Origin of the sequence: Pseudomonas sp. MIL19, assembly GCF_028680365.1 — a bacterium.
Classification (GTDB): Bacteria; Pseudomonadota; Gammaproteobacteria; order Pseudomonadales; family Pseudomonadaceae; genus Aquipseudomonas; species Aquipseudomonas spirodelae.
Genome location: NZ_JAPPVG010000005.1, coordinates 115,343 through 173,013, shown reverse-complemented (window position 1 = coordinate 173,013; position 57,671 = coordinate 115,343). Strand labels below are relative to the sequence as shown.

Annotated in this window: 51 protein-coding genes (2 of these 51 running past the window's edge); 25 read left to right on the top strand and 26 right to left on the bottom strand. The window is 60.8% G+C overall.

Going from position 1 to position 57,671, the window contains the following annotated elements; translation table 11 throughout:
* Both ribF and murJ read right to left on the bottom strand, forming a co-directional pair.
* On the bottom strand, positions 1–713 hold the 5' portion of the coding sequence (gene ribF, locus N1078_RS06105; RefSeq protein ID WP_274087307.1) for a bifunctional riboflavin kinase/FAD synthetase. It extends 214 nt beyond the left edge of the window; only the first 713 of its 927 coding nucleotides appear in the window; the start codon lies at positions 711–713; the stop codon falls past the left edge of the window.
* Between the two features lie 76 nt (positions 714–789).
* A complete protein-coding gene (murJ, locus tag N1078_RS06100; RefSeq protein WP_274087306.1) occupies positions 790–2,334 on the bottom strand; it encodes a murein biosynthesis integral membrane protein MurJ in 1,545 nt (514 codons plus the stop codon).
* 195 nt (positions 2,335–2,529) lie between these two features.
* On the opposite strand from murJ, the gene rpsT reads away from it, so the two are divergent.
* Positions 2,530–2,808 carry a 30S ribosomal protein S20 gene (gene rpsT / locus N1078_RS06095; RefSeq protein WP_274087305.1) on the top strand — a complete coding sequence of 93 codons (279 nt, stop codon included), beginning with the start codon at positions 2,530–2,532 and terminating at the stop codon, positions 2,806–2,808.
* Between the two features lie 147 nt (positions 2,809–2,955).
* On the opposite strand, the gene N1078_RS06090 is transcribed toward rpsT, so the two are convergent.
* The 5 genes from N1078_RS06090 to rplU all read right to left on the bottom strand — a co-directional run bounded on the left by N1078_RS06090 (position 2,956) and on the right by rplU (position 6,625).
* Positions 2,956–3,420 (bottom strand): CreA family protein, encoded by a 465-nt coding sequence (locus N1078_RS06090; RefSeq protein WP_274087304.1) that lies wholly within the window; start codon positions 3,418–3,420, stop codon positions 2,956–2,958.
* A gap of 9 nt (positions 3,421–3,429) precedes the next feature.
* Complete coding sequence (gene proB, locus N1078_RS06085; RefSeq protein ID WP_274087303.1) at positions 3,430–4,548, bottom strand: glutamate 5-kinase; 1,119 nt, start codon at positions 4,546–4,548, stop codon at positions 3,430–3,432.
* A 69-nt stretch (positions 4,549–4,617) separates the two neighbouring features.
* On the bottom strand, positions 4,618–5,841 hold the full coding sequence (cgtA, locus tag N1078_RS06080) for an Obg family GTPase CgtA (protein WP_274087302.1): 1,224 nt from the start codon (positions 5,839–5,841) through the stop codon (positions 4,618–4,620).
* A gap of 175 nt (positions 5,842–6,016) precedes the next feature.
* Complete coding sequence (gene rpmA / locus N1078_RS06075; protein WP_003176049.1) at positions 6,017–6,274, bottom strand: 50S ribosomal protein L27; 258 nt, start codon at positions 6,272–6,274, stop codon at positions 6,017–6,019.
* A gap of 39 nt (positions 6,275–6,313) precedes the next feature.
* Positions 6,314–6,625 carry a 50S ribosomal protein L21 gene (gene rplU / locus N1078_RS06070; RefSeq protein ID WP_274087301.1) on the bottom strand — a complete coding sequence of 104 codons (312 nt, stop codon included), beginning with the start codon at positions 6,623–6,625 and terminating at the stop codon, positions 6,314–6,316.
* A gap of 245 nt (positions 6,626–6,870) precedes the next feature.
* Here rplU and N1078_RS06065 point away from each other — a divergent pair, with 245 nt between their 5' ends.
* Together N1078_RS06065 and N1078_RS06060 are read left to right on the top strand one after the other, a co-directional pair.
* Positions 6,871–7,839, top strand: a complete 969-nt coding sequence (locus N1078_RS06065) for a polyprenyl synthetase family protein (protein ID WP_274087300.1) — start codon at positions 6,871–6,873, stop codon at positions 7,837–7,839.
* 203 nt (positions 7,840–8,042) lie between these two features.
* On the top strand, positions 8,043–8,270 hold the full coding sequence (locus tag N1078_RS06060) for a PA4570 family protein (RefSeq protein ID WP_090249418.1): 228 nt from the start codon (positions 8,043–8,045) through the stop codon (positions 8,268–8,270).
* Positions 8,271–8,346: 76 nt separating this feature from the next.
* On the opposite strand, the gene N1078_RS06055 is transcribed toward N1078_RS06060, so the two are convergent.
* The 8 genes from N1078_RS06055 to N1078_RS06020 form a co-directional block, all read right to left on the bottom strand.
* Positions 8,347–8,964: an FKBP-type peptidyl-prolyl cis-trans isomerase gene (locus tag N1078_RS06055; RefSeq protein WP_274087299.1), complete on the bottom strand. Its 618-nt coding sequence runs from the start codon at positions 8,962–8,964 to the stop codon at positions 8,347–8,349.
* Between the two features lie 62 nt (positions 8,965–9,026).
* Complete coding sequence (locus N1078_RS06050) at positions 9,027–9,173, bottom strand: DUF2256 domain-containing protein (RefSeq protein ID WP_274087298.1); 147 nt, start codon at positions 9,171–9,173, stop codon at positions 9,027–9,029.
* Positions 9,170–10,705, bottom strand: a complete 1,536-nt coding sequence (locus tag N1078_RS06045; RefSeq protein ID WP_274087297.1) for a cryptochrome/photolyase family protein — start codon at positions 10,703–10,705, stop codon at positions 9,170–9,172. The genes N1078_RS06050 and N1078_RS06045 overlap by 4 nt, the downstream gene beginning before the upstream one ends.
* Positions 10,702–12,102, bottom strand: a complete 1,401-nt coding sequence (locus tag N1078_RS06040; protein ID WP_274087296.1) for a 3'-5' exonuclease family protein — start codon at positions 12,100–12,102, stop codon at positions 10,702–10,704. The genes N1078_RS06045 and N1078_RS06040 overlap by 4 nt, the downstream gene beginning before the upstream one ends.
* 4 nt (positions 12,103–12,106) lie before the next feature.
* Positions 12,107–12,412, bottom strand: a complete 306-nt coding sequence (locus N1078_RS06035; protein ID WP_274087295.1) for a DUF6482 family protein — start codon at positions 12,410–12,412, stop codon at positions 12,107–12,109.
* A gap of 141 nt (positions 12,413–12,553) precedes the next feature.
* Positions 12,554–13,042, bottom strand: coding sequence for a TIGR00645 family protein (locus N1078_RS06030; protein ID WP_274087294.1), 489 nt, complete (start codon positions 13,040–13,042; stop codon positions 12,554–12,556).
* A gap of 202 nt (positions 13,043–13,244) precedes the next feature.
* Positions 13,245–13,586 (bottom strand): PA4575 family protein, encoded by a 342-nt coding sequence (locus tag N1078_RS06025; RefSeq protein ID WP_274087321.1) that lies wholly within the window; start codon positions 13,584–13,586, stop codon positions 13,245–13,247.
* Positions 13,587–13,784: 198 nt separating this feature from the next.
* Complete coding sequence (locus N1078_RS06020; RefSeq protein WP_274087293.1) at positions 13,785–16,250, bottom strand: Lon protease family protein; 2,466 nt, start codon at positions 16,248–16,250, stop codon at positions 13,785–13,787.
* Positions 16,251–16,626: 376 nt separating this feature from the next.
* Here N1078_RS06020 and N1078_RS06015 point away from each other — a divergent pair, with 376 nt between their 5' ends.
* Entirely contained in the window at positions 16,627–17,115 is a 489-nt protein-coding gene (locus tag N1078_RS06015) for a DUF3015 domain-containing protein (RefSeq protein ID WP_274087292.1), read from the top strand.
* 102 nt (positions 17,116–17,217) lie between these two features.
* Positions 17,218–19,074, top strand: a complete 1,857-nt coding sequence (locus N1078_RS06010; protein WP_274087291.1) for an Lnb N-terminal periplasmic domain-containing protein — start codon at positions 17,218–17,220, stop codon at positions 19,072–19,074.
* 58 nt (positions 19,075–19,132) lie between these two features.
* Here N1078_RS06010 and ettA read toward each other — a convergent pair whose 3' ends face one another.
* Both ettA and N1078_RS06000 read right to left on the bottom strand, forming a co-directional pair.
* On the bottom strand, positions 19,133–20,800 hold the full coding sequence (gene ettA / locus N1078_RS06005) for an energy-dependent translational throttle protein EttA (protein WP_274087290.1): 1,668 nt from the start codon (positions 20,798–20,800) through the stop codon (positions 19,133–19,135).
* A gap of 200 nt (positions 20,801–21,000) precedes the next feature.
* Positions 21,001–21,198: a hypothetical protein gene (locus N1078_RS06000; RefSeq protein WP_274087322.1), complete on the bottom strand. Its 198-nt coding sequence runs from the start codon at positions 21,196–21,198 to the stop codon at positions 21,001–21,003.
* Between N1078_RS06000 and N1078_RS05995 the strand changes: the two genes are divergently transcribed.
* Together N1078_RS05995 and glyA are read left to right on the top strand one after the other, a co-directional pair.
* The gene (locus N1078_RS05995) at positions 21,197–25,339 is read left to right on the top strand and encodes a sensor domain-containing protein (RefSeq protein WP_411912061.1); all 4,143 of its coding nucleotides are present in this window, start codon (positions 21,197–21,199) and stop codon (positions 25,337–25,339) included. The two genes, N1078_RS06000 and N1078_RS05995, sit on opposite strands and share 2 nt — an antisense overlap.
* Before the next feature lie 124 nt (positions 25,340–25,463).
* Positions 25,464–26,720 (top strand): serine hydroxymethyltransferase, encoded by a 1,257-nt coding sequence (glyA, locus tag N1078_RS05990; protein WP_274087288.1) that lies wholly within the window; start codon positions 25,464–25,466, stop codon positions 26,718–26,720.
* Between the two features lie 82 nt (positions 26,721–26,802).
* On the opposite strand, the gene N1078_RS05985 is transcribed toward glyA, so the two are convergent.
* From N1078_RS05985 to N1078_RS05975, 3 genes are all read right to left on the bottom strand, one after another.
* On the bottom strand, positions 26,803–26,946 hold the full coding sequence (locus N1078_RS05985) for a DUF2474 domain-containing protein (protein WP_274087287.1): 144 nt from the start codon (positions 26,944–26,946) through the stop codon (positions 26,803–26,805).
* Positions 26,947–27,169: 223 nt separating this feature from the next.
* Positions 27,170–28,177 carry a cytochrome d ubiquinol oxidase subunit II gene (cydB, locus tag N1078_RS05980; RefSeq protein ID WP_274087286.1) on the bottom strand — a complete coding sequence of 336 codons (1,008 nt, stop codon included), beginning with the start codon at positions 28,175–28,177 and terminating at the stop codon, positions 27,170–27,172.
* A gap of 2 nt (positions 28,178–28,179) precedes the next feature.
* Positions 28,180–29,619 (bottom strand): cytochrome ubiquinol oxidase subunit I, encoded by a 1,440-nt coding sequence (locus tag N1078_RS05975; RefSeq protein WP_274087285.1) that lies wholly within the window; start codon positions 29,617–29,619, stop codon positions 28,180–28,182.
* 492 nt (positions 29,620–30,111) lie between these two features.
* Here N1078_RS05975 and N1078_RS05970 point away from each other — a divergent pair, with 492 nt between their 5' ends.
* Both N1078_RS05970 and trmA read left to right on the top strand, forming a co-directional pair.
* Positions 30,112–31,404, top strand: coding sequence for an NCS2 family permease (locus N1078_RS05970; RefSeq protein ID WP_274087284.1), 1,293 nt, complete (start codon positions 30,112–30,114; stop codon positions 31,402–31,404).
* A 52-nt stretch (positions 31,405–31,456) separates the two neighbouring features.
* A complete protein-coding gene (gene trmA / locus N1078_RS05965; protein WP_274087283.1) occupies positions 31,457–32,545 on the top strand; it encodes a tRNA (uridine(54)-C5)-methyltransferase TrmA in 1,089 nt (362 codons plus the stop codon).
* 2 nt (positions 32,546–32,547) lie between these two features.
* Here trmA and N1078_RS05960 read toward each other — a convergent pair whose 3' ends face one another.
* Positions 32,548–32,934, bottom strand: a complete 387-nt coding sequence (locus tag N1078_RS05960; RefSeq protein WP_090240132.1) for a DUF4345 domain-containing protein — start codon at positions 32,932–32,934, stop codon at positions 32,548–32,550.
* A 126-nt stretch (positions 32,935–33,060) separates the two neighbouring features.
* Here N1078_RS05960 and N1078_RS05955 point away from each other — a divergent pair, with 126 nt between their 5' ends.
* Together N1078_RS05955 and ypfJ are read left to right on the top strand one after the other, a co-directional pair.
* Entirely contained in the window at positions 33,061–33,495 is a 435-nt protein-coding gene (locus N1078_RS05955; protein WP_274087282.1) for a DUF411 domain-containing protein, read from the top strand.
* Positions 33,496–33,560: 65 nt separating this feature from the next.
* Complete coding sequence (gene ypfJ, locus N1078_RS05950; RefSeq protein WP_274087281.1) at positions 33,561–34,430, top strand: KPN_02809 family neutral zinc metallopeptidase; 870 nt, start codon at positions 33,561–33,563, stop codon at positions 34,428–34,430.
* Positions 34,431–34,618: 188 nt separating this feature from the next.
* Here ypfJ and N1078_RS05945 read toward each other — a convergent pair whose 3' ends face one another.
* On the bottom strand, positions 34,619–35,506 hold the full coding sequence (locus tag N1078_RS05945; RefSeq protein WP_274087280.1) for a PA4780 family RIO1-like protein kinase: 888 nt from the start codon (positions 35,504–35,506) through the stop codon (positions 34,619–34,621).
* A gap of 282 nt (positions 35,507–35,788) precedes the next feature.
* Between N1078_RS05945 and ada the strand changes: the two genes are divergently transcribed.
* Entirely contained in the window at positions 35,789–36,817 is a 1,029-nt protein-coding gene (gene ada / locus N1078_RS05940; protein WP_274087279.1) for a bifunctional DNA-binding transcriptional regulator/O6-methylguanine-DNA methyltransferase Ada, read from the top strand.
* A 45-nt stretch (positions 36,818–36,862) separates the two neighbouring features.
* Here ada and speA read toward each other — a convergent pair whose 3' ends face one another.
* The 4 genes from speA to N1078_RS05920 form a co-directional block, all read right to left on the bottom strand.
* Positions 36,863–38,773 (bottom strand): arginine decarboxylase, encoded by a 1,911-nt coding sequence (gene speA / locus N1078_RS05935; protein ID WP_274087278.1) that lies wholly within the window; start codon positions 38,771–38,773, stop codon positions 36,863–36,865.
* Positions 38,774–38,897: 124 nt separating this feature from the next.
* Complete coding sequence (locus N1078_RS05930) at positions 38,898–39,269, bottom strand: translation initiation factor Sui1 (RefSeq protein WP_274087277.1); 372 nt, start codon at positions 39,267–39,269, stop codon at positions 38,898–38,900.
* 358 nt (positions 39,270–39,627) lie between these two features.
* Complete coding sequence (locus N1078_RS05925; protein ID WP_274087276.1) at positions 39,628–40,164, bottom strand: NUDIX hydrolase; 537 nt, start codon at positions 40,162–40,164, stop codon at positions 39,628–39,630.
* A gap of 3 nt (positions 40,165–40,167) precedes the next feature.
* The gene (locus tag N1078_RS05920) at positions 40,168–41,241 is read right to left on the bottom strand and encodes a DUF2333 family protein (protein ID WP_274087275.1); all 1,074 of its coding nucleotides are present in this window, start codon (positions 41,239–41,241) and stop codon (positions 40,168–40,170) included.
* Positions 41,242–41,562: 321 nt separating this feature from the next.
* On the opposite strand from N1078_RS05920, the gene N1078_RS05915 reads away from it, so the two are divergent.
* The 13 genes from N1078_RS05915 to N1078_RS05855 all read left to right on the top strand — a co-directional run.
* Complete coding sequence (locus tag N1078_RS05915; protein WP_274087274.1) at positions 41,563–43,182, top strand: PleD family two-component system response regulator; 1,620 nt, start codon at positions 41,563–41,565, stop codon at positions 43,180–43,182.
* 161 nt (positions 43,183–43,343) lie between these two features.
* Complete coding sequence (locus tag N1078_RS05910; protein ID WP_274087273.1) at positions 43,344–45,308, top strand: methyl-accepting chemotaxis protein; 1,965 nt, start codon at positions 43,344–43,346, stop codon at positions 45,306–45,308.
* Positions 45,309–45,423: 115 nt separating this feature from the next.
* Positions 45,424–47,196, top strand: coding sequence for a protein-disulfide reductase DsbD (locus N1078_RS05905; protein ID WP_274087272.1), 1,773 nt, complete (start codon positions 45,424–45,426; stop codon positions 47,194–47,196).
* 120 nt (positions 47,197–47,316) lie between these two features.
* Positions 47,317–47,766 carry a type II 3-dehydroquinate dehydratase gene (gene aroQ / locus N1078_RS05900; RefSeq protein WP_274087271.1) on the top strand — a complete coding sequence of 150 codons (450 nt, stop codon included), beginning with the start codon at positions 47,317–47,319 and terminating at the stop codon, positions 47,764–47,766.
* A gap of 22 nt (positions 47,767–47,788) precedes the next feature.
* Positions 47,789–48,247 carry an acetyl-CoA carboxylase biotin carboxyl carrier protein gene (gene accB, locus N1078_RS05895; RefSeq protein ID WP_274087270.1) on the top strand — a complete coding sequence of 153 codons (459 nt, stop codon included), beginning with the start codon at positions 47,789–47,791 and terminating at the stop codon, positions 48,245–48,247.
* 17 nt (positions 48,248–48,264) lie between these two features.
* Positions 48,265–49,614, top strand: coding sequence for an acetyl-CoA carboxylase biotin carboxylase subunit (accC, locus tag N1078_RS05890; RefSeq protein ID WP_274087269.1), 1,350 nt, complete (start codon positions 48,265–48,267; stop codon positions 49,612–49,614).
* A gap of 145 nt (positions 49,615–49,759) precedes the next feature.
* On the top strand, positions 49,760–50,638 hold the full coding sequence (gene prmA / locus N1078_RS05885) for a 50S ribosomal protein L11 methyltransferase (protein ID WP_274087268.1): 879 nt from the start codon (positions 49,760–49,762) through the stop codon (positions 50,636–50,638).
* Between the two features lie 61 nt (positions 50,639–50,699).
* The gene (locus N1078_RS05880; protein WP_274087267.1) at positions 50,700–51,965 is read left to right on the top strand and encodes a DUF3426 domain-containing protein; all 1,266 of its coding nucleotides are present in this window, start codon (positions 50,700–50,702) and stop codon (positions 51,963–51,965) included.
* Between the two features lie 180 nt (positions 51,966–52,145).
* Positions 52,146–53,144: a tRNA dihydrouridine synthase DusB gene (dusB, locus tag N1078_RS05875; protein WP_274087266.1), complete on the top strand. Its 999-nt coding sequence runs from the start codon at positions 52,146–52,148 to the stop codon at positions 53,142–53,144.
* The gene (fis, locus tag N1078_RS05870) at positions 53,141–53,461 is read left to right on the top strand and encodes a DNA-binding transcriptional regulator Fis (protein WP_274087265.1); all 321 of its coding nucleotides are present in this window, start codon (positions 53,141–53,143) and stop codon (positions 53,459–53,461) included. The genes dusB and fis overlap by 4 nt, the downstream gene beginning before the upstream one ends.
* A 74-nt stretch (positions 53,462–53,535) precedes the next feature.
* Positions 53,536–55,140, top strand: a complete 1,605-nt coding sequence (gene purH, locus N1078_RS05865; RefSeq protein WP_274087264.1) for a bifunctional phosphoribosylaminoimidazolecarboxamide formyltransferase/IMP cyclohydrolase — start codon at positions 53,536–53,538, stop codon at positions 55,138–55,140.
* 168 nt (positions 55,141–55,308) lie between these two features.
* A complete protein-coding gene (purD, locus tag N1078_RS05860) occupies positions 55,309–56,598 on the top strand; it encodes a phosphoribosylamine--glycine ligase (RefSeq protein WP_274087263.1) in 1,290 nt (429 codons plus the stop codon).
* Between the two features lie 101 nt (positions 56,599–56,699).
* Positions 56,700–57,671, top strand: partial view of a hybrid sensor histidine kinase/response regulator gene (locus N1078_RS05855; protein WP_274087262.1) — the start only. It continues 1,809 nt past the right edge of the window; the window shows 972 of its 2,781 coding nt (coding positions 1–972); the start codon lies at positions 56,700–56,702; its stop codon lies off the right edge, out of view.

Here is a 57,671-nt window from a genome sequence, read left to right as displayed (position 1 = left end):
ACACCCGGCCAGGTCTGGCCGTCGATTTCGGTACTGACCAGATACACCCCACGCAGCGGTACACGCTTGCGTTTGAGCTGCACGTTGGCCGTTGGCGCATCCAGCTGACGCCCCAACTTCTGCCCATGCAACACCCGCCCGGCGATCTGGAAGGGCCGCCCAAGCAGGTGCTGCGCCAGGGCAAAATCACCGGCATTGAGCGCTTCACGCACGCGCGTACTGCTGACGCGAATACCGTCCAGTTCAACCGTGCTGGCGGCCTCAACGCTAAAGCCTTCACGCTCACCGGCCTCGGCCAGAAAGGCGAAATCGCCAGCGCGATCACAGCCAAAACGGAAGTCATCACCCACTTCCAAGTGCTGCACACCGAGGCCGTCCACCAGCACACGCTGGACAAACTCAGCAGCACTCAGCTCACGCAGGCGACGGTTGAAACTCAGGCACAGCACTCGGTCGACGCCTTCAGCGGCCAGCAACGCCAGCTTGTCACGCAAGCGCGCCAAACGTGCCGGGGCACTCTCCGGGGCAAAAAACTCACGCGGCTGCGGTTCGAAAATCAACACGCAACTGGGCACGCCAAGCTCGGCGGCGCGCTCACGCAAACGCGCCAAGATGGCCTGATGACCACGATGGACGCCGTCGAAATTACCAATGGTGGCAACACAGCCCCGATGTTGGGGCCGCAGATTGTGTAGGCCTCGAACCAGCTGCATAACGCGCTTCTTGCTCATAAAGTGGTCGATTATACGCACACCGGGCAGCAGACAACAGGCGGCAAATCAGCCGCCATCAGAGCGCACTGCGCCGGGCAAAATCACGCAAACGAAAGCCCAGCAGCGCTAGCACGGCAAAATAGGCAAGCAACCCTGCACTAACCAGCCCACCCAAACGCAGTAAACGCCAGAGCATGCCGTCGTCCGCCCAGCCAGGTAGATGCTGCATGGTTAACAACAGCGCCGCCGCCATCGCCACCAACGCCACCAACAGCTTGCCGGCAAATAATGTCCAGCCAGGCTGCGGGGTAAACATGTTGTGCTTGCGCAGCTGCCAATACAGCAGGCCCGCGTTCAAGCAAGCAGCCAGACCGATAGACAACGCCAGACCGGCATGCGCCAGGGGAATCACGAAGACAAACAGCAGGTTCATCGCCTGGGTTGCCAGCAACGTCACCAGCCCGATACGTACTGGCGTCTTGATGTTTTGCTGGGCATAGAAGGCTGGCGCAAGAATCTTCACCAGAATTATCCCGACCAGACCAAATGAATAAGCAATCAGCGCACGCTGGGTCATGGCCGTATCACCCGCGCTGAACTTGCCGTACTGAAACAACGAGACAATTAACGGCTCAGAAATAATCGCCAATGCCACCGCACTCGGCAGCGCTAACACCAGACACAGACGCAATCCCCAGTCGAGCAACTTGGAGTAATCCTCGCGGCTGGCCCCGGCATGAGTTTTCGATAAGACCGGCAGCAAAATGGTGCCCAACGCTACGCCGAGCACCCCCGCTGGCAACTCCATTAAGCGGTCAGCGTAATACATCCATGACACGGAGCCTGCGACCAGAAAAGACGCGAACACCGTGTTGATGATCAGCGAAATTTGGCTGACCGAGACCCCGAAGATCGCCGGCCCCATTTGCTTGACCACGCGCCACACGCCGGTGTCTTTAAGATTCAGCCGTGGCAACACCAGCATGCCGATCTTATGCAGGTGCGGCAGCTGAAATAACAACTGCAGCAGACCGCCCACCAGCACTGCCCAGCCCAGCGCCATGATCGGCGGATCAAAATAGGGCGTTAAGAACAGCGCAAAGACGATCATGCTGAGGTTTAGCAAGGTGGGCACAAAGGCCGGCACCGAAAACCGGTTCCAGGTATTGAGCACCGCCCCCGCCAGCGACGACAGCGAGATCAGCAAAATATAAGGAAAAGTAATTCGCAGCAGATCAGTGGTCAGCGCAAACCGCTCCGCCTCATCAGCAAATCCCGGCGCGGAGGCCCAAACGATCCAGGGCGCCGCCAGAACCCCGATAAACGTGACAACTGCCAGCACCAGGGTTAGCAACCCCGTCACGTAGGCGATAAATGTGCGCGTTGCCTCGTCACCTTGCTGGGTTTTATATTCGGCGAGAATTGGTACAAAAGCCTGTGAGAACGCGCCCTCGGCAAAAATACGCCGCAACAGATTCGGTAGCTTGAACGCCACCACAAAGGCATCCGAAGCCACGCCAGCACCGAAGGTGCGCGCGATAATGGTGTCACGCACAAAGCCCAACACACGCGAAAGCATGGTCATGGAGCTGACAGCGGCCAACGACTTGAGCAAATTCATGTAATAATTCGATTTCCGCAAACAAGCACAGCCGCGGAAAACCCGCCGTCGCGCAAAGGCGACGAGTGTAGCGCCCAGCCGCTGGTCAGGCCAGCACAGGGAAACGCCCACAGGGTTGACAGCACGCCCTCATATCGGCATGATTCGCGGCCTTATTTGTTTGTAACCCCCAGAATTTTTTCGAGGAGCTTGACGGTGGCCAATACACCTTCTGCCAAAAAACGCGCAAAACAGGCTGAGAAGCGTCGTAGCCATAACGCCAGCCAGCGCTCGATGGTCCGTACTTATATCAAGAACGTAATCAAGGCTATTGAGGCCAAAGACGTCGCTCTTGCAACGACCGCTTACACCCTGGCTGTGCCCGTAATCGACCGCATGGCCGATAAAGGCATCATCCACAAGAACAAAGCAGCTCGTCATAAGAGCCGCCTGAATGGCCACATCAAAGCACTGAGCGAAGTTGCAGCCGCCTAAGCTGCTAGCAACTCACTGCTAGATGTTAAAAAACCGGCTTAGGCCGGTTTTTTATTGCCCAGAGAAAAGCGCCAACCACCTCTGCAAGCCCAACCAACCCCATAACTGACACACAATAAAAAGCCCGAATCGCTTCGGGCTTTTTATTTAAGGCTTTTGCGGCCAAGGCAGAATTGGGATCGCGGTCACCGCATTTTGCGGACTGCCCTCAATCACCCGGTCGCTGTAGACCAGATAAACCAGGGTATTGCGCTTGCGATCGAAGAAACGCACCACCTGCATGGTTTTGAACACCAGCGAGGTGCGCTCACGAAACACCTCCTCGCCCTCTTTGAGCTTGTCGAGAAAGCTGATCGGCCCAACCTGACGACAGGCAATCGACGCTTCAGCACGATCCTCAGCCAAGCCCAGCCCACCCTTGACGCCACCAGTCTTGGCTCGCGACAGGTAACACGTCACACCCGCCACTTTAGGGTCATCAAACGCCTCAACCACGATCTTGTCGTTTGGCCCCATAAACTTGAAAACCGTCGACACCTCACCCACCTGCTCCGCCACCGCCAACCCAGGCAGCACCAGCAGCGCAGCGAGCAATCCTTTTACGATTTGCATCAACCCACCTCAGACCAGAATCAAATTATCCCGATGCACCAACTCAGGCTCATCCACATAACCGAGCAACTGCTCAATCGAATCCGACGACCGACCAATGATCTTCTGCGCCTCAAGCGCACTGTAATTCGCCAGGCCGCGCGCAATCTCGCGACCATCGACAGCCACACAGACGACCATTTCACCGCGTCGAAAACTACCCTGCACAGCCTTAACACCAACCGGCAGCAAACTCCGAGTACCGCTAGCCAGCGCCTTGACCGCACCATCATCCAGCACCAGTGTGCCACGGGTTTGCAGATGCCCAGCCAGCCACTGCTTGCGCGCCGCCAACATGCCACGCTCAGGCGCAAGCAGAGTACCCAGACGCTCGCCCGCCCTGAGCCGAGCCAGCACCTGCTCGATGGCGCCACCCACAATCACCGTATGCGCACCGGAACGCGCCGCCAAACGCGCCGCACGCAGTTTGGTCTGCATGCCGCCACGGCCCAGCGCACCGCCCACACCGCCCGCCACGGCATCCAGAGCCGGATCATCAGCGCGCGCTTCGAAAATCAGCTCGGCATCAGGGTTATGCCGCGGATCAGCGTTATACATGCCATCGCGATCGGTCAGAATCACCAACAGATCAGCCTCGACCAGGTTAGCCACCAGCGCCGCCAGGGTGTCGTTATCACCGAAGCGAATCTCGTCGGTGACCACCGTGTCGTTTTCATTGATCACCGGCACCACATCCAGATCCACCAGCGTGCGTAGCGTGCTGCGTGCATTGAGGTAGCGCTTGCGGTCTGACAGGTCATCATGGGTCAGCAGGATCTGCGCCGTGCGCCGACCATGCTCAGCAAAACTCGACTCCCACGCCTGGATCAACACCATCTGGCCAATTGCCGCCGCCGCCTGCAACTCGTGCATCGCACTCGGCCGCGCCACCCAACCCAGACGACTCATACCGGCAGCCACTGCACCGGAAGACACCAACACCAACTCAACACCCTGCTCACGCAGCGCCACCATCTGCTTGACCCACACCGCCATCGCCGCACGATCCAAGCCACGCCCATCAGCGGTCAGCAGCGCACTGCCAATCTTCACCACCCAGCGCTGCGCACCGGTTACCTTGTCACGCATGATCATCCAACCCCAGCAGCGACCTGTGATTACAAAAACGCCGCAATTAAGCGGCGTTTTTGTAGTTGCTTAATCCCGGACGTAAATAATTTCCGGGCCATCGTCTTCGTCTTCTTGATCCCAGAAGCTGTCATCTTCCTCAACGTCACTGACCGCCCGAACTCCGGAGCGACGCAGCGCACGCTTATCATCCAGCGCCTGCAACTGGGCACGCGCCTCATCTTCGATGCGCGTATCCAGCTCAGCCAATTCAGCGGCGAACTCGGGATTCTCCTGAATACGCTCAGCACGCGCCTCAAGGAAATCCATGATGTCATAACACAGCTGCTCAGTCCCTTCGCGGGCCAGGGCAGAAATCACATACACCGGCCCCTTCCATTCGATCCGCTCGACGATTTCAGCGATGCGCGCCTCTTGCTCCTCTTCGAGGATCTGATCCGCCTTATTCAGCACCAGCCAGCGCTCGCGCTCAGCCAGCGACGGACTGAACTTTGTCAGCTCATCAATAATGGTGGCTGCCGACTCAGCTGGATCGGTCAAATCCAACGGCGCCATATCCACGAGGTGCAGCAACAAGCGGGTACGCGACAGGTGCTTGAGGAAGCGAATACCCAGACCCGCGCCCTCGGACGCACCTTCGATCAACCCCGGAATATCGGCAACAACAAAGCTCTTGTAGCGATCAACACTGACCACGCCCAGATTGGGGATCAGGGTAGTAAACGGATAATCTGCCACTTTCGGCTTGGCCGCAGAGACCGAGCGGATAAAGGTACTCTTGCCGGCATTGGGCAAGCCCAGCAGACCCACATCCGCCAGCACCTTCAATTCCATCTTCAGGTCGCGCGCATCACCCGGCTTGCCCGGCGTAGTCTGCCGCGGCGCACGGTTAGTACTCGACTTGAAGCGCGTATTACCCAACCCGTGCCAGCCACCCTGCGCCACCAGCAAGCGCTGACCCGCACGAGTCAGATCACCAATGACTTCCTGCGTGCCGGCATCAATCACCGTGGTACCAATCGGCACCGGCAGGATCAAATCCTCACCCTTGGCACCCGTGCAGTCGGTACTGCCACCCTTTTCACCATTCGGCGCCTGGAAGCGGCGCGTGTAGCGGTAGTCGACCAAGGTATTGAGGTTGGCAAACGCTTCGATATAGATCGAGCCGCCATCACCACCATCACCGCCGTTAGGGCCGCCATTTTCAATGAACTTCTCACGACGGAAGCTCATCATGCCGTTGCCACCATCACCGGCCTTTACAGAAATCGATACTTCATCGACGAATTTCATAGGTACGCCTCCCGCAACAAGGCGGGTTATCTAAAACGAGAAACACCAGGTTCTTGCAAAATTGACCTGCATTCAATTTGAACGCTAGCACCCAGGACAGTTTGGCAAGAACCCCAATAATACAGAAACAAAAAAGCCCCGTCGCAAGGACGGGGCTTTCCCAGCAGTCGCGCAATTAAGCCGCAACGACGCTCACGTAACGGCGGTTGAACGCGCCTTTTACTTCAAACTTGATCACGCCTTCGATTTTCGCGAAGAGGGTGTGATCCTTACCCATGCCAACGCCGTAACCGGCGTGGAACTGGGTGCCACGCTGACGCACGATGATGTTGCCAGGAATGATTTTCTGGCCGCCATACATCTTCACGCCAAGGCGTTTGGCTTCTGAGTCGCGACCGTTGCGGGTACTACCGCCAGCTTTTTTGTGTGCCATGAGTTCAATACTCCTATAAAGGGATCAGACTGAAACGAGTTAAGCCTGGATACCGGTGATTTTGATCTCGGTGTACCACTGACGGTGGCCCTGGCGCTTCATGTGGTGCTTACGACGACGGAACTTGATGATGGTGACCTTGTCGTGACGGCCTTGAGCGATCACTTCAGCTACAACCTTGGCACCTTCAACAACCGGCGCGCCGATTTTAACGTCGTCGCCATTGCCGACCAACAGAACACGATCAAAAGTCACGGCTTCGCCAGTGGCCAGCTCGAGTTTTTCGATCTTGAGGAATTCGCCTTCGGCGACTTTGTATTGCTTGCCACCGGTAACAATTACTGCGTACATGGTAAATCTCCGTTAATCCTGCTCACCCAGCGCTTTATAGGAATAAGTGTCGGCTGGCATGGCTGCTCGGGGCCGTAAGGACACCCTTGCAATTGCGTAAGGCAGGGAAATACCCAGGGGGAAGTTCAGGGTGCGCGATTGTACGCAAGCCGCAAGCCCGACGCAAGACCGCAAGGCACTTGCCTTGACAGCCCCTACCCTGCCCCATAGCATGCCGCGCAACCCATGAACAGCAGGTGTAAGCAATGCAACCCCAGGCTTTCTACCGCGTGGTGGCGGATGACTTTACCGCCGTCGACGGCATCATCCGCGCCCAACTGGTGTCGCGCGTACCGCTGGTAGAGAAGATCGGCGACTACATTATTTCCGCAGGCGGCAAACGTTTGCGCCCCTTGCTGGTTCTGCTTAGCGGTAAAGCGCTGGGTCTGGACGGCGACAAGCTGCGCCTGCTTGCTGCCACCATCGAGTTCCTGCATACCGCCACTCTGCTGCACGACGACGTGGTAGACATGTCCGACATGCGCCGCGGCCGCAGCACGGCTAATGCGCAGTGGGGCAATGCGCCAAGCGTGCTGGTTGGCGACTTCCTTTATTCGCGCTCGTTCGAAATGATGGTCGAACTGGGCTCCATGCCCGTGATGAAGATCCTGTCCAAGGCCACCCGGGTGATTGCCGAAGGCGAAGTGCTGCAACTGTCGAAGATCCGCGACGCCAGCACCACGGAAGAGACCTATATGGAGGTCATCCGCGGCAAGACGGCGATGCTCTTCGAGGCCTCGACCCACAGCGCCGCCGCCCTGGCCAACGCCAACAGCGCGCAAACTGAAGCTCTGCGCACCTTCGGCGACCACCTCGGCGTGGCCTTCCAACTGGTCGATGACCTGCTCGACTACCGCGGTGACGCGACTGCACTCGGCAAAAACGTCGGCGACGACCTGGCTGAAGGCAAGCCAACCTTGCCGCTGATCTACACCATGCGCGAAGGTACGCCTGAACAAGCGGCCTTGGTACGCCAGGCCATTCAGAAAGGCGGCATCGAAGACCTGGAGAGCATCCGCAACGCAGTGGAAGCCGCCGGCGCCCTGGACTACACCGCCCAACAAGCGCGCAATTATGCCGACCGCGCGATCACGTGCCTGGATGCGCTACCTACCAGCGAATACCGTGACGCTCTCATTGAGCTTTGCCGCTTTGCAGTAGCCCGCACGCACTAGCAACCTGCCTGCAATCAAGAGCCCGTCCCTGTGACGGGCTTTTTATGGCCTGCCATCTATGGCGGCGCCCCTGTGGGCCGTGGCTGCGCGAGGTTAAAAATCGCAGCGGCAGTTTTCAGCTCGCGCGACGAAAGGCAGCAATTAAGCCTTGCTATAAACATAATAGGAATTATTCTCATCCAACCATTTAAGGGAGATGAGTGATGACCTACCTAATCGATGCCTGGCTGGACCGCCCGCAGCCGTATCTGCGCATTCTTAATCGCAACACCGGCGAAGTTTGCGCACTGCTTAAGGAAGATGCACTGGATGAGCTGCGTGATCAGGGCGATCTGGATTTGCACGAGCTGAACTCCAGCGAGCCGTTAGTGCTCAAGGAGCTGGTCCGTAATCTGTTTCTGTACTGCTACGCCCGGGCGTTGCGCCCCTGAAACGCATCGCGGGCGTGGCCCGCTCCTACTAAGTCGTAGGAACCAGCCACGCCCGCGAAGGGAAGCGCCAGAGACGTTAGAGAACGTCCAGCAGCTCTACGTCAAACACCAGCACGCTGTGCGGCGGGATGCTGCCAACGCCTTGCTCGCCATAGGCCAGCTCGCTTGGCACATACAGACGCCATTTGCTGCCGGCATTCATCAGCTGCAGGGCTTCGGTCCAACCAGCGATCACGCCGCCGACCGGAAACTCAGCAGGCTCGCCACGATCGTAGGAGCTGTCAAATACAGTGCCGTCGATCAGGGTGCCGTGGTAATGAGCACGAATGGTGTCTTCACGGGTCGGCATCGCGCCAGCACCGCTGCTCAGCACTTCGTACTGCAGGCCAGACGCCAATACAGTAATGCCATCGCGCTTGGCGTTTTCTGCCAAGAAAGCCAGGCCAGCACCAGCAGCGGCCTCAGCCTTGGCTGCAGCTTCCGCTTGCATGATGTCGCGGATCACCTTGAAGCTGGCAGTCATATCGGCTTCGCTCACGCGGCTCGGCTGACCGTTGAACGCGTCAGTCAGACCCGCCAGGATAGCCTCCAGGCTTACACCCGGCGGCGGGTTGTCGCTCAGTTGACCGCCCAGTTGGCGGCCGATGCCGTAGCTGACGCGAGTTTCATCAGTCGAGAGATTGATTTCGGACATAGCACTGCTCCGCTAGGGGCTGAAAAAAGGTAGACCAGCCTAGCACAAACCGCCTGCCCGCCCTACCCGCCTGCAGCGCCTTGGCGATTGCGCCGGCAGCGCTCGGAGCAGTACTTCACCTCATCCCAGCAACGTGCCCATTTCTTGCGCCAGGTGAACGGCAAGCCGCATTTCTGACAGGTCTTTACCGGCAAGTCGGCTTTTTTCACAACGCCTCACCGGCATCCAGCCGCGCCAACAGTTGTTCACCGCGCTGCCAGAGCCCCTGCTGCTTGGCCTCAGTCATCTTATCCAGGTTCCGGTAAATCATGCCCAAGCGGTGATTTGCACCGAGTTGCTCACGGTGGCGCATTAAAAAGTGCCAGTACAGAGCATTGAACGGGCAAGCCTGCTCACCCACGCTCTCGCTGACTTTGTACGCGCAGTCGCCACAGTAATTGGACATCCGCTTGATGTACTGCCCGCTCGAACAATACGGCTTGGAGCCCAGATAGCCGCCATCAGCATGCATGACCATGCCCAGGGTGTTGGGCAGCTCGACCCAGTCGAAGGCATCCATATACACCGCCAAGTACCAGTCACACACCTGACTGGGCTGGATCCCGGCCAGTAAGGCGAAGTTGCCTGTGACCATCAGCCGTTGGATATGGTGGGCATAGGCGTGCTCCAGCGTCTGGCCGATGGCCTGGTTCATGCACTTCATGCGGGTTTTACCGGTCCAGTAGAACTCGGGCAGCGGCCGGGTATTGCCGAAGGCATTGCGCTCGGCGTACTCGGGCATGTGCAGCCAATAGATGCCGCGCACGTATTCACGCCAACCGATCAACTGACGGATAAAGCCCTCGGCAGCGTTCAGCGGCACCTGGCCACGCCAATAGGCGGCTTCGACATCAGCACATAGGCGGCGCACATCCAGCAGACCGATGTTAAGCGCCGCACTGATTCGCGCATGAAACAGAAACGGCTCACCGACCGCCATGGCGTCTTGATAATCGCCGAAAGCTGGCAGGGCGAAATCAAGAAAGTGCTGCCACAGCGCCTCGGCCTCGGCGTGGGTCACCGGGTAATCGAAGGACGCCAGGCTGCCGTAGTGATGACTGAAGCGCTCAGCCACCAGCGCCAGCACTTCCTGGGTAATAGCATCCGCTGGGAAGCGCGCGGTCATCGGCGCCTTTACCTGTTTGGGCAGCGCCTTGCGGTTTTCCGCATCGAAGTTCCACGCACCGCCTACCGGCGTGCCGTCGCCATTCATTAACAACCCGGTCTTACGGCGCATCTCGCGGTAAAAGAACTCCATACGCAGTTGCTTGCGCCCTTCGGCCCAAAGGGCGAACTCATCGCGGCCACAGACAAAGCGATGATCGGCATGCCAGGTGATCGGCACGTCGCAGTGCTGCAACTGATCCTCCAGGCGCCATTCACCGCACTCAGTCAGGTGCACCTCGGCGGCTTGCAACTGCGCTGCCCAGCGCTGCAACTCGCCAGGCAGCGAACCGCTGTTATCGGAGTCATCGAGTTTGACGTAATACACGCGCCAGCCGCGCTCACACAGGGCCTCGGCGAAGTGGCGCATGGCACTGAAGATCAGGGCGATTTTCTGCGGGTGGTGCGGCACATAATCGGTTTCCGCCGCCACCTCGGCGAGCAGCACGGCATCGCGCTGCGGATCCAGCGCTTGCAGGCTGGGTAAGTCGAACGACAGCTGGTCACCCAGCACCAGGGCAAGACGGCGAACACTCATAAAACAACGACCTCGGTGTGCGGAAAGCGCCTTAAATGGCTGCGCAGGATGTGATACGCGTCGAGGCTGAATGCCTGAGCGGGGTGCTGCCGGGCCGCATCAATCAGCGCGGGATCATCGACGGTGGCCACGTGTCGCCACTGATCGAGCACATGCCATTGGCACACGCGCTGTTCTAGATCGCGCTCAACTAGGGCAACTGGGCCCGGCCATGGCCATGTGGCAATGCGTAACTGCTCACAGCCCGCAAGCAAGCGGGCATCGTGTATTTCGCGCGGCTCACGCCCGCAGCACGCCCCCCGACACCCGCCAAGCTGCGTGGCAAAACACGCACCGTCACCGCGTTCCAGGCCTAACACGCGCAAGCACAATTGGCTGCGCCCGGCCTCACTGCGCAGCCACGCATGGGCCTGACGCCGTGAGCGAAACAGCCCCACGCTGCTGACCTCGGCAGCGCCCTGCCCCACAGCTTGCAACTCAGGCCGCAAGCCATCTGCGGCGGCGATAAGCGCCCAGGTCAATAGGTCGCGCTGACGGCGAAGCTGGCGGTTATACAGCGGCAGCAGGCGCTTTACTTCAGCGGACTCCAGCAGCAGCGCCCCCAACTCTCCAGCCGTCGGCTGCACGCGGATATCACGCACCTGCTGAGCCATCTGCAGGCTGCGGCGGCTGTGATGATCATTCTGGAAGTGCGACTGCACCCGCTGGCGCACATTGCGGCTTTTGCCGATATACAGCAGGGCCTGATTCTCACCGTAGAAGTAGTAAACCCCGGGGCTGGCGGGTAAGGCCTGCAGCCGCTCAGCCGTCATAAACCGCGGCACGGCGGCTTTGCGCAGCTGCCGTCCGACCTGCTGACTCAAGACATCGTGCGGCACCTGCGCCACCAGCTTTAACAGCAACTGCCAAACAGCCTCGGCGTCTGGCAATGCGCGGTGTTGAAAAAAACGGTTAATGCCCTGCGCCACGCAAAGCGCATCAAGAGAATGGTTGGGCAAGTCAGGCCAAGCAGCGCGGGCTAACTGCAAGGTGCATAACTGGCGATAGCGCACAGGCTGCCCAGCAATAGCAAAGCCACGCCGTAAGAAGGCATGGGCGACGCGCAAGTTGTGGCCAACCACAACCCGCCCCTGCAAGCAGCGCGCAAGTTCAGCGGCAATCTGGCTAAACCGCGGCTGGTCGAGCAACTCTGCCGGCAGCACGCCTGATGTGCGCGAGACGCTGGCTGGCAAACCACCGGCAGGGTTGATTAACCAGCTGTGCCGCGCCGTGACCGCGCCGCCATCAACCTGCAACACCGCCGCTTCCCAGATGCCATCCTTGTCGGGGTGCATACCTGTGATCTGCACATCCACGATGGCAAGCGCACGGGCAAACAGTGAGGCCGCTGCGGTCACATCACTACCACGAGGAAATAAAGGAAATCGGCACGCGCAGGACATCTTGAGTGCCGTCTTGCATACCGCACATCTCGTCATGCACCACGGCATGCACCAAGTGGAACGGGATCGGCGGCATGTCGGTGAGCATATCGCGCGCGTGTTCAACCGAGCGCAGGTGCAGGGTTTTACCGTTGCCATCGCGCAGCGGGTGGACACGCCCATCCATGTGCGCTTCGAGCAAGTAGATACCGCCCTCAATGGAAATAAGATTGAGCGCGTCGATATGCCCGGCATGGGCGTGCTGCGACAGGTTTTGCAGATTCATGGCGATTACCTCAGGCGAGCGAAGTTATACAAAAAATCATACAAATACAATTCTTGTACAACACAGCAAAAGCACAAGGCCAAACGCAAACCGCCCGTCCGTTTTGCAACGGCCGGGCGGCGGGTGACTCGCTCAGAAAAATCAGTGCTTGGTCAGCTTATCCAGGTAACCCATGGCGAAGGCCGACAGCACAAACGCCATGTGAATGATCACGTACCACATCAGCTTGCTGTCAGGGATGTTCTGCGCATTCATAAACACCTTGAGCAGGTGGATAGAGGAAATCGCCACGATGGATGCCGCCACCTTCATTTTCAGCGAGCTGGAGTCCATCTTGCCCAGCCAGCTGAGTTTTTCGGTGCCCTCGGCGATATCCAGCTGGGAAACAAAATTCTCGTAGCCGGAAATCATCACCATCACCAGCAAGCCGCCAACCAGGGCCATGTCGATCAGCGACAACAGCACCAGAATCAGATCCGCCTCGGCCATGGCAAAGACATTGGGCAGGATATGAAAGACTTCCTGAAAGAACTTCAACGCCAATGCCAGCAACGCCAGCGACAGGCCAAAATAAATAGGCGCCAGCAGCCAGCGCGAGGCATACATGGCGTTTTCGATAAAGCGTTCCATAGGGGCTCTCTCAGGGTTTAAAACTGGCGGCGAGTATACCCAGCGCCCTCACTCAAACAACCCTGGAGTGTGGCAATAGATGACAAGCCCGGTTATCCCCGGCAACTGTGGATAACCTTGTGCGTAGGCTCAGGATCAATGGCTGTAAGCCAACTATTTCTAAGGCTGGCGAAGCCTGATCAAATACTCACCACATGCGCGCTCAGGTATCCGGCTGGGACTGAAAATCCCCAACAGGGTGACCCCGCTCGGCGTTCAAGCGGCGTAACGCGGCCTGGATATGCAGCCGCCAGATCGGTACATCGCTGCAGGGTTGATACCCCATGACACACAGGTTTTCGGCGATATCAACGAGGATGCGTTCGGCCGACAAAGCCCCGCGGAATGGGCCCTGCGCCTTGATTGCAGAAGGTTGAGCGCCCGCCATGCCCGCGGCGCAGATTAGCGCCCAGAGCCCCTCGTTGCCGGCCAGCGGCAGCACCATGCATTCGATGCGTGTATCCAGGCCCAGACAATGACGGGTGAGATTGAGGCTGCGCGACATGGCGACGACCCTCTCGGTAGCAAGCATTCAGCCTACACCCGAGTAAGCGCCAGAGGGAAGCCAACAGTTACCCCCATACACTGTGGATAACTGTGTGGATGAATTGAGGAAAAACAGGTCTGAGGCAGATGCACTGGGCGCTACGCTTATTCGCTCAGTGACTGACCAGCCACCGAGCGAACTGTCACAGCCAAGCGGTCACTCGGCCACTGGCTTTTTCACCCGCGGCTTCTTCTCTTTTACTGGCGCGGCGGGGGCCTCTTCCTTTTTCGGCTCGTCCTTGTCGTCGTCTTCCATGCCCATGGCAGCGATGTCACGCAGACGCTCGACCACCCGCGCATTGACGCTGCCCGCGGGGAACTGCCCCTGCTCATTCGGCGTACCCGCGTCGGTGCCGACCAGCAGGCTCAGCGCTTCATCAACCTGACGCACCGCGTAGATATGGAACTGCCCGGCACGCACGGCCTGCAGCACTCGCTCGTCGAGCATCAAGGTGGTGACGTTGGAATGCGGAATGATCGCGCCCTGCTCGCCCGTCAGGCCACGGGCCTCACACAAGCGGAAGAAGCCTTCGATCTTCTCGTTGACCCCACCCACCGCCTGCACTTCGCCGAACTGGTTGATCGAGCCGGTAATCGCAAAACACTGCTTGAGCGGGGTACGCGACAGGGCCGAGATCAACGTACACACCTCGCCCAGTGACGCACTGTCACCGTCGACGTAACCGTAGGACTGCTCCAGGGCGATACTCGCGGAGATTTCCAGTGGGAATTCCTGAGCATAACGACTGCCCAGATAACCGGTGAGGATCATCACGCCCTTGGAGTGGATGGGCTGACCGAGGTTAACTTCGCGCTCAATATCGACGATGCCGCTGCCGCCCGGATAGACCGTGGCAGAAATCCGCGCGGGCACGCCGAAGGCCGAGTCACCGACCTCCAGCACGGTCAGGCCGTTGCACTTGCCCACGGCGGCACCAGCGGTGTCGATCAGGATGATCCCGGCGAGCATGTCATCGATAATCCGCGCCGAGACGCGCCCGGTGCGGGTGGCCTTGGCTTTTAGCGCCCGCTCGATATGCCCGGCGTCGGTCACTTCATCACCCGCCAGGCTGCGGATAAAGTCGGCTTCGCTGACCAATTGAAACAGGTCGCCAATGCGCGCCGACAAACGCCCCTGGTGTTCGGCCAAGCGCGCACTGTAGGTCGCCACCCGCGCGACGGCGGCGGCCGTCAGCGGCGCCATGCCCTCTTCTGAGGTGCGGGTTTTCATCAACTGAGCGAACTGCTCCAGGCTGTCGTCGGCCAACGGGATGTCTTCGTCGAAGTCGACCAGCACGCGGAACATTTCCTGGAAGTCCGGATCGAGGTCCTGCAGCGTGTAATACAGCTGACGCGAACCGATGATCACCACCTTGAGGTGCAGCGGAATCACCTCCGGGGTCAGGGTCACGGTGGCGATTCGGCCGAGATCGCCCAGCGGCGACTCCATTTTCAGCTGGCGCGATTGCAGGGCGCGCTTGAGCGCATCCCAGACAAACGGCTCACCGAGCATTTTCTCGGCTTCAAGAATCAGGAAACCGCCGTTGGCGCGGTGCAATGCGCCGGGGCGCAGCTGGCGGTAGCTGGTGTAGAGCGCGCCTTGGTCGGTGTTGTATTCGATACGGCCAAACAGGTTGTCGTAAGTCGGGTGCGGCTCGAACACCACCGGCGCACCGCCTTGGGCGTGATGGCCGACCACCAGGCTTGGGCAGTACTGCTCTTCGAGCAGCTTGCGGGTTTGCGCATCGATCTTATCCACCTCGACCAACTGCTCGACCACAGTCTTCAGCAGATTGACCTGCACGGCCTGCAAGTAGGCGCATACCCCGGCATTCTCTGCGTACTTCTGCGACAGCGGCGCCAGCAACGGCTGCAAGGCTATGGTGATGGTTTCTTCATTGAGCTGGCGCAGCAGGTTGCTCGACTCACGCTTCCACTGCGGCAGGCTGGCCAGCTCCTCATTCAGACGCTCTTCGAGGTTGGCGATATCGGCATGGAAGCGCTCACGATCGGCCTCCGGCAACTGAGCGAACTCGGCCTCATCCAACGCCTTGCCTTCCAGCATCGGGGTAAAGGCGATATTGCTGCTGTCGCGGTACAGGGCAATGCTCTTTTCCAGCGACAAGCGCTCGATGATATCCAGCGCCTGGTCGTAGCGTTTGTTGAAGGCGCGGTCGATGGCGTTCTTCTTTTGCTGGAACGAGGGGTGCTCGAACACTGCAGGGAAGGTCGCTAGCAGGTTGTCGACCAGGCCGTTGATGTCCGCAAGAAATTCCGCAGAGTGGCCGGACGGCAGCTCCAGCGCGCGCGGTTCGCGCGGCTCATCGAAATGATTGACGTAAAACCGGTCAGCCGGGGTTTCCAAGCGCTTGGCTTCGGCCTTGAGGTAGCGCTTAACAAACGAGAAGCGGCCGGTACCCGGCTCGCCCATGACAAACACGTTATAGCCTGGGCGCGGCATCGCCACGCCGAACTGCAGCGCCTCGACGGCGCGCTCCTGGCCCAACACGCCGCGAAACGGTTCGAGGTCTTCGGTATTGGTAAAGTTGAATTGCTCAGGTGAAAAGGGACGCGTAAGTGCTTCGGGAGCCAAGCGCAAATGAGCTGCGGCAGAGTCTGGCATTGGAAATCCTTAACAGGCGGCAACGGCCGCGGAACGATGGGCCATTCTCGCGCCGCGCAGCGCGCACTGGCAAGGCATCAGCGCGGTTTCCGCTCAGCAAAAACAGGCCAAACCGGGCTGCACACCCCGCTCAGCTCTGATGCATCGTTCGGTAAAACCGGCAAAAGCCCCGGCGCGAACAACCCGACACGTGCCCACAACGCGGCACCCATAAAGCACTGCGCGCGACAGTAATTGGCAAATACCACGCGGCAAACCATTCCTCGCGGGAGTTCTTTTCGGCTGCGTGCTTGACAGCACGCCGACATTGCAAAATGCTCAAGTCGAGACCAGTGAGTAGTCGGTCGACGTTCCTTCACTTGAAAGAGCACTCCCTATGAAACGGATTCTGATCGGCACCCTACTCACCGTGACCTCCCTGTCGGCACTTGCCGAAGCACCTGGCGGCCCAAATTGCGGCTGGGGCAATATGTTGTTTGAAGGCCAGCGCGGCACGCCTTCGCACTTTGTAGCCTCGACCACCAACGGCACTTCGGGCAACGCCACCTTCGGTATGACCTCCGGCACCAACGGTTGCTCGACCGACGGCACCCTGACCTATGGCGGCCGATCACTGCTGGCCATCAATGGCATGCTCGACGAACTGTCCGAAGACATGGCCAAAGGCCAAGGTGAGGCCTTGACCACTTACGCCGTACTGCTGGGCGTCGAAGAACAAGACCGCGCCTATTTCGCGACCGTGACCCATCAACATTTCAGTGAAATCTTCAGCTCGGCCGACATCACTGGCGAGCAGATGCATGCTGCGACCTTAAACGTCATCAAGCGTGACAGCCGCCTGGCCAAATACGCGCAGCCTGCTTAACCCGCAACCGCCTGCCGGCTGCATGCAGCCGGCAACAACCGCTACACCGCCTTGCGTCACCTGAGCGCTTTTGGCGCTTGCCCTCGCCATTAGTAGGTGACTATGCCCAAACACCTGTTATTGAGTTTGTTACTCGCGGCCAGTACGCCCCTGTTTGCCGCCACGGCGGCAACGCCGCAAGCACTCAACATACTCGCCAACGACCCTTACTGGATTGCCCTCGGCCATTACGAAACCGGCAAGTTCGGCGGCTGGCGCAGCTATGTTGATGACAGCGGTTTCTTCCTTGCGCAGGACGGCGACAGCGACCCTTCTGCCGAACTCAAGGCCACCTTACAGGCGCTCTACCAGCCTGCCGACGCAGGCGACAGTCACCCGCAATGCGTGTTCCCTGCGCGCACCCGCTGGCTGCGCGAACGCTTGCAGTTAGACGACCTGCCCAGCCCAACATGCACGGAGTACCAACGCTGGTTCGATGACATAAAGCCGCATCGAACCGTGCTTATTTTCCCGGCGGCCTACTTGAACAGCCCGTCGTCGATGTTCGGCCATACCTTGCTGCGCATCGACCAGGCCGACGTGGATGCCAGTGGTACAGCGCTGCTCAGTTACGCGCTGAACTTTGGCGCCTACATCGAAGGCATGGACAACAGCATGCTGTATGCCTGGAAAGGCCTGATGGGCGGCTATCCAGGGCTGTTTTCACTGGTGTCCTACCGCGCCAAACTGGCCGAATACAGCCGCTTGGAAAATCGTGACCTGTGGGAGTACCAGCTCAACCTGACACCGGCTGAAACCGCACGCATGGTCGAGCATGTGTGGGAACTCAAGCAGGTACGCTTCGATTATTTCTTCTTCGACGAGAACTGCTCGTTCCGCCTGCTTGAACTGCTGGAAATCGCCCGCCCCGGTGTGACGTTAACCGAGCAATTCCCGCTGACTGCCATCCCCACCGATACCGTGCGCGCCGTCAAACAGGCCGGCCTGGTTGAGCGCATTGACTACCGCCCCTCGCGGGAAAAAGAGTTGCTCGCCCGCGCCAGCCAACTCCACGACAACGAGCAAGACTGGGTACTGGCCCTGGCTGACGACAGCCGCCTGGTGAATGACCCGGTCTTCCTCGGTTTAGCGCCTGCGCGCCGCGCGCTGATCCAAGATGCTGCCTATCGTTTGGTGCGCTACCACGCCACCGGTGCTGAACGTGACAGTGTGCAGGCAAAGCGCAGCTTTGAGCTGTTGCAGGCGATCAATCGCAACCCACCTGGCGAACTTTCGATAGAGCGCCCCGAACTGCCAGAAAATGGCCATCAGTCGCGCACCTGGCAACTGGGCGCAGGCAGCCTTGGCGAACGCAGCTTCGCCGAATACGGGCTGCGCATGGCGTACCACGACCTGAATGACAACTTGGCAGGCTTTCCGCTGGGCGCACAAATCGAAATCCTGCAACTCAAGTTACGTCAGTACGAAGGCAATCACTGGCAACTCGAGCGCCTTGATTTGGCCACCATTCGCTCGCTGACCCCACGCAACCGCCTGCTGCAACCGCTTTCATGGCAGGTTGCCGCGGGCCTTGAGCGCGTACCAGGGAAAAATGAGCGCCGTGAGCTGGTCAGCCAGATTAACGGTGGTGCGGGCGGCACCTGGCAATTGGGCAGCGACACCTTGGCCTACGCCATGGCCACCGCACGCGTTGAGCACAACAGTGACTTCGCCGCATTTATCGCACCGGCTGCGGGCTTCAACACAGGGCTGATCTGGAGCAACCGACTGGGAAACCTGAGCCTAGAAGCCAAAGCCGACTACTTTCAGCAAGGCGAAGTACGCCGCAGTGTGGCGCTCAACCAGCAATGGGAACTGTCAGATAACCTCGGTTTACGCATGAGTGCCAGCCGTCAGTTCAGCCATCTGCAAACACCGGAAAACGAGCTGATGCTGTCGCTGCGCTGGTATTACTACTGAATAAACGCGCACAAACAAAAACGGAGCCTTGCGGCTCCGTTTCTATTTTCAGCCTGGCTTACTGCGCCAGCTTCTTGTAACGCACGCGGTGCGGCTGCGCGGCAGCATCACCCAGGCGTTTCTTACGGTCGGCTTCGTACTCGGTGTAGTTACCTTCGAAGAACTCGATGTGCGAGTCATCTTCGTACGCCAGGATGTGGGTCGCCACGCGATCGAGGAACCAGCGATCGTGAGAGATCACGATGGCAGCGCCTGGGAAGTCGAGCAGCGCCTCTTCTAGCGAACGCAGGGTTTCCACGTCGAGGTCGTTGGACGGTTCGTCGAGCAGCAGTACGTTGGCGCCCTCTTTCAGGGTCAACGCCAGGTGCAGACGACCGCGCTCACCACCGGAGAGGTCCTTGACGAACTTCTGCTGGTCGCCGCCCTTGAAGTTGAAGCGCCCTACATAGGTACGCGACGGCACTTCATAGTTACCGATCTTGATCATGTCGGCGCCATCGGAAACGGCCTCCCACACGCTCTTGCTACCGTCGAGGTCGTCGCGGCTCTGGTCGACACAGGCCATTTGCACGGTTTCACCGATCTCGATGCTGCCCGAGTCCGGCTGTTCCTTGCCCATCAGCATGCGGAACAGGGTCGACTTACCGGCGCCGTTACCGCCGATCACGCCGACGATGGCGCCCTTGGGCATGCTGAACGACAGGTTGTCGATCAGCATACGGTCGCCATAGCCCTTACTGACGTTGACGAAGTCGATGACCTTGTCGCCCAGACGCGGGCCGACCGGGATGTAGATTTCGTTGGTTTCGCTGCGCTTCTGGAATTCCTGCGACTGCATTTCCTCGAAGCGCTGCAAGCGTGCCTTGGACTTCGACTGACGAGCCTTGGCGCCTTTGCGCACCCACTCCAGCTCTTCCTTCATGGCTTTTTCGTGAGCCGACTGCTGCTTGGACTCTTGCGCCAGACGGTTCGACTTGGCTTCCAACCAACCGGAATAGTTGCCCTCGTACGGAATACCGGCGCCGCGGTCGAGTTCGAGAATCCAGCCCGCGACGTTATCCAGGAAGTAACGGTCGTGGGTAATCGCCACCACGGTACCCGGGAAGTCGTGGAGGAAGTGCTCCAACCAGGCCACCGAATCGGCGTCCAGGTGGTTGGTTGGTTCGTCGAGCAGCAGCATGTCTGGGGCCGACAGCAGCAGGCGGCACAGGGCTACGCGGCGCTTCTCACCACCAGAGAGCACAGCCACCTTGGCGTCCCAAGCCGGCAGACGCAGGGCGTCGGCGGCCACTTCCAGCTGACGCTCCAGGTTGTGGCCATCGCTGGTTTGCAGAATGGCTTCCAGCTTGGCCTGCTCGGCGGCCAGCTTGTCGAAGTCGGCATCCGGCTCGGCGTAAGCAGCGTAAACCTGATCCAGACGCGCCTGGGCGTCCTTGATCTGGCTGACGGCCTCTTCCACCACTTCACGCACGGTCTTACTCGGGTCGAGCTGCGGTTCCTGCGGCAGGTAACCGATATTCAGCTCGGGCATCGGCCGCGCTTCGCCATTGAACTCGGTATCGACGCCGGCCATGATTTTCAGCAGGGTGGATTTACCCGAACCGTTGAGGCCGAGTACGCCGATCTTCGCGCCAGGGAAGAACGACAGGGAGATGTTCTTGAGGATTTCCCGCTTCGGCGGCACTACTTTGCCGAGCCGATGCATGGTGTAAACGTATTGAGCCATGATGACCTTGATTTTGGAATGAAACGAAAGAGAGTCGCCAACTAATGCGTGCAGCGTGAAACTGCACGGCGGGGACGCAGCCGCCAGGCGACGCCAACGCACTGAACGTAATAATAGTCGCGCGCGCGTAGGGCAAAGCTACCGGAATGCGCGATGCAGGGCAAACCACGCTCGTCGGCGGCGCTGGCACTTCGCCACAGTTATGGCATGCTAGCCGCCCCGTATTGGCCGGCCAAACTACGCCCAGCCAGGGACTCGCCCATCGCCACCCAGCCTTCAGGATGCAACGCGTTGCCGACAGTTACGCCCCCTACCACAGCGCACTCCCCCGGCGCGGCACCGGTCAAGGTGATGCGCGGCACGATGCGTGGCGCATTGGTGGTGTTGGTATTGAGCATGCTGGTGCTACTGATTTGGCAGCTACGCCAGGAATCCCGCCAGCTGCTGGAGAACCAGCGCCAACTGACACTGGCCTACAGCGGCCAACTGGCTAACCACATCAGCCTGAACATGGACCTCAAGGCCCGCGCTGGCCAGGCCTTGTTGCATCAGCATGTTCGCCCCCCGAGCACCCCTGATGAGTGGGCGGAATTGCTGCACATCCTGCGCGGTGTATTCCCGACGTTACGCAGCCTGGTCTGGCTAAATAACCAGGGCCAGATCATCGCCGACAGCCATGCCCCCAGTGAAGATGCGCTGTACATCACGGAACTGCTGCAACGTGGCCGCGACGAAGGGTTTTTCTATACCTTCAGCGCTAACGACAATGGGCGCATCTACCTGCTCATTCGGCATAAGCCCGACAGCCCCGCGAGCGGCTTCTGGGTGCTGCGCCTAACCAACCAGGCACTCAGCAGCTGGCTGCATGAACATCATCAAGACTCTCACCGGTGGCTACTTGAAGACCGCACTGCGCAGCGCGTGATTGTCAGCAGCGACAAGCAGATATCTGATAAATCCTGGATTGCACCACCCGTAACGGCGGAAAACCTGAGCCAGAGCATTCTCGAAACGTCGCTCAAGGGCAGTGATTGGCAGCTGCGCGCGCTGTTCAATGAACGCAAAGTGCGCGCCCAGCAACTGCCGCAACAGACCAGCAAGCTGCTGCTGTTCATCCTCTGCGCCACCTTGACCCTGCTGGCGCTGTATCGCTTGCTGCATGAGCAACGCACACTGCACGCACTCAACACCGCTTCGCGACGCTCGCTGCAACAAGCCGCCAGCGTGCTGGGCGCCATCGAGGAGCGCGTGTTGGTCACCGACACGCATGGCCAGCTGCAGTACCTCAACCCGCAAGCCGAAGCCATGTTCGGCCTGAGCAACGACCAGGCGCGCGACTGGCACCTGCTTAAACTGCTGCCACGCCTTGACCCTCTGCTGTTGCACGACACCGGGCTGCACAATGACCATGGCCCGGACCTGGTGGAAGTCCAGCAAAACGGCACGCCCCATCTGTACGACATCAGCCGCAGCGACCTCAGCGAAGACAATCGACGTACCGGGTTTGTCTGGGTGCTGCGCGATGTCACCGAAGAACAGCACGCCTCTCAGGTGCTGCAGGAAACACGCCGGCGTTACCAGGATATCTTTGACGGCACCGGCACGGCTTTGTGTGTGCTTGACCTCCGCGAGCTGCATGACTTCCTACACACCCAACAGCTGCAGGACTTCACCGCGCTAGAGCGCTGGCTGGCCAGCGACCTACAGCACCATAACGAGCTGTCACAGCTTATGCGCCTGACTGAGACCAACCAGGTGGTGTTGCAGCTGCTGGGCGTCAATTCCAGCACGCAGGCCTGGGAATACTTGTTCAGCAGCGGGCAACTGCGCCCGAACGGCTTCCGCCTGCAGCTGATCAAGACCCTGCTCAGCGGCGGCGGGCAACTGGAAATGGAACGCCAGATCGTCACCGCACAAGGTCAAGAGCGCCATCTGTGGCTATTGCTGCGCGTACCGGCCAGCAGTGACGACCTGCAAGCCGTGACCCTGAGCATCAGCGACATCACCAACCGCAAGCGCATCGAAACCTCCCTGCTCGAACGCGAGCGTTTCTGGTCCGATGTGGTCAGCGCGGTACCCGACACCATTTATGTGCACGACATCACTGCCAAGCGGGTGATGTACAGCAACAACCACCTCGGCCCGCAACTCGGTTACAGCAAGGCGGAGATGCACCAGCTCGGCGAACGCCTGTGGGAAAAGCTCTTGCACCCCGACGATGTCGAGTTGTACCAACGCATGCGTAACATCCAGCAGGTGCTGGGCAATGGCATGCTGATGCAATTCGAGCTGCGCTGGCGCCACCGCAATGGCAACTGGCACTGGTTTGATATTCGCGAACAAGCCCTGGCGCGCGATGATAAAGGCCGGGTCAGCCGCCTGATCGGCGTGGCCAAGGACATCACCGAACAAATCACCCGCAGTGAGTCCCTAAGCTCCAGCGAACAGCGCTACCGCCTGCTCGCGGAAAGTATCAGCGACGTGATTTTCTCCACTGACAACCGCCTACAGCTCAATTACGTCAGCCCCTCGATAAAGCCCGTGCTCGGTTATGACAGTGAGTGGGCCCTGAGCAACGGCTTCCTCAGCCTGGCCACCAACCCAAACCAACTGAGCGGCTTCTATGCGCTGCTTGAGCGCGTGCGCAACGCCTTGGGTGACCCGCTGCGGATGGCCGAACTGCGCAGCCATTTTGTCCCACAGCTGTTCGTCTTTGATGCCCTGCGCGCCGACGGCCGGAAAATCCCCGTGGAGTTGCGCCTGGTGCCCATGTGGGATGACAGCGGGCGCTTCGAGGGCTTGCTCGGTGTCGGCCGCGACATCAGCCTGCAGCGCCGCGCGGAGAAAGACCTGCGCATGGCCGCCACGGTATTCGAGCATTCCACGGCGGCGATTCTGGTTACCGACCCGGCGGGTTATATCGTTCAGGTCAACCATGCCTTCAGCCGAGTCAGCGGCTACAGCCCCAAGCAAATCCTCGACCAGCTGCCGAGCCTACTCACCGCCGACACCCAACAAGCCAGCCACCTGGGTTTTGTGATCAAGCAGCTCAACCAACAGGGCAGCTGGGAAGGTGAGGTATGGCTCAAGCGCAAGAACGGCGAGAAATTCCCAGCCTGGGTCGGCATTACCGCGGTTAAGGATGATGAAGGTGACTTGGTCAGCTACGTGTGTTTCTTCAGCGACATCAGCGAGCGCAAGGCCAGCGAGCAGCGCATCCACCGCCTGGCTTACTACGACGCCCTGACTCAGCTGCCCAACCGCACGCTGTTCCAGGACCGTTTGCACAGCGCCCTGCAGCACGGTGAACGGCACCAGGAATGGGTGGTGCTGATGTTCCTCGATCTCGACCGTTTCAAGCCGATCAACGACTCCCTCGGCCACGCCGCGGGCGACCGCATGCTTAAGGAAGTCGCCATGCGCCTGTGCGCCTGCGTCGACAGCGACGACACCGTCGCGCGCATGGGCGGCGATGAGTTCACCTTGTTGCTGCAGTCCGAGGCGCGGCGCGAGGGCGCGATGACTCGGGCGATTCATGTCGGCGAGCAGATTCTCGCCAGCCTCGCGCAGCCATTTATCCTCGAAGGCCGCGAATTCTTCGTCACCGCCAGTATCGGCATCGCCCTAAGCCCGCAGGATGGCAACGAGCTGAGCCAACTGATGAAGAATGCCGACACGGCGATGTACCACGCCAAGGAGCGCGGCAAAAACAACTTCCAGTTCTACCAAGCCGACATGAACGCCAGCGCCCTGCAGCGCCTGGAGCTGGAAAGCGACCTGCGCCACGCCCTCGAACAGGGTCAATTCAAGCTGTATTACCAACCGCAATTCTCCGGCGACGGTAAGCGCCTGACCGGCGCCGAGGCGCTGCTGCGCTGGCAGCATCCGCAGCGCGGCCTGGTCCCGCCCGATGATTTTATTCCGGTGCTCGAAGAGCTGGGGTTGGTGGTCCAGGTCGGCGACTGGGTGCTACGTGAAGCCTGCCGCCAGCTGGCTGAATGGCGACAGGCAAACATTCGCGTGCCGAAGATTTCGGTCAACCTGTCTGCGCGCCAATTTGCCGAGGGCGACCTGCACCAACGGATTGCGCAAATCCTTAAGCAGAGCGACATTCCTGCCGCGTGCCTGGAACTGGAGCTGACCGAAAGCATCCTCATGGAAGACGTGGCCAACGCCATGCAAACCCTCAGCAGCCTGAAGCAACTGGGCGTGTTTATCGCCATCGATGATTTCGGCACCGGCTATTCCTCGCTGAACTACCTCAAGCAATTCCCCATCGACGTGCTGAAGATTGATCGCAGCTTTGTCGACGGCCTGCCCCACGGCGAACAAGACGGCCAGATTGCCCGTGCGATCATCGCCATGGCCCACAGCCTCAACCTCACGGTAATCGCCGAAGGCGTGGAAACCCTGGCCCAGCTGGACTTCCTGCGCGGCCATGATTGTGACGAAGTGCAAGGCTTCCTGCTCGGCCGGCCGATGCCGGCGCACCAGTTCACCGCGCTGTTTACCGGCACCGCGCTGTTTATGCTGGGCTGACAGCCTGGCTGCATGAGCCCCGCTTGTCCGCCAGATGACCACGCTTCATATGCCTGTTTAGGATGGATGGGGTAGAATTCGCCCCCTCTTTCTACCGCCCAGCTGATTTTCTCAGGGGAATGCCATGTTCAGCCGTGATTTGACTATCGCCCGTTATGACGCCGAATTGTTTGCCGCGATGGAGCAAGAAGCCCAGCGCCAGGAACATCACATCGAGCTGATCGCCTCGGAAAACTACACCAGCCCAGCGGTGATGGAAGCCCAAGGCTCGGTACTGACCAACAAGTACGCCGAAGGCTACCCAGGCAAGCGTTACTACGGCGGTTGCGAGTACGTCGACATCGTCGAGCAGCTGGCCATCGACCGCGCCAAAGAACTCTTCGGCGCTGACTACGCCAACGTCCAGCCGCACTCCGGCAGCCAGGCCAACAGCGCGGTCTACCTGGCCCTGCTGAACGCCGGCGACACCGTACTGGGCATGAGCCTGGCCCACGGCGGCCACCTGACCCACGGCGCCAGCGTCAGCTTCTCCGGCAAGGTGTACAACGCCGTGCAGTACGGTATCGATACCGTCACTGGCCTGATCGACTACGACGAAGTTGAGCGTCTGGCCGTTGAGCATCAGCCGAAGATGATCATTGCCGGCTTCAGCGCTTACTCGCAGGTGCTGGACTTCCCGCGCTTCCGCGCCATCGCTGACAAAGTCGGTGCCTACCTGTTCGTCGACATGGCCCACGTAGCCGGTTTGGTTGCTGCTGGCGTGTACCCGAACCCAGTGCCGTTTGCTGACGTGGTCACCACCACCACGCACAAAACCCTGCGCGGCCCGCGCGGCGGCCTGATCCTGGCCCGTGCCAACGAAGCGCTGGAGAAGAAATTCAACTCCGCGGTATTCCCAGGCGGCCAGGGTGGTCCACTGGAGCACGTGATCGCCGGTAAAGCAGTGTGCTTCAAAGAAGCCCTGCAGCCTGAGTTCAAGACTTACCAGCAGCAAGTGATCAAAAACGCCCAGGCCATGGCCAGCGTGTTTATTGAAAAGGGCTACGACGTCATCTCCGGCGGTACTGAGAACCACCTGTTCCTGCTCAGCCTGATCAAGCAAGACATCACCGGTAAAGATGCTGACGCCGCCCTGGGTCGCGCCTTTATCACCGTGAACAAGAACAGCGTACCGAACGATCCACGTTCGCCGTTCGTCACCTCCGGCCTGCGTATCGGCACCCCGGCGGTGACCACACGCGGCTTCAAGGAAGAAGAGTGCCGCGCACTGGCTGGCTGGATCTGCGAGATCCTCGCCAACCTGGGCGACGAAGCGGTTGAAGCGCGCATCCGCGAGCAAGTTAAAGCGGTCTGCGCCAAGTTCCCGGTTTACGGTAACTAAGGCTTAACGCCTGTAACAAAAAGCCCGCCAATCGGCGGGCTTTTTGTTGACTGAAGGCAACACTTTCAGCACCTGTCGCCACTTACGGCGTACCCATCCCCGCCGCCTGCATAAACAACCGCAGCACATAAGACACCGCGCCCAACGCCAACACGCTGCCAGCCCAGATCGCTACCAGCCAGCCGAGCCGCTGCAACAGCGGCTTTTTCTCGTCTAGATCATTCATTTTGCGCCCTCATTAGTGACCTGAGGTCTCGCGAGCTAGAGTCCTGCAAGGCGCTACGTTAGTAACAGCCTCCGGCTGGTCAAAGCAGGCGGGAGCTTTTGCACATGAGCATTACTCGTTTCACTCGCCCTGCGGGCCGCGCTGAAGCGCGTTAGCCGCAAGCGGCTTTCCGAGCCGGCTTTTAACGCAGCAGAGCCGACGCGCAGCAGACCGTAGCCAAGCCTCAGTGGTAACCATCTTCTTCCGTAACCTTGCCGCGGAACACGTAATAGCTCCAGGCGGTATACATCAGGATAAACGGGATGATGAACAGCGCCCCGACCAGGATGAACCCCTGACTCTGCGGCGGTGCAGCGGCTTCCCAGATGCTGATCGACGGCGGGATGATATTTGGCCACAGGCTGATACCCAGGCCGCTGTAGCCGAGGAAGATCAGCGTAAGGGTCAGCAGGAACGGCGCGTAGTTGGCGTTACGCGCCACCGCACGCAGCAGCGCCCAGGTGCACAGCAGCACCAGCAGCGGCACCGGCATAAACCAGAAGATATTCGGCAGGCTAAACCAGCGCTCGGCGATGTCGGCATGGGCCAGTGGCGTCCACAGGCTGACAATGCCGGTGACGCCTAGCAGGACAAATACCAACGGCCGCGCCATGTTGTGCATCTGCTCCTGCAGACGCCCCTCCGTCTTCATGATCAGCCAGGTGCAGCCGAGCAAGGCATAAGCAGCAATCAGCGCCAGGCCGCAGAACAGCGAGAACGGCGTAAGCCAGTCCAGCGCACCACCGGCATAGGCCCGATCAACCACCTCGAAGCCATCGATATAGGCACCCAGCGCCACTCCTTGAAAGAAGGTCGCGGTCAGCGAGCCGCCGATAAACGCCTTGTCCCAGAGATGCCGCTTGGCCGCCTTAGCCTTGAAACGGAACTCAAACGCCACGCCACGGAAGATCAGCCCCAGCAGCATAAAAATCAGCGGCAGGTAGAGCGCGTTGAGCACCACGGCATAGGCCAGCGGAAATGCGCCGAACAACGCCGCGCCACCGAGTACCAGCCAGGTTTCGTTACCGTCCCAGACGGGCGCCACGGTGTTCATCATGACATCGCGTTCACCTTCACTTTTGACAAAGGGAAAGAGGATGCCGATGCCTAAGTCGAAACCGTCCATGACCACATACATCATCACCCCGAAGGCAATGATCACGGCCCAGATCAGCGAGAGATCAATACCCATGTTCAATTCCTCTCAGCCAGTGAGTCGCTTCCGCCTTCGTCGAAGCTTTCTTCGGCTGCAGACAGTGGCCGTGACGGCGTACGCTTCTGGCCTGGACCGCCCTCGGCAACTTCCTTGCCTTCATCGGTAACCGGACCTTTGCGCACCAGACGCATCATGTAGCCGAGGCCCGCGCCAAACAGGGCGAAGTACACCACCACAAACAACGCCAAGGTCAGGCTCATCTGCGCAAAGCTGTGCCCGGAGGAAGCGTCGGCGGTGCGCATCAACCCCTGGACCACCCACGGCTGGCGGCCAATTTCGGTGGTGTACCAGCCGGCAAGCAGGGCGATGATGCCCGACGGCCCCATCCACACCGCCAGGTGCAGGAACGGCCGCGCCTGGAACAGCTTGCCGCGCGCGCGCAGCCACAAAGCCCAGAGGCCGGTGAGAATCATCAGCATGCCGATGCCAACCATGACCCGGAAGGTCCAGAACACCACGGTCGAATTAGGCCGATCTTCTTTGGCAAACTCCTTGAGCGCCGGCACCTGCTTATCCAGACTGTGGGTCAGGATCAGGCTACCCAGCGCGGGAATCTCGATCTTGAAGCGGGTTTCCTCGCGCTGCATATCTGGCCAGCCGAACAGAATCAGCGGAGTCGGCTCGTCACCGTGGTTTACCCAGTGGCCTTCAATCGCGGCGATTTTCGCCGGCTGATACTTCAGCGTGTTGAGGCCGTGTAAGTCGCCGATCACCGCCTGAATCGGCGCCACGATCAAGGCCATCCACATGGCCATCGAGAGCATCTTGCGAATTGCCGGATTGTCGCGCCCCCGCAGCAAGTGCCAGGCCGCCGAGGCGCCGACGAAGAACGCCGTGGAGAGGAATGCTGCCGTCGCCGTATGCGCCAGCCGGTAGGGGAACGAAGGGTTGAACACCACCGCGAACCAGTCAACCGGGATCACCCGCCCGTCGATAATCTCGAAGCCCTGCGGGGTGTGCATCCAACTGTTGGAGGCAAGAATCCAGAAAGTTGAGATCAACGTACCGACCGCCACCATCACCGTGGAGAAGAAGTGCAGGCCCGGACCGACGCGGTTCCAGCCAAACAGCATGACACCCAGGAAGCCCGCTTCTAGGAAGAATGCGGTGAGCACTTCATACGTCAGCAGCGGCCCGGTGACCGCCCCGGCGAAGTCGGAAAAGGCACTCCAGTTAGTGCCGAACTGGTAGGCCATGACCAAGCCAGAGACCACGCCCATGCCGAAGTTGACCGCAAATATCTTCGCCCAGAAGTGGTACAGGTCGCGGTACACCTCCTGCCCGGTTTTCAGCCAGAGCCCTTCAAGCACCGCCAAGTAACTGGCCAGGCCAATGGTGATGGCCGGAAAGATGATGTGGAAAGAGATGGTGAAAGCAAACTGGATACGGGCGAGGTCGAGTGCCTCTAATCCGAACATGGTGCGTCCTCAGTCAGGTAAAACAGCCAGCTGCCCCGCGGATACGCTACGGGCAACCGTCGGACAGAGCGCCTTACGCCGACAACGGCTCGGCCACATGACGAATCCGACAGCCTTGATCCAGGTCAAGGCTTAGTTGAAGAGTATCCCCAGCACGGGCAAGTTCCGCTGTGGTTGATTGTCGCGTGACAGCCTGCCACAAGGGATTTGGCGCCTTTTACCGACGTTGTTCTGCCTCGCGGCGGCAGGCCACCGCAGGCGCGGACAGGTATCTGTGCGGGTCGCGGTTTACCAGCATTCGCACCTCCACCCGCCACGTTTGCATACAGCCATAAGCTGCCTGATCGGTCATAAATTCACCGCACCCAGACGAGCTGATATGATGCGCGCCTTTTTCCAGATCGCCAGCAAAAACATGCACAACCATGTGGATGTGCTTTGCTTTCGGTTTGCATAAACACGGCACAGAACGCCGTTATCGGGGAGCTGCACATGCTGGAAAGATTGTTCCAACTCAAAGCCCACAACACCACGGTGCGCACCGAGATGCTGGCGGGGCTGACCACCTTCCTGACGATGGCCTACATCCTCTTCGTCAACCCCAACATCCTTGCCGAAGCCGGCATGGATAAAGGCGCGGTGTTCGTCGCCACGTGCCTGGCAGCCGCCATCGGCTCGGCCATCATGGGCCTGATCGCCAACTACCCGATCGCCCTGGCGCCGGGCATGGGCCTCAACGCCTTCTTTACCTACACCGTGGTGCTGACCATGGGTCACACTTGGCAGGTGGCATTGGGCGCGGTCTTCCTCTCCGGGGTGATCTTCTTTTTGCTGTCGATCTTCAAGATTCGCGAGTGGATCATCAACAGCATCCCGATGGCGTTGCGGGCCGGCGTTGCTGCCGGTATTGGCTTGTTCCTGGCGATCATCGCGCTGAAAAACGCCGGTATCGTGGTCGACAACCCGGCCACCCTGGTGGGCCTAGGTGACCTCAGCCAAGGCGCCCCACTGCTGGCCTGCCTGGGCTTCTTCGTGATCGCTGCACTGGCTTACCGCCGCGTCACCGGTGCGGTGATGATCGGTATTTTGCTGGTCACTGGCCTGTCGATTGTGTTCGGTCTGTCGCAGCTCGACAGCGTGGTCTCGATGCCGCCGTCGCTGATGCCGACGCTGCTGCAACTGGACATCATGGGCGCGCTGGATATCGGCCTGCTCAGCGTTATTTTCGCCTTCCTCTTCGTTGACCTGTTCGACACCTCCGGCACCCTGGTCGGCGTCGCGCAAAAAGCCAACCTGCTGGATAAAGACGGCAAAATGCCCAAGCTCGGCCGCGCTCTGCTGGCCGACAGCACCGCGACCATGGCCGGCGCCGCAATGGGCACCTCGACCACCACCAGCTATATCGAATCCGCGGCGGGCATCAGCGCCGGCGGCCGCACTGGCCTGACCGCTTGCGTGGTGGCTGCACTGTTTTTGCTGAGCCTGTTCTTCGCACCACTGGCCGGCGCCGTACCAGCCTTCGCCACCGCCCCGGCGCTGATGTTTGTCGCCGTGCTGATGATGAGCAGCCTGGCGCAGATCGACTGGGACGACCTCACCGTCGCCGCCCCGGTGGTCATCGCCGCCCTGGCCATGCCACTGACCTTCTCGATTGCCAACGGCATTGCCTTTGGCTTTATCGCCTGGACCGTGATCAAGCTGCTGGCGGGCCGCTGGCGCGACCTCAACCCCGCTTTGGTGGTGTTGTCGGCATTGTTTGTGATCAAACTGGCGTACTTCGCCTGATACCTTGCGGGTGGCCATGGTTCACCCGCGCCTTTTTTGAAAAGAGTCTTGCATGAGCCGTTCCCAGTTCGATCCCGCCAGCTACGCCGTCCAGCTGGCTGAAAAGCAGCAGCGCCTGATCGAGCTGCTGGCGCCTTTTAATGCCCCCGCACCCGAAGTGTTCGAGTCTGCTCGCGAGCACTATCGCTTGCGTGCAGAATTTCGCCTGTGGCGTGAGGGTGAAGACCGCCACTACGCCATGTTCGAAGCAGGTGATAAGCACACGCCGATTTTCTTTGAAGACTTCCCCATTGCCAGCGCGCAGATCAATGCGCTGATGCCGCGCCTGAAAGCGGCGTGGCAGGCCAGCAGTGCGCTGAGCTTCAAGCTGTTTCAGGTCGAATTCCTCACCACCCTGGCCGGCGACGGGCTGATTACCCTGTGCTACCACCGCCCGCTGGATGACGCCTGGCAAGCCGCAGCCGAGCTGCTCGCCGACGAACTGCAGGTAAGCATCATCGGTCGCTCCAAGGGCAAGCGCATCGTCATCGGTAAGGATTATGTTGAGGAGAAACTCAACGTCGCCGGTCGCACCTTCAGCTATCGCCAACCAGAAGGCGCCTTCACCCAGCCCAACGGCGAAGTGAACCAGAAGATGCTGAATTGGGCCTATGAAGCGCTCGGTGAACGCCAGGATGACTTGCTGGAGCTGTACTGCGGCAACGGCAACTTCACCCTGCCGCTGGCCACCCGCGTACGCAAAGTGCTGGCCACCGAGATCAGCAAGTCCTCGGTGAATGCCGCCTTGGCCAACCTGGAAGACAACGGCGTAGACAACATCACCCTGGTGCGTCTGTCCGCCGAAGAACTGACCGAAGCGCTGAATGAAGTGCGCCCGTTCCGCCGCCTGGCCGGTATCGACCTGAAAAGCTATGACTTTGGCTGCGTGTTTGTCGACCCGCCGCGTGCCGGGATGGACCCGGACACCTGCGAGCTGACCCGGCGCTTTGAGCGCATTCTGTATATCTCCTGCAACCCGGAGACCCTGGCCGCCAACATCGCGCAACTCAGCGACACCCACAAAGTGACGCGCTGCGCACTGTTCGACCAGTTCCCCTACACCCACCACATGGAGTCAGGTGTGCTGCTGGAGCGCCGCTAGCTTTACTGGCGCGGCAACCCACGCAGCGCCCAGAAGCAAAGCCCCACAGACACCACTTCCAGCAGCAGCGCGTAGAAGTTAAAGGTCTGCTGCGCGCCGCCATCCAGCCACAGGCCGCCGATGCGCGCCAACGCCAGCGAGCTGTAAAGCAGCACCAGCAGGGTCAAGGCGGCGCGGGTCAGGTCCAGGCGGCTGAGTGACAGCCCGATAAACGCCGCTAGGCCGATCTGCAAACCGCCGTAAAACGCGCGCATGTCGGTCGCCGCCGCGGGCGACATCAGCAGCATGCCGCTGAGATTGGCCATTTCATGGGGGTTGATGAAATAAGCCAGCCCCAAGCCAGCCAATGCCAGCAATTGAATCAGCAGAATTACGCGTGCAAATAGCATGAACAGCATCCTTAGCCCGGGGATCGGCTTTGCAGCATAAGCGCACTTCGGGCGTTTCGGAAATCCACTGTGGTTGCTGTGCAGATTGAGCGGTAAGCTTCCAGCATTGACTCTAGGAGCCCACTTATGCGCCCGCTTATTCTTCTCGCCGGCCTACTCAGCAGCCTGAGCGTTGTTGCCGAACCGCTGACCATCGACGTCCACCGCGACCCCAATTGCGGCTGCTGCAAAGCTTGGATCAGCCACCTGCAAGACAACGGCTTTACCGTCAACGACCATATTGAGAACGACATGAGCGCGGTAAAACAGCGCCTGGGCGTGCCACCTCGCCTCGCCTCCTGCCACACTGGGGTCATTGACGGCCAGTTTATCGAAGGCCATGTGCCGGCCGCCGACATCCTCAAATTGCGTAAACAACCCGACCTGCTCGGCGCCGCTGTACCGGGCATGCCGACCGGCTCGCCCGGCATGGAATACGGCAATGTGCGCGATGCTTATCAGGTGATCGGCCTGGACAAGCAAGGCGCAGAGCAGATTATCAGCGACTATCCGGCCAACTGAGCCACGGATAACGGGCCTACGGCGAGCCAGCACACACGCCCACCACTTATTACAGGACGACAACCATGCGCTGGAAACGTGGAAGACGCAGTGACAACGTGGTGGACGCACGCGGCAGCAGCTCACGAATGGGCGGCGGCAAAGGGCTGACCTTGGGCGGCGTGGCCATTGTGGTGGTCATTGGCCTGCTCAACGGCCAGGACCCGATGCAGATCCTCGGCCAGTTGGCCGGACAAGCCATGCAGGGCGGCTCGGTCAGTGCGCCACAAAGCTCCGCGCCGGCAAGCAATCACGAGCAGTCGGAATTTGTGCGCGCCGTGTTGGGCGACACCGAGGACACCTGGCGGGAAATTTTCCAGGGCGCCAATCGGCAGTACCGCGATCCCACGCTGGTGTTGTTTCGCGGCGGTGTCAACTCGGCCTGCGGCTTCGCTAACTCAGCGGTCGGGCCGTTCTATTGCCCGGGCGATCAGCGGGTGTATATCGACCTGGCGTTTTTCCGCGAGCTGGAACAACGCTTTGGCGCTGCCGGTGACTTTGCTCAGGCCTACGTGATCGCTCACGAAGTCGGCCACCACGTGCAAACCCTGCTCGGCGTCTCGGCCAAGGTCAACGCGGCGCGGCAACAGGGCGAGCGGGTGGAAGGTGCCAGCGGCCTACTGGTGCGCCAGGAGCTGCAGGCCGACTGCCTGGCAGGCGTATGGGCTTACCACGGCCAGCGCCGCAATGACTGGCTGGAACCAGGGGATATTGAAGAAGCGCTGAACGCCGCCAATGCCATCGGCGATGACCGCCTGCAGAAGCAGGCGCGTGGCCAAGTGGTGCCGGACTCCTTCACCCACGGCACCTCTGAGCAACGCGTACGCTGGTTTAAAACCGGCTTTGCCCAAGGCAATGTTGGCAGCTGCGATACCTTCAAGGCTGCGCGGCTATAGCCTTAGGTTCATGCTGCGGCCCCGCAGGGTGGATGTCGCTCCACCCATCCACCACCGCGCCTCCCGAGGGTGGATGAAAAAACGTCATCCACCCTACAGACTGAACGCTGCCGGTGATGGATAACTGAGATAAAAAATGCCGCTGACCTGATCAGGTAAGCGGCATTTTTCTCTGCAGCATTCTCAGCCTATTGCGCCCAAGGTGGCGGAGGTTCTTCGCCTTTGAGCGCGTCTTCGGCATTCAGCAACGCCTGGCGCCGCTCCTCATCGGCCAGTGCGGCCTTGATTTCGCGCATCACTGCGTCGATATCGGCTTCTTCTTCCGGGTCATCAAACTCACCAGTGAGCGGGGTTTCCGGAGTCAGTTCACCGGCCTCATACAGCGCCCACATCTCCTTGGCGTACTTGGTAAAGCGTAGCTCCGGGGCGAACTGACCGAAATAGGCGGACATATTGCCGACATCACGCTCAAGCATCTTGAACGCATGGTTATTGCCGGCCGCATCCACCGCCTGGGGCAGGTCGATAATCACCGGGCCACCTGGATCGAGCAGTACGTTGAATTCAGACAAGTCGCCATGCACCAGACCGGCGCAGAGCATTTTCACCACTTCCTGAATCATGAAAGCATGGAATTCGCGGGCATCGTCCGGGTGCAGATCAACATCGTTGAGGCGCGGCGCAGCATCGCCCTCGCCGTCATCGACCAGTTCCATCAGCAGCACGCCTTCGAGGAAGTCATACGGTTTGGGGACGCGCACGCCGGCATTGGCCAGGCGGAACAGCGCCGCCACTTCAGCATTCTGCCAGGCGTCTTCCTGGCCCTTGCGGCCGTACTTCGAGCCCTTGGCCATGGCCCGGGCATCACGGCTGTTACGCACCTTGCGGCCTTCCTGGTACTCGGCGGCCTGACGGAAGCTGCGTTTGTTGGCTTCTTTATAGACCTTGGCGACGCGCAGTTCTTCGCCACAGCGCACCACATAGACCGCAGCTTCTTTACCGCTCATCAGCGGGCGTATCACTTCATCGACCAGCCCGGCTTCAACCAGGGGCTCAATACGTTTTGGCGTCTTCATCAGCTTTAATCAGGGGTCCTGTGTTGCCCAAGTCGGCTCTGCCGCCCCTTATACGTCAATCCAAGCCAAGCGCCCACCCTCGTGAGCGCAGCTGAGGCTTAACGGATGCATAAATATGGCGTTAAGCCGCGCGGATCAATAGCCGTAGCCGGGCTACGCCGCCGGACGCGTAAGAAAAACCTGCGTACTGATCGTGCACTCAGCGCTGTTTGAAAGTCACAAGTGGATTGGCAGCTCAGCCGCCGCAGCCGACAATCCACAAGACCTCAGGGAGATTCGCTGATGCTCGACACCGAACACTGCTGGCACGCCATATGTAACCGCGACGCCGCTCAGGATGGCGCCTTTGTATTCGCCGTGCACAGCACGGGAATATATTGCCGGCCCAGTTGCCCGGCACGGCGGCCCAAGCGTGACAACGTCAGCTTTTATGCCGACCCGGGCAGCGCGGCAACAGCCGGTTTCCGCCCGTGCAAACGCTGCTCGCCGCAGGGGCAAAGCCAAGCGGAGCTACTCGACGCATTGGTGATTGCCGCCTGCCAGCGACTGGCAAACACCGAGCAACGCCTGACACTTGCGCAACTGGCAGCACAGATCGGCCTGTCCGCCTCTCACCTAGCGCGCGCCTTCAAACTGCGCACCGGCATGACCCCGCACGCCTGGAGCGCCGCCTACCGCCAGCAGCAATTAGAGCAGCACTTGCCCCACGCACACAGCGTGCTGGATGCCGCCTTAACAGCTGGCTACACCAGCACCCGCGACTTGTATCAGCACGCTAGCGCCTTGAGCCCAGCTCAGCGCCGCAAACAAGCGGCCGGTGAACACCTGCGCTACACCATTGCGCCCTGCCCGCTTGGCCAGATACTCCTGGCCAGCAGCGCTGGCGGTGTTTGCGCCGTGCTGCTGGCTGACGAGCCGGCCACCTTGCAGGCAGAACTGCAACAACGCTTTGCCGCTGCGGTTATTCAGCGTGATGACCTGGGGCTGGGCGAGTGGCTGGGCCAGCTACTCGCACAGATCTGCGAGCCACAGCGCGCCGCCCACCTGCCGCTGGATATGCGTGGCACGGTATTTCAGCAGCAGGTGTGGCGCGCGTTGCAGCAAATCCCCACAGGGCAGACGCGCAGCTACGCCGAACTGGCTGCGCAACGCGACAGCCACCCGCGTGCCGTGGCGCGGGCCTGCGCCAGCAACCCGCTGGGGCTGCTCATCCCTTGCCACCGGGTGATTGCCAGCAACGGCAGCCTCGGCGGTTACCGCTGGGGCCTGGAACGCAAGGCCGCGCTGCTTAAGCGTGAAGCCGCGCCATAGCAAAAGGCCCCGCATTGCGGGGCCTGTGCATTCAGCAGGTGCGTATTACGACAGGTAGGACGAACGAGTCAGGCCGAGACGCAGTGCATCGAGGAACTGGGTGCGTTCGCGCGGGGTGATCTTGGCGCTGGCGACCTTGTCGCGGTAGTGAGTCATCAGCTCCTCCGGCGACAGGTGCACGTAGCGCAGCATGTCCTCGATGGTGTCGTGGGTCTCGATACCGGCGTGGTACACGCTGCCATCGGCGTTCTGGTAGATGTTCACCGAGTCGGTGTCGCCGAACAGGTTGTGCATGTCGCCGAGAATTTCCTGATAGGCGCCGACTAGGAAGATCCCCAGCAGGTAATCCTCACCCTCGCGCACTTCGTGCACCGGCAGGCTGGTTTCGATCGACTGCTCATCGACGTACTGACGGATTTTACCGTCGGAGTCGCAAGTCAGGTCCTGCAGCACGGCGCGGCGCAGCGGTTCTTCGTCGAGACGGTTGAGCGGCAGGATCGGCAGTACCTGGCCGATGGCCCAGGTGTCCGGCAGGCTCTGGAACACCGAGAAGTTGCAGATGTACTTGTCGGCCAGCTTGTCGTTCAGCTCGTCCAGCACCTGACGGTGCGAGCGCTGACGGGCTTTGAGCGAATTGTGCAGGCGGCGGCATACGGCGAAGTAGCACTGCTCGGCCAGAGCCTTTTCGGTCAGGCTGAGTTTGCCGTCGGCATACTGAGTGGCCACGTCGCTCATATAGTGGGTGGCGCGCCAGTAGGTCTCGGTGACCATCTCGATATCGGTCGGGCCGAGCAGCTCGACCAGATAACGCACGGTTTCCGGCAGGCTGGTAACGTCCTCGATCTTGGGGATCTCGTCGTTGTGTTTTTCCACATCGGTGACCTGCACCACCAGCATGGCGTGGTGCGCGGTCAGCGAGCGGCCGCTCTCGGAGAAGATGTGCGGATGCGGCAGCTCTTGCGCGTCGCAGAACTCTTTAAGCATGCCGACCACCACACCGGCGTAGTCATCCATGTCGTAGTTGATCGAGCTGGCGTTGCGCGAGTGAGTGCCGTCGTAATCCACACCCAGGCCGCCGCCGACGTCGATATGGTCGACCGGCAGGCCGAGGCCACGCAGCTCGCCGTAATAGCGGATGGCTTCCTTGAAGCCGTGCTGGTAGTCGGACAGGTTGGCGATCTGCGAACCCATATGGAAGTGCAGCAAACGGATGCCCTGATCCAGACCCGCCGCGCGGAAGCGCTCAACCACCGACAGCAACTGCGCCGCCGACAGGCCAAACTTGGATTTCTCGCCGCCGGTGTCAGCCCACTTGCTCGATGCCAGCGACGACAGACGCACACGCAGACCGATCTGCGGCGCAACCTTGAGCTCGGCCGCCTCCTCGATCACCAGCTGCACTTCAGACTCTTTCTCGATCACGATAAATACGTTGTGACCGAGCTTCTGCCCCATCAACGCCAGCTTGATGAATTCACGGTCTTTGTAACCGTTGCAGACAATGGTGCCGCCCTTCGGGGCCAGCGCCAGCACGGCCATCAGCTCCGGCTTGGAGCCGGCTTCCAGGCCGATGGAAACGTTCTGCGTGGCGATGATGTTTTCCACCACCGCTTCCTGCTGGTTGACCTTGATCGGGTACAGCGCGGTGTAGGGGCTCTGGTACTCAAGGCGCGCGATATTGGCGTCGAAGGCGCCAGTCAGCTGGCGCACGCGGTCCTGCAGAATATCCGGGAAACGCACCAGCAACGGCAGCGACAGACCGCTGGAACGCAACTCATCGAGTTGCTCGTAGAGGTCGATCGGCGTGCTTTTCGGGCCGTTCGGGCGCACTTCGACACGACCCTTGTCATTGATCGCGAAGTAACCCGCGCCCCAATGGCGAATGCCATAAACGCTGCGGCTGTCCGCAACTGTCCATTGGCTGCCGTCATCTTTGCGTGTGCGTCGTGCAGACATTGAAGTCTCCCTTACTGGCGATAGTGGCCCGGGCATAACCAAGGCGCGTACAGATTAAACTCTGGAAATGACAATAGCCCGGCAATTGACAGTGCAACTGCCGAGCACCTTTAGAAAACCTGGATCAGCCGCCGGACTTCTTGGCCTTGAAGCCGCGCTTGAGCAGTTCGGCAATCAGCAGTTCGACGTGATCGCCCTGAATCTCGATCACCCCGTCCTTGAGCGAACCGCCGCAACCGCAACGCTTCTTCAGCGCCGCCACCAGCTCTTTCAGCGGCTCTTCGGCCAGCGGCACGCCGCTGATGCTGGTCACCGTTTTGCCGCCACGGCCTTTGGTTTCGCGGCGCACGCGGGCAATGCCATCACCGTCGGGAATCTGGGTTTGTTTGCAGGTGCAGGCGTCCACCGGCTGGCTGCAGTCAGGGCAATGCCGACCGCTATCAGTGGAATACACCAGGCCGCTAAGGGCGGCAAATGAGGAAGCTTTCTTGACCACCGGTTTGTCCTCGAAGGGGGCCGGATAGCGACTGGCCGACTGAATACCGGTTAAGGCGTCGACCGCGAAGCCCCACTCTGGCAGGGGCAGCGCACCTAGGCTTTACGGCCAAGGCTTGAAGGCGGCGCAGTGTAACGGCAAAAAACGCTGCTGCTAAGTGTAAAAATGCGCCATTACTCGGCGCATAAGCGACGCTGTGCAGGATGCCGAACAAAACGTCCACATATCCTGCACAAAGCCTTAAACGGCGCGGGATTACCCTGCCAGAGCTGGTCGTAGGATGGGTTGAGCGCAGCAATACCCCTCCTCGCGAAACGATGGGTTACGCCTACGGCTAACCTACGCGGCCCGACCCATCCTACGCAGTGGCTGCCAGATAACGCTGCAAGGCGGCCAGCGAATCGGGGCAATAGGGCAAATGCTGGGTCTCCGCCAAGGCCTGTTCGATGGTGATAAATCGCGCCTCCACGACTTCCTCAGGCTGCAACACCAGCGGCGCGTCGGAGACCGCCGAATAGGCCATGCACCACAGGCGACTTTCCGGCGAGTCGTAACGAAAATGCGCGTGCTCAACCAGCACCGCATCAACGATGCCCAGCTCTTCCGCCAGTTCGCGGGCGGCGGACTCGGCATAGCTTTCATTCACCAGCACCATGCCGCCGGCGGCCACATCCCAGTAGCCCGGATACAGCGCCTTACTCAGGGTACGCCGGTGCACGCAGAGCAGGCCGGCACTGTTGAAGAGCAGGATATAGGTGCCCCGGCCGCGCAAATGGCGCTGACGCAGTTCGCTGCGCAGCACGCCACCCAGCAACTGGTCATCCTCGTCGACCCAGGCGATGCGCTCGCGATCCGAGGCAGCGCGGTGCGCCGCCTCAGCGTCAGACCAGGCCACCGATCAGCCCTGCGACAGCAGTTGGCGTAGATCGATCAGGCCGGCATTGGCCCGCGAAATATAGTTGGCCATCACCAGCGAGTGGTTAGCCAGCAAACCATAACCGCTGCCATTGAGGATCATCGGGCTCCACAGGGGTTCCTGCGCGGCCTCCAGCTCACGGATGATCTGACGCACACTGACGGTGGCGTTCTTCTTCGCCAGCACATCGGCGAAATCCACTTCGATGGCGCGCAGCAGGTGCGCCAGCGCCCAGGCCTGACCACGGGCTTCGTAGAACACGTTGTCGATCTGCAACCACGGTGTTTCGTAGTTCACGCCTTCGACAAAGTCGGCCTGAGCCACGCTTTCGGCCAGCGCCGGATCAACCACCGCGGTATTCAGACGTACCTGACCCACGCTGGCCGACAGACGCTGCGACAGCGAACCCAAACGGGTCGCGGCATCGCCCAGCCAGTTGTTGAGGTTATCGGCGCGGGTATAGAACTGCGCATTGGACTGACTGGGATCGGCAAGGCGAGCCAGATAGCGATCAAGCGACTTGATGCCTTCGGCATACTCGGCCTCGGAGGCCGGCAGCGCCCAGCTCTTGTTGTCGAAGTGAAAGCGCGGCTCGGCCTTGGCCAAATCCGGGTCTTCGGTGGATTGCGATTGCGAACGGGTGAAGTCCTTGCGCAGCGCGCGGGACATATCACGCACCTGCACCAGCACGCCAAACTCCCAGCTCGGCATGTTGTCGAGCCACAGGCCCGGCGGCGCGAGGTCGTTGGACAGATAGCCGCCCGGCTTGTCGAGCAACGTATTGGCCACCTGCTTGAGGGTTTCGGCAGTGGTGTAACCATTCACCAGCTTATGCCCGCGCGCCTGGGAAGCCGCCTCGGCGCGTTGCTGCACAGAAAACTGCGCAGGCTCCTGACTCCAGTACCAGCCGACGACCAGCGCCAACAGCAGGAAAAGCCCGATCAATCCACCCACGGTGCGTACAACCCAGTTAGCGGAGGACTTGTTGGGGGTACTGTCAGCTGAGCCGGTGGCGCCAGCAGACGCAGCGGCAGTTCGATTCTTCCAATCCAGCATGGCGTTGTCCTTTTTTACTCAAGTAGCGAGGCCACAGCGGAGCGTGCTGCGCTGTGGCAGCGCCGCCCGCAGGCTCTCGTTCGACCACAATCCCCTCGCAGGGTTGCGCGACTGGCTTTAACTATAAGTGAAGCGCGGCGTGCTGCGCAGCGAAGATCGGCAAACTTAGCGCGTCTGAGTCAATCTGCCACCTGTGACGGGGTCGACAGAAGGCCGACGCCAATAGATCGACGGCGCGAACAAAACCGTTCGCCAGTGGTACGATTGCTAGCAATAAGCCATCACTTCCCCTGCATAAGCCGACCCAATCGAACCCGCGCCATGATCGAGCACGAAGACCCCAGCAGCGACCGCCTCAAGCAGCACTTCGCCCAGCGCGTCATCAATCAGGCACGCCAAGTACTGGAAGTCTGGCAGCGCCTGCAACGCAGTGAATGGAACGACACTGGCATGGCCGAGTTACGCGAAGCCACGCAGCTGCTGCAACGCTACGCCGAACGCTTCGACCAGGCCGAGCACCGCCAGCTGGCCGAGGAGATCAATAACAGCCTGCAACAGGTCGCCGACAATCGCGGTCGCCTCAACAGCCAACTGATCAGCCAACTCAACCTGCTGCTGCAGCGCCTGTCGCGCACCGGCCTGCGCCACGGCGACCGTTTCGAGCAAACCGTGCTACCGCCGCTGCGCAAACCGGTGTACCTGGCGCTGCAACATATCGAGCGTGCCGAGCAACTGGTCCAGCGCTTAGAGTTCTTCGGCATGACGGCCATTGCCCTGGACACTGCCAACGCGTTTCGCAACGCCATCCTGGAACGCCACCCCGCCGCGATCCTGATGGAAGTCGATTTCTCCGGCCCCGGCTGCGGCCTACAGCTTGCACAGAGCGTGCAGGAAGGCCTCAAACACAAGATCCCGCTGCTGTTCTTCAGCGCTGAAGACACCGACACCCTGACCCGCCTGAAGGCTGTACGCGCCGGTGGCCAGGAGTTCTTCACCGGCAGCCTGGACGCCTCGAACCTGTTCGAACGCATCGAGGTGCTGACGCATGTCTCGCAGTACGAACCCTACAAGGTGCTGATCATCGACGACTCGCGGGCGCAGGTCACACACACCGAGCGCGTGCTCAACAGTGCCGGCATCGTCACCCGCACCCTGGTCGAACCGATTCAGGCGATGAGCCAGCTGGCCGACTTCCAGCCCGACCTGATCATCCTCGACATGTACATGCCCGAGTGCAGCGGCCCGGAACTGGCCCAGGTGATTCGCCACAACGACCGTTATGTCAGCGTGCCGATCATCTACCTGTCCGCCGAAGATGACCTGGACAAGCAGCTCGATGCCATGAGTGAAGGCGGCGATGACTTCCTCACCAAACCGATCAAGCCGCGCCACCTGATCGCCACCGTACGCAACCGCGCCGCCCGTGCGCGCAGCCTCAAGGCGCGCATGGTACGCGACAGCCTGACCGGCCTGTACAACCACACCCATACCCTGCAACTGCTCGAAGACGCGCGCTTTCGTGCCGAACGCGACGGCCAGCCTCTGAGCTTCGCGATGATCGATATCGACTTCTTCAAGAAGGTCAACGACACCTATGGCCACCCCATGGGCGATCGGGTGATCAAGAGCCTGGCGCTGTTTCTCAAGCAACGCCTGCGCAAGACCGACCATATTGGTCGCTACGGCGGTGAAGAGTTCGCCGTGGTCATGCCCAATACCGACGCCGAGTCAGCCAAGCGCGTGCTGGATGACATCCGCCAGCGCTTTGCGGAAATCCAATACTCGGCGCAGCCGCATGACCTGTCCTGCACCTTTAGCGGCGGCATCGCCCAGCTGAGCCCGAACCTGGATGGCAAACTGCTCTCGCAGCAGGCCGACCAGGCGCTGTATGTGGCCAAGCACAGCGGGCGTAACCAGGTCGCGATCTATCAGGGCGACTGAACCGCAGACAAGTGGTTATAGGCGTCAGCGCGCGATAGAAAACTGTGACGCGGCTCGCACCGTCATATTACGGTCATGAAAGAGCAATAAATTCTGAGGCTTAGTGGCTGCCTGACGCCAATCGTCGGTAGCCCGCACCGTTCTTCAGCCGGTCGAGCCCTATGCGCCTTAAATTCCTGACTAATTTCAATACCCTGCTACTGGTCACCGTGTGCGCCGCCTTGGCTGCCACGCTCTGGTGGTCGCAGCGCGCCCTCGAACGCCCGTATCTGCTGATGACGCAATACCTCAGCCTGTCGCAACAATTCCAGAACGATGCAGCACTGAATATCAACGCCTACCTGAAAACGGGCGACGCCCTGCGCCACAGCGCGGCGCTGCAGGCGCTGGCGACACTGGAGCAATCGATTGCCGAGCTGCCCGAACAGTTGGCCAACGACGCTCTTCCGAGCATCAACGCTCTCACAGCTTTCAGCGCCCACGAACTGCTGGCCGCCGGCAAGCTCTCCGCAGACCCACAAGGCCTGCTCGTACAGGCCGAGCGTGAAATAGAGGCGAGCCTCGAACAACTGGCGGACTATGCCGACAGTGCAGATACAGGCGATGCTGCGAGCTATCGCCGGCCGCTGTTCAACGCGGCTCGCCACCTCACACGCCTAGCCCATGCCCGCGACAAACTGGTGCGCAGCGGCCGCAGCGAGCTGGCGAGTGAAGTCGAGCGCGAGCTGGCGGCACTGAGCAAACAAACGCAGCGGCTCAGCGACCTGCCGTTACTCGGCGTGGCCGACGCTAACCAAGCGCCCAGTAACGCCTTTGCCAATTTACTAGGACTGGACGCCGGCGCTGACAGCAGCCAGGCCGAAGACCGCGGCATCGCCCTCAAGCGCGACCTGCTGTCGCTGCTCAAACGCTACCCCGCCGAACTGCAGCGCACCCGGGAGCTGATCGAGGCACGCGCGGCCCTTGCCAGCAGCACCCGCGTGCAGGTCGATCAGGTACAACAGGCGCTCGCCGCGCTGGAGCCTCAAGTGCGCGCCGAGCATGGGCGTATCCAGGGCGAAGTGCAGTTGATACTGGGCCTGATGATCGGCCTGATCCTGCTGATTGCCTTGATTATCGACACCCTGCAGCGCCGCCTCACCCGCGTCCTTTCTCGCCTGGCACCAGCCTTGTCGACCTGGGCCCAGGGTGACTTCGCGACCGACATTCATCTCGACTCACGCACGCAGGAGTTGCGCGATATCGAAGAATCGCTCAACCGCTTGCGGGTTTATCTGGTTGACCTGGTGGGCACCATTCGCCAAAACGCCGAGCAGGTGGTCAGTTCCAGTCACACCCTGGCACACCTCAATGGCGGCCTGCATGAGGGCGCTGAGCGCCAGGCCGGGGATACCGCACAGATTCGCGATGCATTGGGCGAATTGCAGGCCACCATTCAGCAGGTAGCGGGCGACGCCAGCCAGGCCGCCGACGCCAGCCGCGATGCCAACAGCGCCCTGGAGCAGGGCCAGCAGGTGATTGGCCAGAGCCTTACCGGCCTGCATTCGCTGGTCGACGAAGTACAGGGTAACGCCCAGGCCATCGAACGCCTGGCCGAAGAAACCGCCACCATCGGTAATGTGCTGACGGTCATTCGCGGCATCGCCGAACAGACCAACCTGCTGGCCCTGAACGCGGCCATCGAAGCGGCGCGCGCCGGAGAGCTGGGCCGCGGCTTTGCAGTGGTGGCCGACGAGGTGCGCTCGCTGTCGCAACGCACCAGCGGCGCGACCGCCGAGATTCAGGAGCTGATCGGCCGCCTGCAACAGGCGGCCCGGCAGTCGGTGCAAGCCATGCGCACCCAGGTCGAACACGCCGAAGCCACAGCCAGCCAAGCCGAAGCGGCTGACGGTGCGCTGGATGAAATCGTTGCCGCGATCCGCACCATCGCCAGCATGGCCGAGCGCATCGCCGATGCCACGGCGCAGCAGGGTGAAGCCGTCAGCGACATTCGCGGACACAGCGAGCGCATCCACACGCTGGGCGGCGACAACCTGCAGCGTATCGGCGAGGGGCGCAATCAGGGCGAACACCTGTTGCAACTCGGCGGGCAACTGCACACCGCGGTGCAGGCGTTTCGGGTGTAACGCGGCAATCTGTCGCGGCCATTTAGCCGGCAGACAACAGCGCTTACAGCCTTGACCGTGCCCTGAGTCACCCGCCTCCGTTATGATGCGGCGACTCCCGTATCACGAGCCTGCCATGCACCGTTTACTCTGCCTGCTTCTGCTTTTGGTCGCACTGCCTGCCAGCGCCGGCCTGTTCGATAAGCCACCCGCGCCCGCACAACTGGGCACGCCGCTAAACAACAGCGCCGACTTCCTGCCGGTCAGCGAGGCGTTCAAGCTGAGCCTGATCGACAGCTCCAGCACCTCGGTCAAATTGCGCTTTGTCGCTGCAGAAGGTTATTACCTGTATCGGCACCGCTTCAGCTTCAGCAGCGAACCGGCTGATATCAGCCTAGGCCAGGCGATTCTGCCGCCAGGCAAAGCCAAGCATGATGAGTTCTTCGGCGATGTGGAGGTGTACTACGAGGTGCTGGATGTCGAGGTGCCGGTCAGTAACCCGGACAATCGCCCCTTCAACCTCAATGTCAGCTACCAGGGCTGCGCCGACAAAGGCCTGTGCTATCCACCGGAAACCAACGTGCTGGCCATTGGTGGCGGCGCAGCGGCCAACAGTGCCGCACCTGATGCGGCAACGCCGTGGCGCTGGAGCGATCTGGCACTGTTCTTCCTTGGAGGCCTGGCGCTGACCTTCACCCCCTGCGTGCTGCCGATGCTGCCGATTCTCACCGGCGTGGTATTACGCGGCCAGCCGGGCGGGCTGCGCAGCCTGGTGCTGTCGCTGGCCTATGTGCTGCCGATGGCCCTGAGCTTTGCCATCCTCGGCGCATTGATGGGTCTGTTCGGCGCGGAGCTCAATCTGCAAGCGCGCCTGCAGTCGCCCTGGGTACTGGTGCCCTTTGCGATTTTCTTCGCCCTGTTCGGCGCGGCCAGCCTGGGCTTCCTCGAACTGCGCCTACCGGCTGCCATCGATGGCCCGCTGCAGCGCCTGAGCCAGCGCCTGCAGGGCGGCACGGTAGTCAGCGCAGCCGCGTTGGGCGTGCTCTCCAGCGTGTTGGTGTCACCGTGCGTCTCCGCACCATTAGCCGGCGCGCTGTTGTATATCAGCGCCAGCGGCGACGCCCTCGGTGGCGGCCTCAAACTGCTGGCTCTGGGCCTGGGCATGGGTGCGCCACTGGTGCTGTTCGCCGTCGGCGGCGGCGCCTTACTGCCAAAGTCCGGCACCTGGATGATTACCGTACGCAACCTGTTCGGCGCACTGCTGATGGCCGTGGCCATCTGGCTGCTTGAGCGCGTGGTGCCTGGCCCGGTCAGCCTCGCCTTGTGGGGCCTGCTGGCCGCAGGTATCGCACTCTGGCTCGGCGCACTGGAACTGACGCCGAAAACCCATCACCAAAAACTCGCGCAACTGCTTGGCCTCCCCCTGCTGGTGTATGCCTTGGTTGCCTGGGTCGGTGCATTACAGGGCCAGGATGACCCGCTGCGACCACTCGGGCGCGCGCTGATGAGCAGCGCCGAAGCAACCCAGCAGGTGCAATCAGGCCAGTGGCAAACCGTTACGACTCCGGCCCAGCTGGATGCAGCATTACTGTCCGCCCAGAGCAGCGGCCAACCGCTGCTGCTCGACTGGTACGCCGACTGGTGCATCAGCTGCAAAGTGATTGAGCGCGAGGTGCTCGCCGCCCCCGAGGTCGGCCGCCAGCTGGGTGACTACACGTTAGTGCGCTTCGACATCACCGAAAGCAACCCGGCGCAGCGCGCGCTGCTTGACCGCTACCAGCTGTTCGGGCCGCCGGCGATCCTGTTATTCGACGGCAAGGGTGACGAATGGCGCGACCTGCGAGTCGTAGGTGAGGTGGATGCCGCAACCTTCGCCGCCCGTTTGAGTGCAGCACGCGAACGTTTCTAGCACCCGCAGTCATATATTTGCCGCAATCTGCAGCCATCGTGCTGACTATTGCAGAGAACTAGACAGCCCGACGCTGTCGCGGCATAGTCCAGCGCAGTAGAAAAACAAGGAAGCACCGCCATGGCGACCCTACTGGTATTGCACGGCCCTAACCTCAACCTGCTCGGCACCCGCGAGCCTGGGGTTTATGGCGCCGTCACCCTGGAGCAGATCAACCTCGACCTGGAGCGCCGCGCCCGCGAGGCCGGCCACCATTTGCTCTACCTGCAGAGCAATGCCGAATATGAGTTGATCGAGCGCATTCACGCCGCTCATGGCGAAGGGGTCGACTTTATTCTGATCAATCCTGCCGCTTTTACGCACACCAGCGTCGCATTACGTGACGCGTTGCTGGCGGTGAGCATCCCATTCATCGAAGTGCATCTGTCCAACGTGCACAAACGCGAAGCTTTCCGCCATCACTCCTACTTTTCCGATGTTGCTGTAGGGGTGATCTGCGGCCTTGGCGCCAGCGGTTATAAGCTGGCCCTGGAGGCTGCACTCGAACAACTTGAACTTAAGCGCCCCTGACCTCACCGGGAGTTGAACCACTATGGATATTCGTAAAGTCAAAAAACTGATCGAGCTGCTGGAAGAGTCCGGCATCGACGAGCTGGAGATTCGCGAAGGCGAAGAGTCCGTGCGCATCAGCCGCCACAGCAAGCAGCCGGCCTTTATGCAACAGCCGATGTACGCTCCGGCGCCAGCCCCAGCAGCCGCACCGGTTGCCGCAGCACCCGCCGCCGAAGCCGCCGCCCCGGCAGCTGCCAAGCTGAACGGCACCGTCGTGCGTTCGCCAATGGTCGGCACCTTCTACCGCGCCTCCGGCCCAACCTCGGCGAATTTCGTCGAAGTCGGTTCGAGCGTGAAGAAAGGCGACATCCTCTGCATCGTTGAAGCGATGAAGATGATGAACCACATCGAAGCTGAAACCAGCGGCGTGATCGAATCCATCCTGGGCGAGAACGGTCAGCCGGTGGAATACGACCAGCCTCTGTTCACCATCGTTTGAACCGAGGAGAGCCAGCGATGTTGGAAAAAGTTCTGATCGCCAACCGCGGCGAGATTGCCTTGCGCATCCTGCGCGCCTGTAAAGAACTAGGCATCAAGACCGTCGCGGTGCACTCCACCGCCGACCGCGAGTTGATGCACCTGGGCCTGGCCGACGAGTCGGTATGCATCGGCCCAGCTTCCGGGGCGCTGTCGTACTTGCAGATTCCGGCGATCATCGCCGCTGCCGAGGTCACTGGCGCAACAGCCATTCACCCCGGCTACGGCTTCCTTGCGGAAAACGCCGACTTCGCCGAGCAGGTGGAAAACTCTGGCTTCGCCTTTGTCGGCCCAACCGCTGAGACCATCCGCCTGATGGGCGACAAGGTGTCCGCCAAGCACGCCATGATCAAGGCCGGCGTCCCCGTGGTACCCGGCTCCGACGGCCCGCTGCCGGAAGACGAAGAAACCGCCCTGCAGATTGCCCGCGAAGTGGGTTACCCGGTGATCATCAAAGCCGCTGGCGGCGGCGGTGGTCGCGGCATGCGCGTGGTGTACAAGGAAGAAGACCTGATCAAGTCGGCCAAGCTGACCCGCAGCGAAGCGGGCTCAGTGTTCGGCAACCCGATGGTCTATCTGGAAAAATTCCTCGGCAACCCGCGCCACGTCGAAGTCCAAGTCCTCTCCGACGGCCAAGGCAACGCCATCCACCTGGGTGACCGCGACTGCTCGCTGCAGCGCCGCCACCAGAAGGTATTGGAAGAAGCACCGGCACCGGGCATTGATGAAAAAGCCCGCGTCGAAGTGCTGCAACGCTGCGTCGATGCCTGCATCGAGATCGGCTATCGCGGCGCTGGCACCTTCGAGTTTCTCTACGAAGACGGTCGCTTCTACTTTATCGAGATGAACACCCGCGTACAGGTTGAGCATCCGGTATCGGAAATGGTCACCGGCATCGACATCGTCAAGGAGATGCTCAGCATCGCCGCTGGCAACAAGCTGTCGTTTACCCAGGACGACGTGGTGATTCGCGGCCACTCGCTGGAATGCCGAATCAACGCCGAAGACCCGGATAACTTCATGCCCTGCCCCGGCAAGGTCAAGCACTTCCATGCCCCTGGTGGCAATGGCGTGCGGGTTGATTCGCACCTGTACAGCGGCTACACCGTACCGCCGCATTACGACTCGCTGATCGGCAAGGTCATCACCTACGGCGCCACCCGCGACGAGGCCCTGGCCCGTATGCGCAATGCCCTGGACGAGATCGTAGTTGACGGCATCAAGACCAACGTCCCGCTGCACCGTGACCTGGTCCGCGACAAAGGCTTCTGCAAAGGCGGCGTGAATATCCACTACCTGGAAAAGAAATTAGGTATGGATAAGCACTAAGCTTTGGCATAGCGCACAGACAAGGGCTGCCATTCGGCGGCCCTTGTCGTTTCTGCCGACCGCAAGCGGTGGCAGCCGCACCACCGCTTCAAGTAAGCTGCGCGCCAATTTGCGCCATCCCGCCACAACGCTCACGAGGTTTCCCATGCCCTGGTTACAAGTCCGTCTCGCCATCACTCCTGAGCAGGCGGAAACCTACGAAGATGCCCTTCTGGAAGTCGGCGCCGTATCGGTGACCTTTATGGACGCTGAAGACCAGCCAATTTTCGAGCCGGACTTGGGCACCACGCCGCTGTGGTCGCATACCCACCTGCTCGCCCTGTTCGAAGCCGATACCGACGCCAATGCAGTCTTTGCCCACCTGCAGCTGCTGACCGGTGCCGACCTGCCGGAACACCAGGCCGAAGTGATTGCCGACCAGGACTGGGAACGCAGCTGGATGGACGGCTTCCAGCCGATGCGCTTCGGCCAACGCCTATGGATCGTGCCGAGCTGGCATGCCGCACCAGAGCCGGACGCCGTCAACCTGCTGCTCGATCCAGGCCTGGCCTTCGGCACCGGCACCCACCCCACCACCGCGCTGTGCCTGGAATGGCTGGATGGGCAAGACCTGCATGATTGCAGCGTGATCGACTTCGGCTGCGGCTCGGGCATCCTCGCCATTGCCGCCTTGCTGCTTGGCGCACCGCAAGCCGTCGGCACCGACATTGACATCCAGGCCATCGAAGCCTCGCGCGATAACGCCGGACGCAACAACATCGACCCGGCGCGTTTCCCGCTCTACCTGCCTGAAGACATGCCGCAAGAGCCGGCGGACGTGGTGGTCGCCAATATCCTCGCCGGCCCGCTGGTGGCACTGGCGCCGCAGATCTCCCGCCTGGTTAAAGCCGGCGGCCGCCTAGCGCTGTCAGGCATCCTCGCCGAACAGGCCGAAGAAGTGCGCGCCGCCTATGCCGACGCCTTTGACCTCGACCCAACAGCCGACAAAGATGGCTGGGTACGCATCAGCGGCGTGCGCCGTTAGGCTGCGCTGCATTGCCGAGCGCTTGCGTTAGACTAACCGCCTTGTTTATTCGGATTGCCGCATGACCCAGAGCTTCGTCACCCAGTGCCCCCATTGCCGCACCAGCTTTCGCGTGAACCTCACGCAGCTGGGCGCAGCCCATGGTGCCGTGCGCTGCGGAGCCTGCCTGCATGTGTTCAACGCCGCGCAACAGCTGCGCGAACAAGGCCAGCAGCTACCCACCAGCGCGCCAGCGCAGGCGCCCGACATAAAACCGCAGCCCCTGCCCGCAACGCCCGCACCACAGGCGGTCGAGCCCAGCGCAGCAGCCCCCGAGCCAGCCAGCAACACCGCCAGCGACACCTTGTGGATTCACGACGACCTGGACCTCGACAGCCTCGACCTGGATGAAGAGCTGGCCAAGCTCGAAGCCCAGGAACAGCAGATGTCCAAGCAGTTTCTGGCGATTGATAGCGCCCCAAAATACGCCGAAACCTTTCTGGCACCCGAGCCCGTTGAGCACGACCCGCACGACGAGCGCTGGGCCGAAGCCCTGCTGCATGACGAGCTGCGCACGCCAGCCGCCAGTCAGCCGCCGACGTCGCACGAGCCGCTCAGCACGATTGAGGACGAACCTGCGTTCAATACCAACGCCAGCGAACGCCATCTAGAACCCGAAATCGAACACATTGAACTGCACGCCCAGCGCGACAGCTTTTCCGCGCACGCAGACAGCCCCGCCGATGAAGAGCCGGACTTGACCGCGCCGAAAAAAACCGAGCGCAACGAGCCGCAATTGCGTGACGAGCACCTGTTCGAGCTGGATGACGAACCATTACAACTGGACTGGCAGCCGCCGAAGAAGCCCTGGGGCCGCTGGATTGGCTGGACCGTGCTGAACCTGCTTGGCGCCAGCGCCTTGGCTGGCCAATACGTGATCTATCACTTCGACGAACTGGCGCGCCAGGATCAGTACCGCCCATGGTTTGAACAGTTGTGCCCGGCGGTCGGCTGCCAGCTGCCATCCAAAGTCGACATCAGCCAAATCAAAAGCAGCAACCTGGTGGTGCGCAGCCACCCCGAGTTCAGCGGCGCACTGGTAGTCGACGCCATCCTTTACAACCGCGCACCCTTCTCGCAGCCCTTCCCGCTGCTGGAAATACGCTTTGCCGACATCAATGGCCAGCTGCTCGCCAGCCGCCGCTTCAAACCCAGCGAATACCTCGCCGGTGAACTGGCCGGCAACGTCGAAATGCCACCGCAGACGCCGATTCACATCTCCCTGGACATCCTCGACCCAGGCACCCAGGCGGTGAATTACAGCCTGAGCTTCCACTCGCCGGAATAGCCAAGATAGCGAGGTTTGGTTGCGCATCCGCCACAACCAAACCCATCGCGATAAGCTCAGAGCTGTTCATAATTTGTTCAAAACAGCCTTTCTCCGGTCATCCAGAGCGGGTATCATGCCCACCCTTTTTCGCACTCTCCTATTGACCTCAACAGCACGTCTCTTGAGCAGGGAAGCCCTATGTCGGCGCTACGCATCGGCCCCTATACATTGCCCAACTCACTGATCCTCGCCCCGATGGCGGGCGTCACGGATCAGCCGTTTCGACAGCTGTGCAAGCGCATGGGCGCCGGTTTAGTGGTGTCGGAAATGGTCACCAGCGACATGCGCCTGTGGCACACCCGCAAGTCGAGCCTGCGCATGGTGCACGCCGGTGATCCCGAGCCGCGCTCGGTGCAGATCGCCGGCGGTGATCCGCAGATGCTTGCCGAGGCGGCGCGCAAGAACGTCGAATTGGGTGCACAGATTATCGACATCAACATGGGCTGCCCGGCCAAGAAAGTCTGCAACAAGGCTGCCGGCTCCGCCCTGCTGAAAGATGAAGCCTTGGTTCGCGAGATTGTTCAGGCCGTGGTCGCCGCCGTCGATGTGCCGGTGACCCTGAAAATCCGCACCGGCTGGGACCGCGAGAACAAGAACGGCGTCACAGTCGCGAAAATCGCCGAAGACGCCGGCATTGTCGCGCTGGCCGTGCATGGCCGCACCCGCGCTGACCTGTACATGGGCGAGGCTGAGTACGACACCATCGCTGCAATCAAGCAGGCGGTGTCGATTCCGGTGCTGGCCAATGGCGACATCGACTCGCCCGAAAAAGCCAAGGCCGTGTTGATGGCCACCGGCGCCGACGGCCTGTTGATCGGCCGAGCCGCGCAAGGGCGGCCGTGGATATTCCGTGAAATCGAGCATTACCTGCGTACCGGTGAACACCTCCCGGCGCTTGGCCTGCTCGAAGTGGAACACATTCTGCTTGAACACCTGGCTGCACTGCACGCCTTCTACGGCGATGTAATGGGCGTGCGTATCGCCCGCAAGCATGTCAGTTGGTATCTCGCAACCTTGCCGGGCGCCAAGGAGTTTCGCGCCCAATTCAATCGTCTGGACAGTAAGGACGCGCAGTGCGCCAACGTTCGCGAGTTCTTCAGCGAACGGCATAACAATGGAGAAGGGGTGGCCGCATGACGATGTTGACTGAAACTTTAGGAAGTGAAATGGCTCCTGCGAGTGACAACAGTAGTTTGAAGCAGCACCTCAATACGCCAAGCGAAGAAGGACAAACCCTGCGTGGCAGCGTTGAGAAAGCCTTGCATAACTACTTCGCCCACCTTGAGGGCGCCGACGTCTGTGACGTCTACAACTTGGTGCTGACCGAAGTGGAAGCGCCGCTGCTGGAAACCGTTATGAATTACGTCAAGGGCAACCAGACCAAGGCCTCCGAGCTACTCGGCCTTAATCGCGGCACCCTGCGTAAGAAACTCAAGCAATACGACCTGCTGTAACCCCCAACTCCCGAAAAGGGCGGCCCACATGAGCCGCCCTTTTTGCTGAAACTACCGCCCTGATGGACTCTGAAATGACCGACCAGACCACCCGCCTCCCCGTTCGCCGTGCCTTGATCAGTGTTTCCGACAAGACCGGCATCCTTGAGTTTGCCCGTGAGCTCGTCGCCCTCAATGTGGAGATTCTGTCCACCGGCGGCACCTACAAACTGCTCAAAGACAACGGCGTCGCCGCCGTGGAAGTTGCCGACTACACCGGCTTCCCGGAAATGATGGACGGTCGCGTCAAGACCCTGCACCCGAAAATTCACGGCGGTATCCTTGGCCGTCGCGCCCTCGACGGCGCAGTCATGGACGAGCACGGCATCAAACCGATCGACCTGGTCGCGGTCAACCTCTACCCCTTCGCCGCCACCGTGGCCAAGCCGGGCTGTGACCTGGCCGACGCCATCGAGAACATCGACATCGGCGGTCCGACCATGGTCCGCTCCGCCGCGAAGAACCATAAAGACGTAGCCATCGTGGTCAACGCGGGCGATTACGCCAGCATCGTCGAATCCCTGAAAGCCGGCGGCCTGAGCTACGCCCAGCGCTTCGACCTGGCCCTCAAAGCCTTCGAACACACCGCAGCCTACGACGGCATGATCGCCAACTACCTGGGCACCATCGAGCAGAGCCGCGACACGCTGTCGACTGCCGAGCGCAACCTGTTCCCGCGCACCTTCAATACCCAGTTCATCAAGGCGCAAGACATGCGCTACGGTGAAAACCCGCACCAGAAAGCCGCGTTCTATGTCGAGCATGCCGACGAAGCCTGCGTGGCGACCGCCGTGCAGCTGCAGGGCAAAGAGCTGTCGTTCAACAACGTGGCCGACACCGACGCCGCGCTGGAATGTGTGAAGAGCTTCGTCAAGCCAGCCTGCGTGATCGTCAAGCACGCCAACCCGTGCGGCGTGGCCGTGGCCCTGGACAGCGAAGGCGGCATTCGCCAGGCCTATGAACTGGCCTACGCCACCGACACCGAGTCGGCCTTCGGCGGCATCATCGCCTTCAACCGCGAGCTGGACGGTGCCACCGCCCAGGCCATCGTTGAGCGTCAGTTTGTCGAAGTGATCATCGCGCCAAAAATCAGCGCTGAAGCCCGTGCCGTAGTGGCTGCCAAGGCCAACGTGCGCCTGCTCGAGTGCGGCGAATGGCCGGCCGAGCGCAGCGCAGGTTGGGACTTCAAACGCGTGAATGGCGGCCTGCTGGTACAGAGCCGCGACATCGGCATGATCACCGCCGACGACCTGAAGATCGTCACCCAGCGCGCGCCGAGCGAGCAGGAAGTGCACGACCTGATCTTCGCCTGGAAAGTGGCCAAGTTCGTTAAATCCAACGCCATCGTCTACGCCAAGGGCCGCCAGACCATCGGTGTCGGCGCCGGCCAGATGAGCCGCGTCAACTCCGCGCGTATTGCTGCAATCAAAGCCGAGCACGCTGGCCTGCAGGTCGCCGGTTCGGTCATGGCCAGTGACGCCTTCTTCCCGTTCCGCGACGGTTTGGATAACGCTGCCGCCAATGGCGTCACCGCGGTGATCCAGCCGGGTGGTTCGATGCGCGATGCTGAAGTGATTGCCGCCGCCGATGAAGCGGGTATTGCCATGGTGTTTACCGGCATGCGTCATTTCCGCCATTAATTTGATGGATATTGCTGCGCCCCGCCCATCCTACGACCTCGATAGAGTTGCACGTTTTGCACCGTAGGTTGGGTTGAGTACAGCGATACCCAACATCGCTTTTGTAGGGTGGATAACCCTTTCTTATCCACCTAACGGGCCTAGGCCCGCCTCCACTGGGAGAGAAACATGAATGTATTGATCATCGGCAGCGGCGGTCGTGAACACGCCCTGGCCTGGAAAGTCGCACAAGACAAGCGCGTCGAGAAAGTCTTCGTCGCCCCGGGCAACGCCGGCACCGCCACTGAAGCCAAGTGCGAGAACGTCGCCATCGACGTGCTGGATATCCAAGCGCTGGCCGACTTCGCCGAGCAAAACGTGCAGCTGACCATCGTCGGCCCAGAAGCGCCGCTGGTAGCGGGCGTGGTTGATCTGTTCCGCACGCGCAAACTGGATATCTTCGGCCCCACCGCTGCCGCCGCGCAGTTGGAAGGTTCCAAGGCCTTCACCAAGGACTTCCTCGCCCGTCATGCGATCCCGACGGCCGATTACCAGAACTTCACCGAAGTTGAGCCGGCCCTGGCTTACCTGCAAAAGGTCGGTGCCCCCATCGTGATCAAGGCCGACGGCCTCGCGGCAGGTAAAGGCGTAATCGTCGCCATGACCCTGCAGGAAGCCGAAGACGCCGTGCGCGACATGCTCGCTGGCAATGCGTTTGGCGAAGCCGGCTCACGCGTAGTCATCGAAGAGTTCCTCGACGGCGAAGAAGCCAGCTTTATCGTCATGGTCGATGGCGAGAACGTGCTGCCAATGGCCACCAGCCAGGACCACAAGCGCGTCGGCGACGCCGATACCGGCCCGAACACCGGCGGCATGGGCGCTTACTCGCCAGCGCCAGTGGTCACTGCCGACGTGCACCAGCGGGTGATGGATGAAGTGATTTACCCGACCGTGCGCGGCATGGCCAGCGAAGGCAACGTCTACACCGGCTTCCTTTACGCCGGGCTGATGATCGACCAGGCCGGCAAGCCGAAGGTAATCGAATTCAACTGCCGCTTCGGCGACCCGGAAACCCAGCCAATCATGTGCCGCCTGGAATCTTCGCTGGTGTTGCTGGTCGAAGCTGCACTGGCCAAGGCCCTGGACAAGGTCGAAGCCACCTGGGACCCACGTCCGACAGTAGGCGTGGTGATCGCGGCCGGCGGCTACCCCGCCGATTACGCCAAAGGTGATGTGATCGAAGGCCTGGAGGATGCCGCGCAACTGGACGGCAAAGTCTTCCACGCCGGTACCGCACTGAAGGACGGTCAGGTCGTTACTGCGGGCGGTCGCGTGCTGTGTGCCACCGCCATCGGCCGTACCGTGGAAGAGGCTCAGCAGCAGGCCTACCGCCTGGCCGAGAAGATCCGCTGGAACGGTAGTTTCTACCGCACCGACATCGGTTACCGCGCGATTGCCCGCGAACACGCAGAAAAGTAACGCTAAAGACGACAATGGTGGCTAATTGGCCATCATTGTCATATTACCCAGACAAACAGCTTGGCTATAATCTGCCCACCTAATATTGAAGGGAACTCATTGTGCGCCGGCTGAGGATTGCCACCTACCTGCTACTCAGCACCCTGCTGATGGCGCTCACCGCAGCGTCAGCTCAAGCAGACGCACAGGTTGCCTGGTCAAGCCTCAGCGACCCGGGCGCCGAGCTACAACTCAATGACGTGCGCAGCGCCGAACGCCAAGCGCAGTTCCAGCCCACTGACCTTACCCAGCTCTACACCCCAGGCGGGGACAGCGCACTCTGGCTGCACCATCGCCTCGCGGCGAATACCGATGCGCAGATGCTGCGGTTGTTCGCCCCCTACCTGGCCTACCTTGACCTCTATGTGCTGCAAAACGATGAGCTCATCGCGCAGGCCCATACCGGTAGCAACCTGCCGCTCTCCAGCCGACCGCTGGCCAGTCGCGACTTTCTCCTGCCGCTGCCAATCAGCGAGCAACCGCTGGACCTGTATCTACGCCTAGCCTCGGACCATGCCCTGCGCCCTACCATCACCCTGCAGAGCGCCCAAGCCTTAGCGGCCGATGATAATCGCCCGTTGCTCTTCGGGCTGTTAATCGGCTGCCTGGCCATGTTGGTGGCGTATAACCTTGTGCGTTATGCGTACATCCGCGCCAACAGCAACCTCTGGCTGGCCGCGATGCAAACCTGCCAAGTGATCGTGGCGGTAAGCCTGCTGGGCATCAGCACGCCCTGGCTCGGTGAGTGGCAAATCCTGCAACCGCAGATCGTCAACCTGTCGATGCTGCTGGTGGCAATCTGCGCGCTGTGCTTTACCGCCAGCTTCTTCCATAAGGTCTGCCCCAACACGCCACTGAACTATCTGCTTGGCGGCGAAGTGGCACTGATCGCCGTGGTTTGCATGGTTCTCCTGGTCGCCACCAACCTGCAGTTCAACCAGCTGGTCTACGTGCTCAACGTAATTGCCGGCTTGAGCATCCTGCTGGTCGCGCTCACCCACTGGCGGCATGGCTACCAACCTGCGCGATTGTTC

Coding starts and splice junctions, on each gene's coding strand:
- proB (WP_274087303.1), bottom strand. CDS start 4,548: ATGCGTGACAAGGTAACCGGTGCGCAGCGCTGGGTGGTGAAGATTGGC.
- N1078_RS06045 (WP_274087297.1), bottom strand. CDS start 10,705: ATGAGTGTTCGCCGTCTTGCCCTGGTGCTGGGTGACCAGCTGTCGTTC.
- ettA (WP_274087290.1), bottom strand. CDS start 20,800: ATGGCTCAATACGTTTACACCATGCATCGGCTCGGCAAAGTAGTGCCG.
- rpmA (WP_003176049.1), bottom strand. CDS start 6,274: ATGGCACACAAAAAAGCTGGCGGTAGTACCCGCAACGGTCGCGACTCA.
- purH (WP_274087264.1), top strand. CDS start 53,536: ATGACCGACCAGACCACCCGCCTCCCCGTTCGCCGTGCCTTGATCAGT.
- N1078_RS05955 (WP_274087282.1), top strand. CDS start 33,061: ATGCGCCCGCTTATTCTTCTCGCCGGCCTACTCAGCAGCCTGAGCGTT.
- ypfJ (WP_274087281.1), top strand. CDS start 33,561: ATGCGCTGGAAACGTGGAAGACGCAGTGACAACGTGGTGGACGCACGC.
- N1078_RS05880 (WP_274087267.1), top strand. CDS start 50,700: ATGACCCAGAGCTTCGTCACCCAGTGCCCCCATTGCCGCACCAGCTTT.
- N1078_RS06030 (WP_274087294.1), bottom strand. CDS start 13,042: ATGGAACGCTTTATCGAAAACGCCATGTATGCCTCGCGCTGGCTGCTG.
- accC (WP_274087269.1), top strand. CDS start 48,265: ATGTTGGAAAAAGTTCTGATCGCCAACCGCGGCGAGATTGCCTTGCGC.
- N1078_RS06020 (WP_274087293.1), bottom strand. CDS start 16,250: ATGCCAGACTCTGCCGCAGCTCATTTGCGCTTGGCTCCCGAAGCACTT.
- speA (WP_274087278.1), bottom strand. CDS start 38,773: ATGTCTGCACGACGCACACGCAAAGATGACGGCAGCCAATGGACAGTT.
- N1078_RS05960 (WP_090240132.1), bottom strand. CDS start 32,934: ATGCTATTTGCACGCGTAATTCTGCTGATTCAATTGCTGGCATTGGCT.
- murJ (WP_274087306.1), bottom strand. CDS start 2,334: ATGAATTTGCTCAAGTCGTTGGCCGCTGTCAGCTCCATGACCATGCTT.
- N1078_RS05975 (WP_274087285.1), bottom strand. CDS start 29,619: ATGTTCGGATTAGAGGCACTCGACCTCGCCCGTATCCAGTTTGCTTTC.
- N1078_RS05945 (WP_274087280.1), bottom strand. CDS start 35,506: ATGAAGACGCCAAAACGTATTGAGCCCCTGGTTGAAGCCGGGCTGGTC.
- N1078_RS06035 (WP_274087295.1), bottom strand. CDS start 12,412: ATGAATCTGCAAAACCTGTCGCAGCACGCCCATGCCGGGCATATCGAC.
- N1078_RS05915 (WP_274087274.1), top strand. CDS start 41,563: ATGATCGAGCACGAAGACCCCAGCAGCGACCGCCTCAAGCAGCACTTC.
- N1078_RS06015 (WP_274087292.1), top strand. CDS start 16,627: ATGAAACGGATTCTGATCGGCACCCTACTCACCGTGACCTCCCTGTCG.
- trmA (WP_274087283.1), top strand. CDS start 31,457: ATGAGCCGTTCCCAGTTCGATCCCGCCAGCTACGCCGTCCAGCTGGCT.
- ada (WP_274087279.1), top strand. CDS start 35,789: ATGCTCGACACCGAACACTGCTGGCACGCCATATGTAACCGCGACGCC.
- N1078_RS06025 (WP_274087321.1), bottom strand. CDS start 13,586: ATGTCGCGCAGCCTCAATCTCACCCGTCATTGTCTGGGCCTGGATACA.
- N1078_RS05905 (WP_274087272.1), top strand. CDS start 45,424: ATGCACCGTTTACTCTGCCTGCTTCTGCTTTTGGTCGCACTGCCTGCC.
- accB (WP_274087270.1), top strand. CDS start 47,789: ATGGATATTCGTAAAGTCAAAAAACTGATCGAGCTGCTGGAAGAGTCC.
- N1078_RS06055 (WP_274087299.1), bottom strand. CDS start 8,964: ATGTCCGAAATCAATCTCTCGACTGATGAAACTCGCGTCAGCTACGGC.
- cgtA (WP_274087302.1), bottom strand. CDS start 5,841: ATGAAATTCGTCGATGAAGTATCGATTTCTGTAAAGGCCGGTGATGGT.
- N1078_RS05910 (WP_274087273.1), top strand. CDS start 43,344: ATGCGCCTTAAATTCCTGACTAATTTCAATACCCTGCTACTGGTCACC.
- cydB (WP_274087286.1), bottom strand. CDS start 28,177: ATGGGTATTGATCTCTCGCTGATCTGGGCCGTGATCATTGCCTTCGGG.
- purD (WP_274087263.1), top strand. CDS start 55,309: ATGAATGTATTGATCATCGGCAGCGGCGGTCGTGAACACGCCCTGGCC.
- fis (WP_274087265.1), top strand. CDS start 53,141: ATGACGATGTTGACTGAAACTTTAGGAAGTGAAATGGCTCCTGCGAGT.
- N1078_RS05995 (WP_411912061.1), top strand. CDS start 21,197: ATGCTGGTGCTACTGATTTGGCAGCTACGCCAGGAATCCCGCCAGCTG.
- N1078_RS06090 (WP_274087304.1), bottom strand. CDS start 3,420: ATGCAAATCGTAAAAGGATTGCTCGCTGCGCTGCTGGTGCTGCCTGGG.
- N1078_RS05985 (WP_274087287.1), bottom strand. CDS start 26,946: ATGAATGATCTAGACGAGAAAAAGCCGCTGTTGCAGCGGCTCGGCTGG.
- glyA (WP_274087288.1), top strand. CDS start 25,464: ATGTTCAGCCGTGATTTGACTATCGCCCGTTATGACGCCGAATTGTTT.
- N1078_RS05970 (WP_274087284.1), top strand. CDS start 30,112: ATGCTGGAAAGATTGTTCCAACTCAAAGCCCACAACACCACGGTGCGC.
- N1078_RS05920 (WP_274087275.1), bottom strand. CDS start 41,241: ATGCTGGATTGGAAGAATCGAACTGCCGCTGCGTCTGCTGGCGCCACC.
- N1078_RS06000 (WP_274087322.1), bottom strand. CDS start 21,198: ATGCTCAATACCAACACCACCAATGCGCCACGCATCGTGCCGCGCATC.
- N1078_RS06060 (WP_090249418.1), top strand. CDS start 8,043: ATGACCTACCTAATCGATGCCTGGCTGGACCGCCCGCAGCCGTATCTG.
- N1078_RS06065 (WP_274087300.1), top strand. CDS start 6,871: ATGCAACCCCAGGCTTTCTACCGCGTGGTGGCGGATGACTTTACCGCC.
- prmA (WP_274087268.1), top strand. CDS start 49,760: ATGCCCTGGTTACAAGTCCGTCTCGCCATCACTCCTGAGCAGGCGGAA.
- rplU (WP_274087301.1), bottom strand. CDS start 6,625: ATGTACGCAGTAATTGTTACCGGTGGCAAGCAATACAAAGTCGCCGAA.
- aroQ (WP_274087271.1), top strand. CDS start 47,317: ATGGCGACCCTACTGGTATTGCACGGCCCTAACCTCAACCTGCTCGGC.
- dusB (WP_274087266.1), top strand. CDS start 52,146: ATGTCGGCGCTACGCATCGGCCCCTATACATTGCCCAACTCACTGATC.
- N1078_RS06010 (WP_274087291.1), top strand. CDS start 17,218: ATGCCCAAACACCTGTTATTGAGTTTGTTACTCGCGGCCAGTACGCCC.